This is a genomic window from Frateuria sp. YIM B11624 (assembly GCF_049727805.1).
In the GTDB taxonomy this organism is placed as follows: Bacteria; Pseudomonadota; Gammaproteobacteria; order Xanthomonadales; family Rhodanobacteraceae; genus Frateuria_A.
On the sequence record NZ_JBCNYA010000009.1, the window covers coordinates 1 to 57671 of the forward strand.

The following is a 57671-nucleotide window of genomic DNA, read 5'->3' on the forward strand; positions in this document are numbered from 1 at the left end:
GGGGGGGGGGGGGGGGGGGGGGGGGGTGTGCCCCCCCCCCCCCCGCTACCCGAGGCGGCTTGAAGGCCACCCGCGGATACGAATGCAAGGTCATCCGCCGACGCCACTATCATCCCGGCGGATGACGCAAGCCTCACCCGTATTCCCGATCGCCCCGCTGCTCCCCGAGCTGCGCGCCACGCTCGAAACCCACCCGCGGCTGGTCCTCGAAGCCCCGCCCGGTGCCGGCAAGACCACCCAGGTGCCGCCCGCGCTGCTCGATGCGCCGTGGCTGTCCGGCCGCCGCATCGTGATGCTCGAACCACGCCGCATCGCAGCGCGCGCCGCCGCGCAGTTCATGGCGGCGCAGCGCGGCGAGGAGGTCGGGCAGACGGTCGGCTACCGTATCCGCTTCGAGTCCCGGGTGAGCGCGGCCACACGCATCGAGGTGGTCACCGAAGGCATCCTCACGCGGCTGATCCAGGATGACCCGGAGCTGTCGGGCGTCGGTGCGGTGCTGTTCGACGAATTCCACGAACGCCACCTGGCCGGCGACCTCGGCCTGGCCCTGGCGCTGGACGTGCAGGCCACGCTGCGCCCGGACCTGCGCCTCTTGGTGATGTCCGCCACGCTCGACGGCGAACGCATCGCGCGCTGGCTGGACGCACCGCGCCTGTCCAGCCCGGGCCGCAGCTTTCCCGTGCGCATCGAGCATCCGCCCGCCCGTGCGCAGGAGACGCCCGAGCATCATCTGGCCCGTGTCGCCCGCCAGGCGCTGGAGGAGAACCCCGGCGACGTGCTGGTGTTCCTGCCCGGGCGGCGCGAGATCGCACGCGCCCTGGCCCTCCTCGAGAAGTCGCTCCCCTGCTCCGGCGGGCCAGGGGACGCGGTCGAACTGGTCGCCCTGCACGGCGAACTTTCGCTCGCCGAGCAGCAGGCCGCGCTGGCGCCGGCCGAGCCGGGCACGCGCCGCGTGGTGCTGGCGACCAACGTGGCCGAATCCAGCGTGACCCTGCCCGGCATCCGCGCGGTGATCGATGCGGGCCTGGCGCGCGAGCCGCGCTTCGATCCCAACTCCGGCTTCTCGCGACTGGAAACGGTGGCCATTTCGCAGGCCTCGGCCGACCAGCGCGCCGGTCGTGCCGGCCGCGTGGTCGACGGCGCCGCCTACCGCCTGTGGCCGCAGAGCCGCCGACTGGAAGCGGCGCGCACACCGGAAGTCGCCCAGGCCGAACTCTCCGGGCTGGCGCTGGAGCTGGCCGCGTGGGGCGTCAGCGCTGCCAGCGACGCCACGCTGCGCTGGCTCGATCCTCCGCCGCCCGGCGCACTGGCGCAGGCGCGCGAACTGCTCGCCGCACTGGACGCGCTCGATGCCGACGGGCGCATCACGCCGCTGGGGCGGCGCATGCTCGAACTCGGCGCGACGCCCCGGCTGGCCGCCGCCGCGTTGCGCGCACCGCCCGAACTGCGTCCGCTCGCCGCCGACCTGCTTGCGCTGGTCGAGGCGCGCTCGCCCCTGCGCGGCGACCAGGCGCGCAGCGACGACTTCCGCGCACGGGTGGACGCGCTGCACGCCTGGCGCGATCGCCGCGCGGCCGGCGCGCGCGGCGGTTTCGACAGCGGCGCGATGGCGTCGATCGAACAGGCGTCCAAGGGCTGGCGCAGGCGCCTGGACGTCCGCACGGCCGCCAGCGGCGTGCCCGACAGCCACGCCGTCGGCGATCTGCTGCTGCACGCCTGGCCCGACCGCATCGCCCGCCGCGACGATGCCAACCCACGCCGCTACACGCTCGCCAACGGCCGCGGCGCCAGTCTGCACGAGGCCAGCGCGTTGCTCGGCGAACCATGGCTGGTGGTGCTCGACCTCAGGCTGGAGGCGCGCGACAGCCTGGTCCTCGCCGCGGCGCCGTTCGATCCGCGGCGGCTGGAGCAGGACTTCCCGCAGCACTTCCGCCGCGAGCGCACGCTGGGCTGGAACGAGGTGCGCGGGGCCGTCGAGGCGTACGAGGAACAGCGCTTCGGCGCGATCGTGCTGGAACGGCGCAGCGTACCGGTCCGGCCCGAAGATGCGCTTCCCGCATTGCTCGCCGCGATCCGCAATCGCGGCCTGGCGGCCTTGCCCTGGAGCGATGCCGCGCGACGCCTGCGCGCACGCATGCAGGCGCTGACCGGCTGGATGCCGGAACTCGGCCTGCCCGACGTGTCCGACGCAGCACTGCTCGCCTCGCTGGAGGACTGGCTCGGGCCGTACCTGCAGGGCAAGCGCAAGCTCGACGCACTCGCTGCCGACGAGCTCTCGCAGGCGCTTGCTGCGCTGTTCGATTACGAGCAGCGCCGCCAGCTCGACCAGCACGCGCCGGAAAGCCTCACCGTGCCCAGCGGGCAGGTGCGCAAGCTCGAGTACGCGCCGGGCGAGCCGCCGGTGCTGGCGGTGAAACTGCAGGAGCTGTTCGGCTTGGCCGACACTCCGCGCGTGGCCGGCGGCCGCGTGCCGGTCACGCTGCACCTGCTCTCGCCGGCCGGCCGGCCGATCCAGGTCACGCAGGACCTCAAGGGCTTCTGGGAACGCACCTATCCGGAAGTGAAAAAGGAACTGAAGGGCCGTTACCCGCGCCACCCGTGGCCGGACGATCCGTGGTCGGCCACGCCCACGCACCGGGCCAAGCCGCGAGGGACGTAGCGCGTCTGCGCCAGGCTCGCGTCCTTCGTTCGCGATCGAAACGTACCGGCGTACGCGGGCACTAGACTCTCCGCATGGCTGCCACCTCGCTCACCCCGCATCAACTGGCCGAATTCGGCGCCTTGCTCGCCGAACCGGCGCGCGCGGCGATGCTGCTCGCGCTGGTCGACGGCACCGCCCGGCCGGCCGGCGAGCTGGCGCAGGCCGCGGGCGTGGGCGCGCCCACCGCCAGCGCGCACCTGAAGCGGCTGCTCGAAGGCGGCCTGCTCGCGGTGCAGGTGCAGGGACGCCATCGCTACTACCGCCTGGCCGGCGACGAGGTGGCCGGCTGGCTGGAGGCACTCGCGCTGCCGCGCAAGCCGGTCGCACCGGCCACCGGCGACGTCGCCCTGCGCCGCGCGCGCAGCTGCTATCGCCACCTCGCCGGCCAACTCGGCGTGGCCCTGTGCGCGGGGCTGCTCGAACGCGGCCACCTGGGGACGACCAGCGAAGGCCTGGTGCTGTACCCGGCGGGCGCCGAGGCGCTGGCCGAGGCCGGCCTGGACGCGCAGGCCGCCGCGCGCCTGCCCGGACTGCGTGGACGCGGCTGCCTGGACTGGACCGAGCGCCGCCTGCACGTGGGCGGCCCGCTCGGCGTAGCGCTCACCGGCGCCCTGCTCGACGCAGGCTGGTTGCGCCGCGCATCGCACGGCCGCGCCCTGCTGCCCACCGCGGAAGGACTGCGCCGGTTCGGCCTGCTGGGAGTGCGATTGCCCGGCTGAACCAGAAGTGGGTCCGCTATTTTATCGGCATGGGGAGGCGAGGCGATGCACGGCTGGTCGCCACTTCAATGCGTTCCGGCATGTACCTCTCGCGCGCACAAACCCGTGCGCCTTCTCTTGCCTCAACTCCCGAGCGCCCGCGGTATAGCGGCGGCAGCTCCTCTAAGAGCAAGAGAGGTACTCGGCAAGGCGAGGCGGCACCTAGCTCTTATCTCTCACCGGGCTGAGTAGGCCGTTTCTTTTGGTTACTTTTCTTTGGGCCCGCAAAGAAAAGTGACCCGAGCGCCGACAGGCGATCGGAAGCCCGCCGCAGGCGAGCCCAGTCGCGGAAACGCCACGCAAGAACGACACACGAAAGCAACGTCACCACGGGCATCCCCGCGAGCCCCGGCCCCTCACCCCAGCCCTCTCCCCGGAGGGGAGAGGGAGCAGAAACCGCGCAGGGCGGTGTATCGGCTCAACGCCCCAGCACGAACCCCGTCAGCACCTGCGCGGTAGCCTCAGGCTTCTCCATCATCGGCATGTGATTGCACCCGTTGAGCACGCTGGAGCTGATCGCCGGCGCCTGGACGAGACCGTTGCGCAGGCTGTCGAGGGCGGACGGATCGACCACGCGGTCGTCGTGGCACCACAGGCCCAGCACCGGCACGGTCAACTCGCCAAGCACGCGCTGCAGGGACAGATAGTCGTCCGGCTGTCGCAGCTCGGCCATGGTGCGTTCGATGAAGGCCCGGTTCTGCCGATTGCGCTCGACGAACACGTCCTCGATCCGCCCGGGCACGTCCGGCGGCTGCAGGAAGGCGAGCTTGAGTGCGCGTTCGAAGCCGGCGCGATCGTCGTATACGAACGGGTTCCTGCCGGCCGAGATCGAGCGGTCGAAATCGTTCGGGTTGCCTTTCAGGCCGTAGGTGTCCAGCAACGCCAGCGCCGCCACGCCCTGCGGATGCCGGGCGGCATAGACGCCGGCAATGGCGCCGCCCATGGAGTGGCCGACCAGCACGAAGCGCTGCAACCGGAGCGCATCGACGAAGGCCTGCAGGCGCTGCGCCTGGGCCGGCACGCCGTAGTCGGCACCGGGGTTGCGCGAGGATTCGCCCCAGCCGGGCAGGTCCGGGATCACCACATGGAAGTGCGCGGTGAGCTGTTCGGCCAGCGGCAGCCACACGGTCTTGTCGGCGGCGAAGCCGTGCAGCAGCACCAGCGTGGGGCCTTGGCCGCCCTCGTAGTAGCTCCAGGTGGTGTCACCCGAGCGCAGCGTGTGCTCTTCCACGTTCGCGGCCATCGCCTGGCGCATCTCGTGCGCGCGCAGCAGCCACTGCGGTGCGAACAGGTAGCTGCCGCCGAGCAGGACCACCACCAGCGCGACGAGCACGCCGAGGAACTTCAGGCGGCGGAACAGCATGCGCTGCCAGAGGGGGCGGGTGGCGGGCTGGTTCATCGATGGGTCCTTCGGTGTACGGAGATCCGGCTCCTCCCCTGCGTGCAGGGAGGTTGGGAGGGGCCGCTTCCACGGAGCGAAGAGCACCCTCCAACCCCTCCCCCGCGGGCGGGGGAGGGAACAGGCGGCCTTACTTCTTGCCTTGTTTGGCCTTGCGCAGGATCGACTCGATCGCGCCCTGGGTCATCGGGTGATAGCCGTCCTTGGACTTGGCATAGGCGGCTTGCGCGTAGGCCAGTCCTTCCGGCGTGGCGGCGAAGGCCTTGTACACCGGCAGGGTGAGATACATGCGGCCGATGCGCGTCATGTGCTCGCGCGCATCCTCCCACACCGCCTTGTCGCCGGCGGCGATGGCATGGCTGTACCAGCGCATGCCGATCTCGGCGTTCGGCGTACCGGTGAGGTGCCAGGCGGCGTCGAGCTGGCGCATCTTGGAGAGCGGCGGCGCATCGGGCAGGCGGTCGAGGAAGTACATCCACTCCTGCGTGTTCCAGCCGCGGGCAGAGAGCTGGCCGGCATCCAGCGTGCCGGCGAGGAAGGCCGCGCGTTCCTTGTCGATCGCCTCGAAGCGGGCCGAGGTCGGCAGCGGCGCATCCTTGGGGATGCCCGGCTGGTAGACCCACGCCTTGGCCTCGTCCCAGGCCATCTTGCCCGGGTGCGCGTCGAACAGGTTGGCCTTCATGTCGGCCAGCATCTGCTCGGTGGTGATCGAGGTGAAGGCGTGGCGGTGGAAGTAGGCCTTCAGCCAGGTGTCGAAGGTGGCGCGGCCGAAGCGCTGCTCGAGCGTGCGCAGGAACCAGGAGCCCTTGTCGTAGGCGACGTCGGACAGCGCGTCATCCGCGCCGATGCCGCGCGGCTCGGGCGCCAGGCGCTGGGCGTTCTCGGGCATCTCGCCGATCGACTTCTGCAGCGCGCGCGCCGACAGCAGCGCCTCCTCGTCGGCCAACGCCTTGCCGTAGACGGCCTCGGTGATGCGGCCCTGCACGTAGGTGGTGAAGCCCTCGTTGAGCCAGATGTCGCGCCAGCTCGCGGCGGTCACCAGATTGCCCGACCAGGAGTGCGCCAGCTCGTGCGAAACCAGCGAGACCAGGCTCTTGTCGCCGACCAGCACGGTCGGCGTGGCGAAGGTCATGTTCGGGTTTTCCATGCCGCCGAACGGGAAGGAGGGCGGCAGCACCAGGATGTCGTAGCGGCCCCACGCGTAGGGACCGTAAAGCTGCTCGGTCGCCTCGATCAGCTTCTCGGTGTCCTCGAACTCGTGCGCCGCCTTGCCGACCACGGACGGCTCGGCGTAGACGGCCGAGCGCGGGCCGGTCTCCTTCACCGCGATGTTGCCGGCGGCGATCGCCAGCAGGTAGGACGGGATCGGGTGTGGCTGGTCGAAGCGGAAGTCGCCGTCGAGCGGGTGCTTGGCGTCGTTGATCGCGCTCATCACTACGCGCACGTCCTTCGGCGCGGTCACGTGGGCGTCGTAGGTGAAGCGGATCGCGGGCGAATCCTGCAGCGGCACCCACGAGCGGGCGTGGATGGATTCGGACTGCGAGAACATGAAGGGCAGCTTCTTGTCCGCCGTCTGCGCCGGTGTGAGCCACTGCAGGCCCGAAGCCTGCGGCGAGGTCGAATAGACGATGCGCACCTTGGCCGGGTGCGTCGGCGCCTGGATGGTGAGCTTGCTGCCCAGTTCCTTGTCGCGCGGGGCCAATGCGAACTTCAGCGCGGTGGCGCGGCCGGCGGCGTCCAGGCCCTCGACCTTCGTGATCTTCAGGTCACGCGTGTCCAGCACCAGCGCGGGCGTCTTGGGGTTCTTCCAGTCCAGGCTCAGCGTGGCGGCGCCGTCCAACGCCTTGTGCGGAAAGTCGACCGCCAGCTCCAGGTCCAGGTGGGTCACGCGCACCTCGTTGGGCTGCGCATAGGAATGCGGGTCGGCGGCAAGCGCGGACAGCGGCAGGACGAGGGCGCCGAGGGCGAGGGCGGGGATTGCACGCATGCGGACATCTCTGCGGGGGCGGAACGGCGAGTATGCCATCCGCTCGGGCGGGGGTGCCCGTGACGAAAGGGTCTGGAGCAGGCCCGTTCGTCTTCTTCTCCCGGGAGGGAAAAGAGGAAGCTGGCGGGAAAGGCGATCGGCGCCAAGTCCAGATAGAGATCGTGGCGAGCCCCGGCCCCTCACCCCAGCCCTCTCCCCGGAGGGGAGAGGGAGCAGAGCGCGGCACGCCTGTCGGCGTCGGCCTCGAAACGTTCCAGCGCCCGCGGCTCACACACGAGCCCGTACGCATCCCTCGCCTCAACTCCCGAGCGCCCGCGGTATAGCGGCGGCAGCTCCTCTAAGAGCAAGAGAGGTACTCGGCAAGGCGTAGTGGCACCTAGCTTTTTTCTCACCCCGGGCTGAGCAGGCCGTTTCTTTTGGTTACTTTTCTTTGGGCCCGCAAAGAAAAGTGACCCGAGCGCCGACAGGCGATCGGAAGCCCGCGGCAGGCGAGCCCAGTCGCGTGGAGGCCACGACCGGGAGCGAAGAAAAAACTGACACTAGAGCTTCCCGCGAGCCCCGACCCCTCACCCCAACCCTCTCCCCGAGGGGAGAGGGAGCTGAAACTAGAGCGGCTTGCCGTCCTGCTTGTAGACGGTGCCGCCCTTCATCACGAAGCTCACCCGCTGCAGCGCAGTGATGTCCTCGAGCGGATTGCCGGGCACCGCGATCACGTCCGCACGGCGGCCGGGCTGAATCTGGCCCAGTTCATCCGGCTTGTGCAGCAGTTCGGCCGCATGCGTGGTGGCGGCCTGGACGACATACATCGGCGGCATGCCCGCCTGCACCATGTACTCGAACTCCTTCGCGTTCTGCCCATGCGGATACACCGCCGCATCGGTGCCGAAGGCGATCTTCACGCCCGCCTTGTACGCGCGACCGGCGGTGGCCTGGATGATCGGACCGACCTCCTTAGCCTTGCGCGCGACCTGCGGCGGGTAGTAGCCGGGCTTGGCGGCCATCTGCTCGACGTACTTGCCGGCGATGATGGTGGGCACGTACCAGGTGCCGTGCGCCTTCATCAGCTTCATGTCGGCGTCGTCCATGAAGGTGCCGTGCTCGATCGAGTCCACGCCGCCGAGCACCGCGCGCCGGATCGCCTCGGCGCCGTGCGCATGGGCGGCCACGGTGAAGCCGTAGTCATGCGCGGCGGCGACCACCGCCTTGATCTCCTCCAGCGTCATCTGCGGGTTGTCGGCGCTGGCGCTTTCGTCCAGCACACCGCCGGAGGGCATGATCTTGATCAGGTCCACGCCGTCCTTGTAGTGCTGGCGCACCGCCTTCCAGGCATCGGCCGGGCTGTTGATGATGCCGTCCTTCGGGCCCGGGTTGCCGGCCAGGTCCTGGCGGTAGCCGTCGGTGGGATCGGCATGGCCGCCGGTGGAACCGATCGGCACGCCGGCGGTGAAGATACGCGGACCCGGCACGACGCCGGCGTCGATCGCATTGCGCAGGGCGATCGATTCGTTGGCGTTGTCGCCCAGGTTGCGCACGGTGGTGAAGCCGGCCAGCAGCGTGCGCCGGGCGTACACGGTGGAACGGATCGCGTAGTCGGCGGTGTTCCAGCGGAACTGGTCGGTGTAGCCGGTGGGGCTGGTTTCGGAGGTCAGGTGCGTATGCGCGTCGATCAGGCCGGGCAGGCAGGTCTGGCCGGCCAGTTCGACCGGCCGGCCCTCGCCGGCGGCGGGCGCGCCGGCGTGCACGGCCTGGATGCGCCCGTCGCGTATCACCACGGTGCTTTCGCCGAGCAGCTTTCCGGCCGCCGGATCGAGCAGGTGCGCGCAGTGCAGTGCGGTCGAAGGGCCGGATGCCGGCGGTTCGGCCGCGAGGGCGGGCGTGGCGATCAGTACGGCGGCGAGGGCGAGCGCGGGACGGCAGGTCATGGCGGCTTCCTCCGGCAGGGGCGGCCATCATGCCAGAGGCCCGTAGGGTGGGCTTCAGCCCACCACTCTCCTGCCGGACATCCATGGTGGGCTGAAGCCCACCCTACGGAGACTTACGCGCGAGGATCGTTCTGGTGGTGCTCGGCCTCGACGTGGCGACGATGCAGGTCCTCGCTGTCGCTGTCCTCGGGGACGTGCGTCACCGGCTTGGCCGGCGCGGCGTCCATGTCGCCGTCCACGCCGGTGATCTTCAGGATCGAGTGGCGCACCTCGCGCGCCAGGATCACCCGCGCGTCGCGCACCATGTCTTCCAGGCGGCGGTCGTAGTCCAGCTTGCCGCCCTCGTCGGTCCACACGATCTTCTGCTCGCGCAGCTTCTGGATGAAGCCGCGGAACAGCGCCTTGTCGAAGAACTCCGGCGCCGACTGCTCGTTGAGCAGCGACAACCGCTGCGCGGTGAGCGCGCAGGCGTTCTCCAGCTCGCCGGCGCTGATCGTGTGCGGGCCGTTCTTGGCCAGCGCGGCGATGGTGATGTAGTAGCGCTCGAAGGCCTGGATCAGGCTGCGCGCGATGGTCTTCATCCGGTACGCGGCGTCGTCCTGGCCGGGGCCGCGCTCGAGCACGCGGCCATCGCCGGCGGCCTCCAGCAGGCCGCGGCGCACGAAGAAGTCGATCGTGCCCTGCATCTGCGCCACGAAGCCGTCCGAATCCCACGGCAGGAACAGCTCGGCCTGGATGAACGGATAGATGATCCGGCCCAGGCGCAGCACCGAGGCGCGCGTCATGCGCCGGTTGTTGAGGAAGCAGCAGGCTACCCAGGCCGCGGTCGCGGTCAGGTGCAGCACGTTGTTGCGGAAGTACGAGAGCAGCACCGCGTTCTCGTCGTCGGCCTTCAACACGTCGCCGAGCGGGTGGCGCACGCGGCGGATCCAGCCCATCTGCTCGCCGTAGGCGATGATCGCGGGCGGGTCCATCGGCGTGACGGTGATGCGGTCGGAATAGGGCAGCTCGACCAGCAGCGCGCGGGTCAGCTCCAGCTGCGCGAGCAGGTCGTTCTCGGCCATCGCGTGCTTGGGCGTGGCCAGCAGCGCCAGTGCCAGCAGGTTGATCGGATTGACGTCGGCGGCGCGGTTGATGTTGACCTGGATGCGCTCGGCCAGATCGTCGACCGCGCGGCCGAGCCACTCGGGCTTGGCGTCCGGATCGCCGGTGGCGGCGCGCCAGTCATTGCTTGCCGCATCCAGCAGCGGCGTCAGCTCGATCGGCTCGCCGAAGTTCAGCGCCACGTGGCCGTAGCGCTGGCGCAGCACCTTCAGGCCCTTGAGTAGGCCGAGCAGGGATTCCTTCTCCTTCGGCTTGCCGGAGAGCTCGCCGATGTAGCTCTTGCCCTCCATCAGCTTCTCGTAGCCGATGTACACCGGCTGGAACAGCACCGGCCGGCGCGGCGCGCGCAGGAACGCGCGCACGGTCATCGCCAGCAGGCCGGCGCGTGGCGCCAGCAGGCGCCCGGTGCGCGAGCGGCCGCCCTCGATGAAGTACTCCATCGGCACGCCGCGGTCGATCAGCTGCGCCATGTACTCGTTGAAGATCACCGAATACAGCGCGTTGCCCTTGAAGCTGCGGCGCAGGAAGAACGCGCCGCCGCGGCGCAGGATCGGCCCGATCACCGGCAGGTTGAGGTTCACGCCGGCGGCGATGTGCGGTACCACCACGCCGGAGACGTGCAACTGGTAGGACAAGAGCAGGTAATCGGCGTGGCTGCGGTGACTGGGTACGTAGACCACTTCGTAGCCCGGCGCCGCGGCGCGCGCCTTGTCGAAGTGGTGCATGGCGATGCCGTCGTACAGCTTGTTCCAGAAGTTCGACAGCAGGAACGACACTGAGCGCACCACCGGGTGCGAGTAGTCGGCGGCGATCTCCATCACCAGCTTGTGCGCGCGGCGCCAGGCCTTGGCATAGGAGATGTGCTCCTTGGCCGCGGTGGCGCCGATCGCAGCACGCACCGGCTCGGCGTTGAGCACGGCGTCGGCGACGGTGCGCTTGTGCGACAGGTCCGGCCCGATCACCGCCGCGCGGATGCGCCGGAAGTGGGTGCGCAGCACGCGGGCGATCTTGCGCGCGAAGCGCTCCGGCTCGGCCGGCCCGGCCTCGTCCAGCACCTCGCGCAGCGACACCGGCGCGGAGAAGTGCACCACCGTGTCGCGGCCGTTGAGCAGCAGCGCGAGCAGCCGGCGGAAGCGTCCGACCACCACCCAGTTCTCGGAGAACAGCACGCGGAACCAGCCAGTGTCGCGGCTGGGCGCGCGGCCGACGTAGATCGACACCGGCACGACCTGGATGTCGCGCCCGGGGTGGCCCTCCAGCGAGCGCACCAGCTGGCCAAGCGCATCGTACGGCGCGCGCTGGCGGCTGCGGCCGAACAGCCAGCCGTCGCGCCGTGCCAGCGCGAACACCGAGCGGCGCCGGCGGGTGCCGGCCAGCGGCTGCATCGGCGGCGGCAGGCCGGCCTCGCGGCAGGCGCGTTCCAGGATCAGCGCGTCGGAGAAGCCGTCGCGCTCGATCACGTAGCACACCGGCGCGCCGGCCTTGAGCAGGCTGGCCGGTTCGGCCGGGTCGCGGCGGATGCGCACCCAGGGTTCGAGCAACTGGCCGGCCAGGCTGAACCACCAGGGTGCGCGGCTGCGGGCGGGGGAATCCGCGGTCATGTTCTGCATCGGCGGATTGTAGCGGGTGAGCTCAGCGCAGCGCCGCGACCGTACCGGGCATGGCGCTGCCCGGCGTCGTGGCGGCGCCAGCCGGGGCCGCCAGCCGCTGGTGCGCGCGGCGTACGCTCTCGATCAGGTCGCGGTCGTACCAGCGACCGTTCTGCTGCAGCAGCGTCGATTCCATCGACAACGGCCGGCCGAGCAACTGGTACTCGATGCGCACCCGTGCGTAGGGCGGGTGGTATTCCAGCGGCACCACGCGCGCCGAGGCGAGCGCCTGGTCCAGCGGCAGGCCGTACAGCGCCAGCACCTGCTCCAGGCCGCGGAACGCGGTGGCGTAGCCGTGCATGGCCTGGTCGAAATCCATCGCGCGCAGGCTCTGCGCGTCGCGCAGGCCGAGCTGGCGCGCGGTGGCCACGACCACGCCGACCGCCTGGTGCGCCTTTTCCGGATCGAACCAGGGCGCCTGCTGCGCCCACGGGGCGAGCGCATCGACCAGTGCGGTGGCGTGCTGCTTCTGCTCCTCGCCCAGGCGCGGGTCGTCCTCGATGGCCTTGCTGGCCAGCGCACGGCCGACGCCGATCAGCAGCGGCAGCTGGTCGCCATAGCGCGCCTGCGCATCGGCCAGCCAGGGCTGCAGCCGGGCATCGAGCGCAGTCTCGGCGTCCGGAGCGGCCAACTGCTGCAGCGCTGCGTCGATGCGCGCTTGCTCGGCCGCGTCCAGCGGCGTCTCGACGGCGCGCGCGCGGCTCCAGTCCTCGCGCAGCATGGCGTAGTCGTGCGGCGGCAGCGCATGCCGCCAGAACCCGACGAAGTCGCCCGCGCGGACCAGCGCAAGGGATTCGTGCACGGCCGCCTCGGGCGAGTCGCCGCCGAAGGCGACCGCGTGTTCGCGCGAATGGCAGGCGGCCAACAGGGTCAGGGCAAGCAGCAGCGACAGGCGAAGGAACGGGCGCATGGACCTCTCTGGCGATGCCCGTGAAGGGCCGGCACAAGCATGGACCGGCAAGCGTAGGTGGCCTGTGGAACCGGCGACAAGCGGATGTCTGCCTGCCAGGCAAGAAAAACCCCGCGGGCCTGGAGCCGCGCGGGGGAAGTCCGGCCGGGCCGGAAGGGAAATGGCCTTGCCCGCGGTTTGGAGGTCAGCAGGTTTCGGCGGGACAGAGCTTACGCGTCCAGGCCTCTTGAGGCAATGGTTTTGTTTTGTTTTGCAAGTTAATGATTTTGCGATATTTCACCGGGAGCAAACCTGTGCGGCTGGAGGTTTGCTCCGCATCACTCGATGCGCAGGCTCTCGATCTTGCGGGCACGGCGTTGCTGCGTTGAAAGCTGCCAGTCGTTGCCGAACAGCGCCGGCTCCCAACTGCCGTAGCTGGGGTTGGGCAGCACGAACCAGCGCCGACCGATCCAGTCCAGGTAGGGCTTCACCGCCGCCTCGCGGCCGGCCGGGGTGTTCTGCGGGATGTCCAGGAAATCGCCGAGCTGGTCGCCGAACTGCATCAGCACGCGGTAGTGCCGGCTGACCCACTGCCGCCGGCAGCCCTTGTCCGAGCCGTGCTGCTCGCAGCCCGGCACCTTCGTGCCCAGGCCCAGCAGCACGTCGAGGCCGGCCACCGGCGCGCCGACCTGTCGCAAATTGGCCAGGGTGGCCTCGTCCAGCGCCTTGTCGCGGTTGGAGATGTAGATGACCTTGACCCCACGCGCGGCGGCATAGCGGGTGAACGCCACCACGCCCGGCAGCGCGCGCGCCTTCGCCTCGCGGCACCAGGCGTCCCAGCTGACCTGATCGAACGGGACGTGCGCTTGGATCAGGCGCGCCTGGTAGGGCGAGTTGTCCAGCACCGTCTCGTCGATGTCGAGGACCACGGCCGGCGGCAGGCCGCGGGCGGACTTGACGCGGTCTGCGGGTGTGAGCGCGTCCCAGCGGCGATCGGCCAGCGCCGCGGCCAGGCGCTGCTGGGCGTCGCGGTAGGTCTGCAGGTAGATCAGGTCGTGCTCGACCGCGTTCTGCACCCAGGCCGTCGCGTTGAGGTTGTCGTCGGCCGGCACGGCGGGCGCCATCGGCCTGGGCGGCGGCGCGGTCGCGCAGCCGGCAAGCAGCAGCAGGGCGAGCAGGGCGGGGCGTCGCGTCATCGCTTGGGATCCTCGTGTACCGGACGGCCGGCCAGTGTACGCCAGCGTGCCGTGCTGGCAGCCGGTGCGGGCTGCTGCGAGACTGGGCGCCCCTCCCCCTCAAACGCCGTGCATGGCTCCCAACCCTTCCCCGCTGCGCGAACCCGCGCGCGCGATCCGCATGGCCAGCTACGTGCTGGCCGGCCTCGCGCTGCTGCTGGTGATGAAGCTGCACCTGCTCTCGGCGTTGCTGGCCGGTCTGCTGGTGTACGAGCTGGTGCAGACGATCAGCCCGCTGCTGGAGCGGCGCCTGTCCGGCCCGCGCGCCCGTGTGGTGGTGGTGGCGCTGCTGGGCGCGGTGGTGGTGGCCTTGCTGATCCTGCTGGCGCTGGGCGCGATCAGCTTCTTCCGCAGCGAGATCGGCAACCCGCAGGACCTGTGGGACAAGCAGTTGATGCCGCTGGTGCAGAAGGCGCGCGAGCAGCTGCCGGCAAGCTGGGTCGGCTGGCTTCCGGACAGCGTGGACGAACTGCGCGTGATGGCCGCCGAACTGACCCGCAAGCATGCCTCCAGCCTGCAACTGGCCGGCAAGGACACCGCACGCGGCTTCGCCCACATCATCATCGGCCTGGTGCTGGGTGCCATCGTGGCGCTGAGCCACAGCGCGCGCCCGGCGCACCTGGTCGGCCCGCTCGCGACGGCGCTGGGCCAGCGCTGCCACCGGCTGGCCGATGCGTTCCACAACATCGTGTTCGCGCAGATCAAGGTCTCGCTGATCAACACCGCGTTCACCGCGATCTTCCTGCTCGGCGTGCTGCCGGCGCTGGGCATCCACGTGCCGCTGGCCAAGACGCTGGTGGTGGTGACCTTCGTGGTGGGCTTGCTGCCGGTGATCGGCAACCTGATCTCCAACACCGCGGTGACCATCGCCGGCCTGTCCGTCTCGCTGGGCGTGGGCGTGGCCGCGCTGGTCTTCCTGATCCTGATCCACAAGCTGGAGTACTTCCTCAACGCGCGCATCGTCGGCACGCAGATCCGCTCGCGCGCGTGGGAGCTGCTGATCGCGATGCTGGTGATGGAGGCGGCCTTCGGCCTGTCCGGTCTGGTTGCCGCGCCGATCTACTACGCCTACCTCAAGAGCGAGCTGGAGGGCGAGGAGCTGCTTTGAGGCCGGCGCAGACAGCGCCGGCGATGCCTGCGTAGAATCGGCGAAGGCATCCGAGAAGGGGTGGGTCCGCGATGCGTCTGCGCCACATCGAACTGTTCCATGCCGTGCTCACCACCGGCAGCCTGACCGGTGCGGCGGACCTGCTCAACATCTCGCAGCCGGCGGCCAGCAAGGCGTTGCAGCATGCCGAGCACCAGCTCGGCTTCGCGCTGTTCAACCGCGTGCGCGGGCGGTTGCAGTTGACGCCGGAGGCGCGGCTATTGCGCCACCGCGTCGAGAAGATCGTGCAGGACCTCGACGACCTGCAGCGCCTGACCGCGAACATCGGCCGCTCGGCCAGCCATCCGCTGCGGGTGACCTGCACGCCGACGCTGGCGCAGGCGCTGGTGCCCGATGCGATCACCTCGCTGCGCAAGGCTTTCCCCGGCACCACCACGGAACTGTTCACCCAGCACTCGGCGCAGATGTGCCAGTCGCTGATGCTGCACGAGACCGACCTGGGCCTCACGCTGCAGGAGGCCTGCCATCCGGGCCTGCGCCAGGAAGCGCTGTGCCGCGGACGCGTGATGGTGATCGCGCCGCCGGGCTGGTGGCCGGAGCACGAACTGTCGTTGCCGCTGCCGGTGGCCGAGCTGGCCGGCCAGCCGATGATCGGCATCGCCGTGCAGGATGCGCTGGGCCGCCTGCTGCAGGGCCACCTCAGCCAGGTGGAACCGCCGCCGCGCACCTCGGTGTGGGTGCAGACCTACCAGCTCGCGCTGGCGCTCGCCGCGCAGGGCGAGGGGCTGGCGCTGGTCGATCCGTTCACCGCGTCGCTGGAGGCCGCCAGGACGGTGCAGAAGCGGCCGTTGAAGCTGCAGGTGGAGATCGTGCTGTACGCGGTCTACCGGCTGGACAGCCCGCTGAACCCCGTGCAGCGCCACTTCCTGGACCAGGTGCGCCAGCTCGCCGAGCAGGTGCTGGCGCCGGCCTGAGTCTGCGTTTTCCCCGGCGCCGCCAGGCGCGGCAGCCACAACTTGGGGTTATGCAACGTGCCCGTCTTTTCATTGGTGGCACGCGCGCGGCCGTGCCTATCCTCGGGTCCGGGGCACGCACCCGTCCATCGCTGCAAGGCACGTGACCATTCCGGCCGGCGGCGTCTTCTGGGGTCAACTGTTCGGGGGAACGTTCATGAGCAAGCGTCTCGGCCGGATCGCACCTGCATTGCTGGCTACCGCGGTACTCCTCGCACTCTCCACCGCCGCTTCGGCGCAGGACGCCCAGCCGTCCGCCACGTCCGACGCCGGCACGCAGGCGAAGCCGAAGGCGAAGAATCTGCAGACCGTGGTGGTGACCGGCACCCGCGCCGGCAACCGCACGGAAAGCTCCTCGCTGACGCCGATCGACGTGATTTCCGCCGACGTGCTCAAGCAGACCGGCACGATCGACCTGCCGCAGGCGCTGGCGCGCTCGGTACCTTCGCTCAACTTCCCGTTCGCGCCCGCCTCGGACACCTTCGCGTTCCAGCGTCCGTTCCAGTTGCGCGGTCTGTCGCCGGACCAGGTGCTGGTGCTGGTCAACGGCAAGCGCTGGCACTCCGGCGCGTTGCTGCTCAGCCTCGGCCAGATCGGCCAGGGCTCGCAGGGCATCGACCTCAACACGATCCCGATGTCGGCCATCGACCACGTCGAGGTGCTGCGCGATGGCGCCTCGGCGCAGTACGGCTCCGACGCGCTGGCCGGCGTGATCAACATCATCCTGAAGAAGGACGCCGAGCACGGCCAGGTGCAACTGAGCGGCGGCGAGTACACCGCCGGCGACGGTCGCCAGTGGCAGGGCTCGAGCAGCTTCGGCTTCCCACTCGGCGGCGACAGGGGCTGGATGCGGCTGGCGGTGGAAAAGAGCAACCAGAGCCCGACCAACCGCGCGGGCGTGGATCGCCGCCCCGGCTTCACCGAGCTGGGAAGGAAGTTCCAGTACGGCGTGGTGTCGTTCAAGAACCAGAACGTGCTGCTCAACACCGAGTACAACCTCACGCCGAGCGTGCAGTTCTACGCCTTCGGCCACTACGGGCGCCGCGTCGGCGAGCCGCGCGGCTTCTTCCGCTACGGCACCAATACGCCGAGCCCGAACAACGACCTGATCGGGCTGGTCTACCCGGACGGCTTCCTGCCCAAGGAGCACGGCGTCTCGATCGACCGCTCGCTGGTGGCCGGCCTGCGCGGCGAGGCCGGCGGCTGGCACTGGGACATCAGCGGCAACTACGGTGGCAACCGCGTCTTCTACAGCACGCTCAACACCACCAACTACGCGATGCTGAACGATTTCGGCAGCAGCCCGACCGGCTTCCACGACGGCACGCTGACCGCCACGCAGCAGACCTTCGACGTCGACATCTCCAAGGAGATGGCGGTCGGCTGGCTGCCCAACCCGGTGACCGTCTCCTTCGGCACGCAATGGCTGCGCCAGGCCTACAAGGTCGAGGCGGGCGAGCTGGGTTCGTACTACGTGGGCGACTCGGGCGTGCGCGGTGGCGCCCAGGGCTTCGCCGGCTGGGGCCCGCAGGATGCGATGTCGGTGGCGCGGCACGACCTGGCCGAGTACGTGCAGCTGGAGACCAATCTCACCGACAAGCTCGGCGCCTCGCTGGCGGGCCGCCACGAGGACTACTCCGACTTCGGCACCACCACCTCCGGCGCGCTGTCGCTGCGCTACGACTTCACCGACACCTTCGCGCTGCGCGGCAGCGCCTCGACCGGCTTCCGCGCGCCCACCCTGGGCCAGCAGCATTACTCGGAAACCACTTCGGCCTCGTTCGGCGCCGGCAACTCGCTGGGCCTGCCGCCTGGCATCTACCTGCGCGGCCTGGTGCCGGTGGACAACCCGATCGCGCAACTGCTCGGCAGCGAACCGCTCAAGCCGGAGAAGTCGCGCAACTACACCTTCGGCATGGTGTGGAACCCGAACGACGCGTTCAACCTGAGCGTGGACCTGTACCAGATCACGGTGCGCAACCGCATCGCGCTGTCCAGTTCGATCTCCACCTCGACCCCCGCAGTGCGCGACTACCTGGCCGCCAACGGCATCACCAACCTGCAGTACAGCGGCATCGCCTACTTCACCAACGCCGGCGACGTGCGCAGCCAGGGCGTGGACGTGGTCTCCAGCTTCCGCAACGACTTCGCCGGCGGCGCCTCGCTCACCTCCACGCTGGCCGCCACCTACAACAAGAACAAGGTCACCGACATCCGGCCCAACCCGCCGGTGCTCGACGCGCTCGGAGCGATCTTCGTGCGCCTCAACCGCAGCGCCACCAAGGGCCTGCTGGCCGACACCGCGCCGCGCAGCAAGGTGATCCTCACCGAGACCTACAACAACGGCCACTGGACGCTGACCGGCAGCGCCACCCGCTACGGCCGCATCACCAGCTACGGCTCCACCAGCTACCTGGACGACCAGGTGTACCCGCACAAGTGGCTGTTCGACCTGGCGCTGAGCTACGACCGCGACAACTGGACCTTCACCGTCGGCGGCGACAACGTGTTCGACACCTACCCTGCCCGGACGCGCGAGGATAGCGACCAGAACGGCGTGTTCCCGTATTCGTCGAGCTCGCCGTTCGGTTTCCAGGGCGCCTTCGTGTACGGCAAGGTCACCTACCACTGGTAAGCCGGCCGGCGCGGGCACAACCGCCGGTTATGCATCGCGCCGGTCTTTTCATTGGTGGCCCGCCGCTGCCGCTGGCTAAGCTCCCGCCCACTCCCCGGAGGACGAAAGCATGATCGATCCACGCGCTCTGCGGCTCCCTGCGCCGCCCACTTCCCGCAACGGCATCCCGCGGTGGTGCGGCGCGCTGCTCGCGGTGGCGCTGCTGGCATCGGGCTCGCTCGCCAGCGCGCAGGACGCGGTCCGCCAGCGCACCGCCGCGATCGCCAGCGCCAACGCGCTGGCCACCCAGGCCGGCTTCGAGACGCTCGCCCGCGGCGGCAACGCGGTCGACGCGGCGATCGCCGTGGGCACCACATTGTCGGTGGTGCAGCCGGAAGCCTCCGGCATGGGCGGCGGCTTCCTCGCGTTGATCCACGACGCGGCCACCGGCAAGGACACTTTCATCGACGCGCGCGAGATGGCGCCGCAAGCGGTCGACTCGAAGGACTACCTCAAGCCCGACGGCACGCCCAACCGCGACACCTCGCTCAACGGCCCGCTCGCCGCCGGCATCCCCGGCTTCCCCGCGGGCGTGGCCTACATGTCCGGCAAGTACGGCAAGCTGCCGCTGTCGGTGGCGCTGCAGCCGGCGATCCGGATCGCCGAGCAGGGCTTCCATCCCAGCGGCGCGCTGGTTCGCTCGATCGGGCACAAGGCCGAAGTGCTGCGCCGCTGGCCGGCCTCGTCCGCCAAGTTCATGCCGGACGGCAAGCTGCCGACGGCCGACGGCCTGTTCCGCGATCCGAACCAGGCACGCACGCTGCAGGCGCTGGCGGCGAAAGGCGCGGACGGCTTCTACAAGGGCGCGGTGGCGAGGGAGCTGGTGCGCGCGGTGCACGCCGCCGGCGGCACCTGGACGCTGCAGGATCTGGCGAGCTACCGCGCCAGGGAACGCACGCCGATCACGCTGGACTACGCCGGCTACAAGGTGGTGACGGCGCCGCCGCCGTCTTCCGGCGGCGTGGCGGTGGCCGAGATGCTCAACATCCTGGCGCCGGTCGACCTCTCCAGGCTTGACCAGGCACACCGCATCCACTGGCTGGTCGAGGCGATGCGCCGCGCCTTCCGCGACCACAACGAATACCTGGGCGACCCGGACTTCGTGAAGATCCCGATGGACATGCTGCTCTCGCCGTACTACGCCGACGGCCTGCGCCAGAGCATCCTGCCCGAGCAGGCCACCAAGTCCGCCTGGCTGCCGTCGGTGAGCGTGAACCCGCCGGGCATGCACACCACGCACTACTCGATCGTCGACGCCGACGGCAACATGGTTTCGATGACCGCCACGGTCAACACCACGCTGGGCTCCAGCTTCGTCGCCGGCGGCACCGGCATCCTGCTCAACAACGAGATGGACGACTTCGCGCTGGTTCCCGGCAAGCCCAATGCCTTCGGCCTGCTCGGCGGCTCGGCCAACGCGCCGGTCGGCGGCAAGCGGATGCTCTCCTCGATGACGCCGAGCTTCGTCATCGGCAAGGACCGCCTCGCCGTGATCGGCTCGCCCGGCGGCTCGACCATCATCACCCAGGTGTTCGGCGCCATCCTCGCCTTCATCGACGGCAAGAGCGCCAGCGAGATCACCGCGCAGAAGCGCATCCACCACCAGTTCATGCCCGACCGCATCGACATCGAGAAGGGCAGCGACATCCCCGCGGACGTGCTGGCCAAGCTGAAGGCGATGGGCTACGAGCTCAACCAGGACGACAGCTGGGGCAACATGAACGTGGTGGTCTGGGACAAAAAGACCGGCACCAAGACCGCCGCCAGCGACCCGCGCAACCCCAGCGGCCTGGGCAAGGTCGAGACCATCCACTGACCATCCCGCGGGCCGTCACAGACGACCCGCCGACACCGAAACACCCCCGCCGGCGACCCCGTGGCTGCCGGCGCGGCTCCCCGATCCTGCCCGGCGGCGCGGCCGCCATATGGAGTCATCCTGCATGTCCCTCCCTGCCGATGCGGCGGCGTCCGGCCACTGGGGCCCGCCCTACCTGCTGTACCTGGGCAATCCGGCCGACGAACTGGCGATCAAGACGGCCAGGGGCGTGGCCTACTGGCGCCCGGAATGGTGCGTGGGCCAGTACCGCCATCCTGACTGCAAGACCACCCTGGGCCTGCCCGACATGGGCATGGCCGAGGCCAGGGCGCACGGCGCCGACACCATGCTGATCGGCACCGCCAACGCCGGCGGCACGATGGCGGCGGAGATCGTCGCCGACGCGATCGCCGCGCTGGACGCCGGCCTCAACGTGGCGGCCGGACTGCACCAGAAGCTGCGCAGCCATCCGGACATCGTGGCGGCCGCGCGACGCAACGGCCGCGCGCTGTTCGACGCGCGCGACCCGGCGCCGGGCATCCCGGTCGGCAACGGCCGCCCGCGCGCCGGCCGGCGCCTGCTCACCGTCGGCACCGATTGTTCGGTCGGCAAGATGTACACCACGCTCGCGCTGGAGCGCGCGATGCGAAGGCGCGGCTGCGCGGCGGACTTCCGCGCGACCGGCCAGACCGGCATCTTCATCGCCAATGCCGGCGCGCCGGTCGACGCGGTGGTCGCCGACTTCATCTCCGGCGCGGTGGAATGGATCTCGCCCGCCCGCGACGACGGCGGCTGGGACCTCATCGAAGGGCAGGGCTCGCTGTTCCATCCCTCCTATGCGGGCGTCTCGCTCGGCCTGCTGCACGGCGCGCAGCCCGACGCCCTGGTGCTGTGCCACGAACCCACCCGCCGCCACGTGCGCGGCCTGCCCGGCTACCCGATACCGGACCCGAAGGCGTGCCTGGAGGCCAACCTGGCCGCCGCGCGGCTGACCAATCCGGCGGTCAGGGCGGTCGGCGTCGCGCTCAACACCTCCGGCATGCCGGAGGCCGAGGCCGTGGCGCTGTGCCGGCGCATCGGCGACGAACTCGGCCTGCCGTGCGAGGACCCGGTGCGCATGGGCGTGGAATCCATCGTGGACAAGCTGCTCGCATGCTTCGCGAACTGAGCGTCTTCCAACGCAGTTTTCCGCTGGTGGCCCCGTTCCGCATCTCGCGCGGCGTCAAGCACGTGGCCGAGGTGGTGACGGTGGAATTGCGCCAGGGCGACAAAACCGGGCGCGGCGAGGCGGTGCCCTACGCGCGCTACGGCGAATCGGTCGACTCGGTGCTCGAACAGATGCAGGCGCTGCGCGCCGAACTCGCCGCCGGCATGGGCCGCGACGAGCTGCAGTTGCGGCTGCCGCCCGGCGCCGCGCGCAACGCGCTGGACGCGGCGCTGTGGGACCTGGAATCGCAGCTCAGCGCGGTGCCAGTGTGGGCACGGCTGGCGCGCCCGCCGCATGCCACCCTGGTCAGCGCGATCACCCTCGGGATCGACACGCCGCAGCGCATGGGTGAGGCGGCTGCGCGTCTCGGCAGCGGACTGATCAAGATCAAGGTCGACGCGGAGCAGCCGGCGGCGCGCATCGATGCGGTGCGCCAGGCCGCGCCGGACGCGCGCCTGATCGTCGACCCCAACGAGAGCTGGGACATCGCCCTGCTGCGCGACATGCAGCCGGCGCTCGAGCGCGCGCGGGTGGACCTGCTGGAGCAGCCGCTGCCGGCCGGCGCCGACGATGACCTGGTCGGCTTCGCCAGCCGCGTGCCGATCTGCGCCGACGAGGCCTGCCACGTGACGCAGGACCTGCCGCGCCTGCGCGAGCGCTACCAGGCGATCAACATCAAGCTTGACAAGACCGGCGGCCTGACCGAAGCCTGGCGCCTGCTGCGCGCCGCGCGCGCCGACGGGTTCCGGATCATGGTGGGTTGCATGGTGTGTTCGTCGCTGGGCATCACGCCGGCGCTGGAGATCGCGCGGGAGGCCGAGTTCGTCGACCTGGACGGCCCGTTCTGGCTGCAGCACGACTATCCCGGCGGCGTCCGCCTGCGCGACGGCCTGCTGCAGCCGCCGGCGCCGGCCTTCTGGGGCGGATGAGCATGCCTGCGCGCGCGCCCGCATGCTGACGCTCGACGCGGTCCAGACGGTGGCCTGCGGCGGCGTGTTTCTGCTCGCCGGCTACGCGATCCGCCGGCGGGTGCCGCTGCTCGGCCGCTTCAGCATCCCGGCGCCGGTGATCGGCGGTCTGCTGGTGGCGCTGGCGATGCTCGCCTGCCGCCAGTGGGGCGTGCATCCGGTCGCGTTCGACATCGCGCTGCAGCAGCCGCTGATGATCGCCTTCTTCACCAGCATCGGTTTCAACGCCAGCGCGAGCCTGCTCAAGGTGGGCGGGCGCCAGATCGTGCTGTTCCTCGTCCTCGCCACCGTGCTCGCGGTGGTGCAGAACGTGGTCGGCGTGGCCCTGGCCAAAGTGTTCGGGCTGCCGCCGTTGTTCGGCGTGCTCACCGGTTCGGTCACCCTCACCGGCGGTCCGGCTACCGGGTTGGCCTTCGCGCCGCTGTTCACCGAGGCCGGCGTGCACGGCGCGCCGAGCGTGGCGCTGGCCAATGCGATGGCCGGCATCATCTGCGGTTCGGTAATCGGCGCACCGCTGGCCACGCTGCTGATCGAACGCTACCGGTTGCGCGCGCCGCACACGCCGGATACGGCGGCTGATACGCCACCGGCGACGGTCGCAGCGGCGGGCGCCGGCAGCGCCGAGGCGCAGGCCTTCGCCGGGCTGCGCAGCTTCGTGCTCGTGCTGCTGGCGATGGGCCTGGGTGCATGGATCAGCGACGGCATCGGCGCGCTGGGCGTGACCCTGCCCAGCTACATCGGCGCCATGCTGGTGGGCGCGCTGATCCGCAACGTCGACGACCGCAGCGGCTGGTTCGGCCTGTCGGCGCGCACCATCGAGATCGTGGGCAACGCCTCGCTCTCGCTGTTCCTGGTGGTCGCGCTGATGAACCTGCACCTGTGGGACCTGGCCGGGCTGGCGCTGCCGCTGCTGGCCGGGCTGGCCGTGCAGACCGTGCTGGTGGCGGGCTTCTGCGCCTGGCCGCTGCTGCGGCTGATGGGGCGCGACTACGACGCGGCGGTGATGGCCGGTGGTTTCGCCGGCTTCATGCTGGGCACCACGGCCAATGCCGTGGCGGTGATGGGTTCGCTGACCGAGCGCTATGGCCCGGCGCCGCGCGCCTTCCTGGTCGCGCCGATCGTCGGCGCGTTCCTGATCGACTTCACCAACGCCATCGTCATCACCGCCTTCGTCAACGGCTGGCGCTGACGCCGCCGGTCGCCGGCGTCAACCGCCGGCGAGCATCGCCTTGATCTTCGCCATGTGCGACTCGGCCGTCTCGCGCACCACTTCCTTGTCCGCTTCCGGGTCCTTGCCCTGCCAGTGCAGGTCGGCCTGCGGCAGCTCGTGCAGGAAGCGGCTGGGCTGGTTGCTGTGCACCTCGCCGTAGCGCTTGGTGCGCGCCGACCAGGACAACGTGAGCAGTTCCTTGGCGCGGGTGATGCCCACGTACATCAGGCGCCGCTCCTCGTCGATGCGCCCCTCGTCGATGGCGCCCTCGTGCGGCAGCGTGCCTTCCTCGCAGCCGACGATGAAGACGAAGCGGAACTCCAGGCCCTTGGCCGCGTGCAGGGTCATCATACGTACGGCGTTGCCGGGTTCGTCGCGGTCGGCGTGGCTGAGCAGGGCGAGTTGCGCGGCCAGGTCGCCGGCGCTGTTGCCCTTCTGCATGGCGCGGAACCAGTCGCACAGTTCCTGCAGGTTGGCCAGGCGGCGGTCGCGCAAGCTCGCGTCGGGCGTGCTGGCGGCCAGGTGCGCGGCGTAGCCGGTGCGCTTGAGGATGCGCTCGACCAGGTCGGCCGCGCTCTCGTGCAGCGAGACGCTGCGCAGTTCGTCGAGCAGCTCGGCGAAGCCGGCCAGCGCGGCGGCCGGGCGGGGCGTGAGCTGGCGCAGGACGACATCGCTGCGGGTTGCTTCCAGCAGCGAGCAATGCTTCGACTGGGCGAGCTGGCCGAGCTTCTCCAGCGTGGTGGCGCCGACCTCGCGTTTGGGCACGTTGACCACGCGCAGGAACGCCGCGTCGTCGCTGGGGTTGGTCAGCAGGCGCAGGTAGCAGAGCAGGTCCTTCACCTCGGCGCGGTCGAGAAAACTCAAGGCGCCGGTGAGGTGGTAGGGAATGCGCGCCAGCCGCAACGCCTTCTCCAGCGGACGCGCCTGGAAGTTGCCGCGGTAGAGGATGGCGATGTCGTGCCAGCGCGCCTTGTGCTTCTCGGCAAGCGTGGTGGCGATGGCGGCCACTTTCTCGGCCTCGTGCTCGGCCTCCTTGCACTCGAGCACGCGGATCGGCGCGCCTTCGGGGTGCTCGCTCCAGAGCTTCTTCTCGTGCAGGTGCGGGTTGTTGGCGATCAGCTGGTTGGCCGCGCGCAGGATGCGCTTGCCGCAACGGTAGTTCTGCTCCAGCTTGATCACGCGCAGGTTCGGCCAGTCGCGGCCGAGCTGGTCGATGTTCTCCGGATTGGCGCCGCGCCAGGCGTAGATCGACTGGTCGTCGTCGCCCACGCAGGTGATGCGGCCGCGCTCGCCGGCCAGGCTTTTAAGCAGCCGGTACTGCGCGTCGTTGGTGTCCTGGTATTCGTCCACCAACAGGTAGCGCAGGCGATCGCGCCAGGCGTCGCGGCACTCCTCGTCCGACTCCAGGATGCGCAGCGGCAGGCGGATCAGGTCGTCGAAGTCCACCGCGTTGAAGGCGGCCAGGCGCTGCTGGTACATCTGGTAGATCGTCGCCGCCTCGAGCTCGCGCGGCGCGCGCGCGGCGGCCAGCGCCTCCTCCGGCGAGAGGCCGGCGTTCTTGGCGCGGCTCAACAGGTTGCGGATGCCGAACAGCACGTCCGGCTTGACGCCCTTGGGCGCCAGCTCCTTGACGATGCCCTCGCTGTCGTCCGCGTCCAGCACCGAGAAACCACGGCGCAGCCGGGCGCGTGCGTGCTCGACCTGCAGGAACTTAAGACCCAGCGCGTGGAAGGTGCAGACGGTCAGCGCCGCGGCGTCCTCGCTGCTGACCAGCTTGCCCACGCGCTCGCGCATCTCGCGGGCGGCCTTGTTGGTGAAGGTGATCGCGGCGATCTTCGACGCGGCGAGCTTTCGCCGCTGGATCAGATGGGCGATCTTCTGGGTGATCACGCTGGTCTTGCCGGAACCGGCGCCGGCCAGCACCAGCAGCGGGCTGTCGCAGTGTTCGACGGCGGCCAGTTGTTGCGGATTGAGCATGGAGCGGGGGGCGGTTCAGACGGAGGCCGATGGTAGCAGAGCGCCCCCTTTCGCCCTGCGGCGCATCGGCCATAATCGGCCGGTGGCAACGCCGGGGGTGGACGGATGGAGCAGCAGGCGGCAATCGAGCAATGCGACGTGGCGGTGATCGGCGGCGGTCCGGCCGGCAGCACCGCGGCGGCCTTGCTGGCGCGGCGCGGATACAAGGTGATCGCGCTGGAAAAGGAGCGCCATCCGCGTTTCCACATAGGCGAATCGCTGCTGCCGATGAACCTGCCGGTGCTCGAGCGCCTGGGCGTGCTGGACAAGGTGCACGCGATGGGCGTGTTCAAGGCCGGCGCCGATTTCGAGGCGGCCAACGAGCGCGGCTACAACGTCTATTCGTTCGCCCGCGCGCTCGGCGACAGCCCGCCGCACAGCTACCAGGTGTGGCGGCAGGATTTCGACAAGATGCTCTACGAGCACGCGCGCGCATGCGGTGCCGACGCGCGCGAGGGGCAGCAGGTGGTGTCCATTGAGCAGCTCGGGCCGCGGCAGACGCGCCTCGTGGTGATGACCGACGACGGCACGCGCCACGCCATCGAGGCGCGCTACCTGGTCGATGCCAGCGGCCGCGACGCGTTCCTGTCGACCAGGAAGAAGCTCAAGCGCAGGAATCGCCAGCACCAGAGCGCAGCGCTGTTCAGCCGTTTTCGCAACGCCGCACGCCGCCCGGGCGAGGACGCCGGCAACGTCAGCATCTACCGCTTCGAGCACGGCTGGATGTGGATGATCCCGCTGCCCGACGGCAGCATGAGCGTGGGCGCGGTGTGCTGGCCGGAGTACCTGAAGCGCCGTCGCGGCGACACGCGCGAATTCCTGCTCGACACGCTCCGGCAGAATGCGGCGCTGTGGCAGCGGCTGGAGGGCGCCGAGCTGATCGACGAGGTGCGCGCGGCCGGCAACTATTCCTACGACGCCAAGGAGATGGCGGGGCCCGGCTGGATTCTCGTCGGCGATGCATTCGCCTTCCTCGACCCGGTGTTCTCCTCCGGCGTGTTCCTGGCGATGGATGCGGCCGAGCGCGCGGTCGAGGTGATCGACGGCGCGCTGCGCGAGCCCGCGCGCGAGGCGGCGCTGCAGCGTGCGCTGGAGAAGCGCCTGCGCGATGGCATGGCGCGATTCGCCTTCTTCATCCACCGCTTCAACGAACCGGTGATGCGCAGCATGTTCGCCTCGCCACGCAACACCTGGCAGCTGGAGCAGGGCGTGATCTCGATGCTCGCCGGCGACCTCTACGACCCGCCGCCGGTGCTGCGCCGGCTGCGTCTGTTCAAGCTGGTCTACGGCGTGATGGTGCTGCGCAACCTGCGCCAATGGTGGGCCGGCCATCGCTACCGTCTGGCGCAGGCGCGCGCGGACTAGGCGCGCACCCTACAATGCGCCGTTTCCGCTGACCGGCCTCGCCGCCTCATGGCCAAGTTCTACTTCTATTACTCGGCAATGAATGCCGGCAAGACCACCACGCTGCTGCAGAGCGCGTACAACTACCACGAGCGCGGCATGCGCACGCTGATCCTGACGCCGGCGCTGGACAACCGCTACGGCGAGGGCGTGGTCGCCTCGCGCATCGGATTGAAGGCCAACGCGCGCCGCTTTGGCGCCGGCGAGGACCTGCTCGCCCTGGTGGAGCAGGACATCGCCGACCGCGGTGCTCTGCACTGCGTGTTCGTCGACGAGGCGCAGTTCCTTTCCAAGGCGCAGGTCTGGCAACTGTCCGACGTGGTCGACCGGCTCAACATCCCGGTGCTGGCCTATGGCCTGCGCACCGACTTCCGCGGCGAGCTGTTCGAGGGCAGCCGCTACCTGCTGGCCTGGGCGGACAACCTGGAAGAGATCAAGACCATCTGCCACACCGGCCGCAAGGCGACCATGGTGGTGCGCGTGGACGAACAGAGCCGCGCGGTGACCGAAGGCCCGCAGGTTGAGATCGGCGGCAACGACCGCTATGTCTCGGTGAGCCGCGCCGAGTTCAAGCACATCACCGAAGGCCGCGGCCGCATCGAATTGCAGCAGAGCGTGCTGCCGCTCGACGACAAGCGCTGACGTTGTTCCGGCCGGTGCCGGGAAACGGCGCGGCTTGGCGCTTTCCAATCGCATCCCAAGGACGCCTGCATGACCGCCACCCCGGAAGCCTGGCCCCGCCCGTACTGGCAGCCGAGCGACGAAACCATCGTGCTGTACTTCTACGTCTTCGGCCGCTTCGCCGACGACCTGGCGATCCCGGCCGCGCGCTATGCCAGCCGCGGCCTGCCCGAGGGCATCGAACTGCAGCGCTTCGCGCACAACGCGCTGCGCGGCTGGGAGGGTTATCCGCTCAAGGGTGCGCTGGGCGAGCTGCTGAAAGAGGATGCGCCGGAGGCCTTCGACCGGGCGCGCGCCGCGCCCGACGTGCTGGTGGTGCGCGGCGAACTTGCCGATCGCGACAGCCTCGACTACCTGCGCGACACGCTCGGCGTGCTTGCCGGCCTGCTGGACGTGGGCGGCAGCGCGATCCTCGATCCGCAGATCCTGACCCTGTTCGACGCCGATGCGTGGCGCCGGCACTACCTGGTGGCTGGCGGCGCGCCGCCGCGCAACCACGTGCTGATCCTGCGCAACGAGGACGACGAGGAAGGCCGCTCGCACGTGCACACGCGCGGCCTGCGCAAGTTCGGCCGGCCGGACCTGAGCTTCCGCCGCGTGCCGGATGGCCAGGCCGACCGGGCCGGCCAGTTGTGCGAGCGGCTGGTCGAGCTGGCGGCACTGGGCGCGCGCTTCGTCGATGGCCAGCCGCTGGGAGTCGAGGGCGTGCCCGGCGAGCTGGTCGCCCATGTGGGCGGCAGCCTCGATGACCCGCGCTTCAACAACACCCACATCGCGTTCGACTGGCCAGTGTAGGGCGGGCTGAAGCCCACCCTACGGTTCAGCGCTGGCAGCGCGGACACCAGAAGGTCGAGCGCTGGCCGAGCGTGACCTGGCGGATCGGCGCGCCGCACACCCGGCACGGTTCGCCGGCGCGGCCGTAGACGTTGAGCTCGCGGAAGAAGTAGCCCGGCGCGCCGTCCGGGTTGAGGAAGTCGCGCAGCGTGGTGCCGCCGCGCTCGATCGCCCAGGCGAGGATGCGCTTGATCTCCGTGGCGAGCCGCGCATAGCGCTCGCGCGAGACCTTGCCGGCGGCACGGCGCGGGTCGATCCCGGCGGCGAACAGCGCTTCGCTGGCGTAGATGTTGCCCACGCCGACCACCACTGTGTTGTCCATCAGGAACAGCTTCACCGCGGCGCTGCGGCCACGCGAGAGACGCCACAGCAGGTCGCCGTCGAAGGCGTCGGTGAGCGGCTCAGGGCCGAGCGCGGCAAGCAGTTCGTGGGTTTCGCCCGGCGGTTGCCAGAGCAGGCAGCCGAAACGGCGCGGGTCGGTGAAGCGCAACACGCGGGCGGGGCGGTTGGCTTCGGCGGCCAGCGCGATGTCGACGTGGTCGTGCGCGCCCAGCGGTGCATCCGGCGGCAGCACGCGCAGCATGCCGCTCATCCCCAGGTGCATCAGCGCGCTGCCGGCGCGGGTGTGCAGCAGCAGGTACTTGGCGCGGCGCTCGACCGCGTCGATGCGCTGGCCCGGCAGCAGCTCGCCCACTTCGCGCGGGATCGGCCAGCGCAGGTCGGGGCGACGCAGGATCACCGCGTCGACGCGGCGGCCTTCGACGTAAGGAGCGATGCCGCGGCGGGTGGTTTCGACCTCGGGCAGTTCAGGCATGAACGAGCGGCCTCAACCTTCCCATTCGACGTGGAAAGTGCCCGGCCGGTCGACCCGCTCGAACGTGTGCGCGCCGAAATAATCCCGCTGCGCCTGCAGCAGGTTGGCCGGCAGGTGTTCGCTGCGGTAGCCGTCGAACCAGGCGATGGCCGAGGACAGGCAGGGCGTGGCCACGCCGCAGGTCACCGCCGTGGCGACCACGTCGCGCAGGGCCTGCTGGTAGCGGCCGGCGACGTCGGCGAAGTAGGGGTCGAGCATCAGGTTGGTCAGTCCCGGGTCGCGCGTGTAGGCCTCCATGATCCGCTCCAGGAAGCCCGCGCGGATGATGCAGCCGGCGCGGAAGATGCTGGCGATGGTGGCGTAGTCCAGGTCCCAGTCGTGCACCTGCGAGGCGGCGCGCAGTTGCGCGAAGCCCTGCGCGTAGGAGATCAGCTTGCCCAGGTACAACGCGCGGCGCACCGCTTCGGCGAAGGCCGCGCGATCGCCGGCGAAGGCGGCGGTCGGGCCCTCGAGTACGCGGCTGGCGGCGACGCGCTCGTCCTTCTGCGCGGAGAGTCCGCGCGCGAACACCGCCTCGGTGATCAGCGGCAGCGGCACGCGCATCTCCAGCGCGTCCTGGCAGGTCCACTGGCCGGTGCCCTTCTGGCCGGCACGGTCGAGGATCATGTCGACCAGGTCGTTGCCGCTGTCCGGATCCTTGCGGGTGAAGATGTGCGAGGTGATCCCGATCAGGTAGCTGTCGAGCTCGCCCTGGTTCCAGTCCGCATAGACCTGCGCCAGTTCGGCGTTGGACAGGCCCAGCACGTGGCGCAGCACGGCGTAGCTCTCGGCGATCAGTTGCATGTCGCCGTACTCGATGCCGTTGTGCACCATCTTCACGTAGTGGCCGGCGCCGTTGGGGCCCATCCAGGCCACGCAGGGTGTACCGTCGGGGGCGCGCGCGGCGATCTCGGTGAGGATCGGCTCGACCTTGGCGTAGGCCTCGCGCGGACCGCCGGGCATGATCGAGGGCCCGTGCAGCGCGCCTTCCTCGCCGCCGGAAATGCCGCAGCCGATGAAGTTCAGGCCGGCCGCCTGCATCGCCTGCTCGCGGCGGATGGTGTCGCGGTAGTAGCTGTTGCCGCCGTCGATCACGATGTCGCCCGGCTCCAGCAGCGGCTTCATCGCCTCCAGCATGGCATCGACCGGCGGGCCGGCCTTGATCATCAGCAGGATGCGCCGCGGGCGTTCCAGCGAGGCGATGAAGGCGGGCAGTTCGTGGAACGGCACCAGCCGGCGATCCGGGTGCGCCGCCATGGCCTGGTCGGTGAAGGCGGGATCGTGGTCGTAGACCGAGACCGCATGGCCGCGGCTTTCGATGTTCAGCGCCAGGCTGCGGCCCATCACGCCCATGCCGAACACACCCATCACCTGCTGGCTCATCGCGAGCTCCTTCGGAGAAGATTCAACCCGTCCGATATGGGACCGGCGGCGCGCGCCACAAGCGCCGGCGGCGTTCACGGTGCCGGGGACTGAAGCGCATCCCGCGCATTGTCGCGTCAATGGATCCGTTCGGCGTCCTGCGCGGCCGGGCGCGGCGTGTAGCGCAACGGCACCAGCGCGATGCGCGCGCCCACGCGCACGTAACGCAACGGACCGGTGACGGCGGTAGTGCCGAAATCCAGCGACTGGTCGTCGAGCTTCAGTTGCGCGACTGGCGGCGCCAGGCCGATCTTGGCGGCGTCGAAGTCCGCGGCGGGCCGCCAGCCGATCACCGGCGCCTGCGCGATCCCGGTCAGTTCCTGCAGGCGGCCGTCGTCGGCACGCCGTCCATTGGCCTGCCACCAATGACCGTCGTGGCGGCGGTAAGTCTCGGGCGGTTGGCCGGGCAGGGTGAGCGTCACCCGGGTGACCGTGTCCGGATCAAGCGCCAGCAGCGTGCCCGGCGCCTGGCGCTGGTCGTGCAGGTATTGCGCCGCGGCCAGCGCGAGCAACACGAGCGCGACGCCAAGCGTGATCCAGCGCTGCCGAGCCTTGCGCCGCATCAGCGCCGGCGCCGGCGCCACACCAGCACGCCGCCGATGATCAGCAGCAGCGCCGGCACGCCGACCAGGAAGCCCAGGCTGACGACGTTGAGCTCGGTCTGCGAAAGCTCCAGCACGCGGTCGGGCGCACCGCGCGGCGGCAGGCTCACCAGCGCGTCGTCGCCGAGCAGCCAGTCGAACACGCGCTCGCCCAGCGCGCGGTTGCCGCCATTGCCGAGGAAGGTGTTGGAGAGGAAGTCGCCGTCGGCGATCACCACCACGCGCTGCTGGCTCTTGTCCGGGCTGGGCGAGAGGCGGGACAGCGCCAGGCCGAACGGCAGCGGGCCTTTCAGCTCGCCCGCCGCGGCGTCGTAGCGGATGGTCGAGCTGGCGTCGTTGCCGATCGGCTGGAACTCGGTCCAGCTCTGCGGTCCGGACGCGAGGAAGTCCTGCACCGCCCAATCGTTGCGGTTCACCTGCGCCAGCGCGGCAACCTGCGGAAACAGCGTGGTGAGCTGGAAGCCGCGGGTGATCGCGTGGGCGGGGTAGGCGCCGAGCGCGATCATGCGCGGATCCTTCAGGCCCAGCGCCGCGCCGCCGCCGTCGACCAGCACGCCGGGCAGCACGCGCAGGCCCAGCGCGTCGGCGAGCGGCGCGAGGTTCAGGTCGCTGTTGGCCGGCTCGGTGAGCCACAGCAGGTTGCCGCCGTTGCCCAGGTAATCCACCAACGCGCGCACCGCGCCCGTCTCGAGTGGGAGCGTGGGGCTGGCCAGCACCACCAGGTCGGTGTGCTGCGGCACTGCGGTGACCTGCGCGAAGTTGAGCGGCACCGCGCGCATGCCGCGGCTTTCCAGTTGCGCCATGAAGGTGCCGAGGTCCGCGTTGGCCGGACCGTCGGCGCGGCGCTCGCCGTCGCCGGTGACGAACGCGACGATGCGCTCGCCGCCGCGCGCGAGGCGTTCCAGCGCGTTGGTCAGGCTGCGCTCGGAGAGCTCGTCCAGCCGCTGCTCGCGGCCGCGGTAGTGCACGATGATGGCGCCGTCGACGGTGACGCCGAGCTCGCGCATCTTCGCCGGGTCCTGCTGCGGATCGACGAAGCGGAGCGTGAGGTCCGGCTTGACCCGGCGGTAGCGCTCCAGGAAGCCGGCGATGGTCTGGCGCAGGTCGCCCTGCGGGTTGGCGTAGCTGACGATCTCCACCGGGCCGTCGAGCTTGCCGAGCACCGCGCGGCTCTCCGGCGACAGGCTGGCGCGGCCGCCCGCGGTCCAGTCGGCGACGAAGGCATGGCGGGTGGAGAGGTAGCCGATGGCGCCCGCGGCGGCGAGCAGCGCCAGTGCGAACAGCCAGCCGTCGAGCCGTCCGAAGAATGTCCTCATCAGCCGCGCTCCCGCTCGGCCGCGAGACGGCGCGTAGCCAGCGTCAGGCAGACGATCGCCAGCAGCGCGAACCACACCACGTCGGGGCTGGCGACCAGCCCGCGCAGCAGCGGCTGCAGGTGCGAGCTCATCGCCAGCCAGTTGATCGCGCCGTCGTCCACGCCGGCCATCTGCGCGCCGAGGTTCAGCCACATCAGCGCCAGCGTGAGCACCAGGGCGACCGCTGCGGCGATCGCCGGGTGCGAGGCAAACGCCGAGCAGGCCAGCCCCAGCGCGGCGAGCGAGGCCAGCAGCAACGCCATGCCCAACGTGGCGGCGGCGAGCTTGCCCCAGTCGATCGCGGTGGCGTGCGCCAGCGACAGCGGCATCGCCAGCACCAGCGCCAGCCAGGCCAGCAGCCACACCAGCAAGGCCACGTACTTGCCCAGCACGATGCGTGAGGGCTTGAGGCCCATGCCCAGCAGCAGCGCCAGGCGGCCCTCGCGCCGCTCGCCGGCCAGCGCCGACATCGACAACAGCGGCACCACCAGGAAAGCGAGCTCGGCCAGCTTGGCCAGCAGCGGCACGGCGACCAGGTCGGTGTAACCCGGGCCGTCGGGCAGCGCGGCGAGGCGGATCTGGGCGGCCAGGAAGCTGCCGAGCATCAGCGTGAAATTCCATGCCAGCCAGGCCAGCGTCAGCGCGCCGAGCACCCAGGCGAGCGGGCGCACGAACAGCCGGCGCAGTTCCAGCCGCGTCACCGCCAGGGCGCTCATGCGGCAGCCCTGGCGGTGGCGATGGCGAAGAACTGCCGTTCCAGCGCGGCGTGGTCGTCCGCGGCGAGCGTGCCTTCGTGGCGCAGCGTGCCGTCGTGCAGGATCGCCACGCGGTCGCACACGGCGGTGACTTCGGCCAGCACGTGGGTGGAGAGGATCACCGCGGTGCCGGCGGCGGCCTGCTCGCGGATCAACGCGCGCAGCGCGGCGACCTGCACCGGATCGAGCGCGTTGCCGGGTTCGTCCAGCACCAGCAGCGCCGGCTGGTGCAGCAGCGCGCAGGCCAGCCCCAGGCGCTGGCGCTGGCCCTGCGAGAGCACGCCGGCGAGGCGGCGCTCCAGCGGCGCGAGTTCCAGCCGTTCGACCATGCGCACGCGCGCCTGCCTGAGCGCCGCGCCCTTCAGCCCGCGCAGGCGACCATGCGCGTCCAGATGTTCGCCCACCGTCAGTTCCTGCCACAGCGGGGCACGTTCGGGCAGCCAGCCCACCAGGCGGCGCACGAGTGCCGGGTGCTCGGCCAGGTCCTCGCCGTCGAGCAGGATGCGGCCGCTGTCGGGCGTCAGCGCACCGGCGATCATCGACAGCGTGGTCGACTTGCCGGCGCCGTTGACGCCCAGCAGGCCCAGTACCTGGCCGCGTTCCAGCGCGAGGCTGAGGTCCTGCACCGCCGGTCGGCCGGCGCGGCGGCGGCTGGCTTGCTCAAGCGTTAACAGCGGTTGTGGCAGAGTCATTGCATGATTGTCACGGCGCCCCAACCTTTACACAACCTGCGGGGCGCTTTACGTGATCCGCGGGCAAGCTTGTTGAACCTGCGGGGCACTTCACGCATGCGCGAAGCGCATTGCGCCATGCTGGCGGGTACGGAAACCCCTCCGATAGACTGCCTTCCAACTTCCCCGGTGCTTTCCTGATGCTCGATGCGGTGCTGACGTTCCTTTCCAACGGCGTGACGAACGCCGGTTGGCTCGCCATGCTGGTCTACATGCTGGTGGTCACCCAGCTGACCATCTTCACGGTGACCATCTACTACCACCGCTGCCAGACGCATCGCGGCGTGGACCTGCATCCGATCGTGCAGCACTTCTTCCGTTTCTGGGGCTGGCTGACCACCGGCATGGTGACCCGCGAGTGGGTGGCCGTGCACCGCAAGCACCACGCCAAGGTGGAAACCGCGGAAGACCCGCACAGCCCGCAGATCTACGGCATCAAGAAGGTGTTCTGGGATGGCGTGTCGCTGTACCGCGACGCCTCCGAGGTGAAGGAAGACCTGGAGAAGTACGGCCGCGGCTGCCCGGATGACTTCATCGAGCGCAAGCTCTATACCGGCCATCCGTACTGGGGCCCGGCGCTGATGCTGATCATCGACCTGGCGCTGTTCGGCGTGATCGGTGCCGCGCTGTGGGCGGTGCAGATGATCTGGATCCCGTTCTGGGCCGCCGGCTTCGTCAACGGCATCGGCCACTGGTGGGGCTACCGCAACTTCGAGAGCGCCGACACCGCGACCAACCTGATCCCGTGGGGTTTCTGGATCGGCGGCGAAGAGCTGCACAACAACCACCACGCGTTCCCGAGCTCGGCCAAGTTCGCCCTGCGCAAGTGGGAGTTCGACATCGGCTGGGCGGTGATCTGCGCGCTGCGTTCGGTGGGCTTGGCCAAGGTGCTGCGCGTGGCGCCGACGCTGGACATCCGTCCGAACGTCAACCTGCCCGACGCGGAGACGCTCAAGGCCGTGCTGACCCACCGCTTCCAGGCGATGACCGATTACTACCGCGGCGTGATCGTGCCGACCCTGCGCGAGGAAGCCGCCCACGCCGGCGACAACCTCAAGGCCGTGCCACGGCGCCTGCGCCGTGCATTGGCCGATGGCGGCCGCTGGCTCGACCACGACGGCAGCGCCAAGCTGCAGGCCGTGCTGGCCAAGCGCCCGACCCTGCGCACCGTGTGCGACTTCCGCAACCGCCTGGCGGCGCTGATGGAGCAGCGCGGTGCCGAGCAGGCGCTCAAGGGCCTGCAGCAGTGGATCGCCGAGGCCGAGCAGAGCGGTATCCGCTCGCTGCAGGAGTTCGCCGGGCGGCTGAAGGGCTACTCGGTGGCCAGCGCCTGATCGCGCGGCCTAAGATGCAAGGAAGAGCCCGCCTCCCGGCGGGCTTTTTTTTGGCTGGCATGGAGCGGCTGGGACATGGCGTTGCGAGTGGTGGTGGTCGGCGCGACGGGCGTGTTCGGCTCGCGCGTCGCGCGTCGGCTGGCGCATGACCGGCGCTTTTCGCTGGTGCTCGCCGGCCGGCGACTGGCGCCCCTGGAAGCCCTGCGTGCCGAGCTCGGCGACGAGCGCGTCGAGATCGCTTCACTGGACATGGGGCGATCGGATGCGCCGGCGCTCCTGGGGCGCCTTCGGCCGCAACTGGTGATCCACACGGCGGGCCCTTTCCAGGGCCAGGACTATCGCGTCGCCGAAGCCTGCCTGGCGGTGGGCAGCGATTACGTGGACCTGGCCGACGGTCGCGACTTCGTCTGCGGCATGACCCGCCTGGATGCGCGCGCGCGCCGCGCCGGGCGCCTGCTGGTCAGCGGAGCGTCCAGCGTCCCGGCGCTCAGCGCGGCGGTGGTGGATGCGCTGGCGCCGCGCTTCGGGCGACTCGACCGCATCGAGCACGCCATCAACCCTGGCAACCGCACACCGCGCGGGGATGCCACCGTGGCGTCGATTCTCGGCTATTGCGGGCGACCGATCCGAGTCTGGCGGGAAGGGCGTTGGCAGCACGCACATGGCTGGATGGACGGCAGGCGGCAATCCTTTCCCTTCGGTCGCCGCCGGGTGGGCGTGTGCGAGGTGCCCGACCTGGAGCTGTTCCCCGGCCGCTATCCGGGCGTGGATACGGTGCTGTTCCGCGCCGGGCTGGAGCTGCCGTTGTTGCAGGCCGGCACCTGGTGTGCGGCCGTGCTGGTGCGGTTGGGACTGATCCGCGATCTCGCCGCCTGGGCCCCTGCGCTGCGTCGCTTCAGCGAACGGTTCATCCGTTTCGGTACCGACATCGGCGGCATGGTGGTGGAACTGTCTGGCGCCGACCACGAAAACCGACCCCTGCGCCTGCGCTGGTGGCTCGCTGCCGACGCGGGCGACGGGCCGCAGGTCCCGGTCACTCCCGCCGTGGTGCTGGCGCAGGAACTGGCCGAGGGCCGCATCGACGCGCGCGGCGCGATGCCCTGCATGGGTCTGCTTGTGCTGGAGCGGATCGAAGCGGGGTTCGCCGGGTACGCGTTGCGCACCGGCATCGAGCGGCTCGGCTAGTCGAGGAAGCGCCAGGCCTGCGAGTCATCCGGCAGCAGGCAGCTGGCGCGGCGGCCGAACAGCCGGTAGCGGTGACGGGCGATCCAGCGGTAGGCCGGGTCGCGGCAGACCCGCGGCAACAGCCGGACCGCCGCGGCGGCGGCCGGCCAGGGGCCACCGAGCTGGCCCAGTATGCGGATGATCGCCGCCGTATCGGTGTGGCCGCGTCCATCCTGCACCAGCAGGAGCGAGGCCGGATCCTCGGGCGACAAACCGTGTACGTGCAGAAGCGCGCGTCCGTGCGTCCCCTGCATGGCGGCGAGCCGGAAACGGCCGGCGCGGTCGTGCTTCAACACGAAATCCACCCAGCGGCTGCACAGCACGCAGACACCGTCGAACACGATCACCGGCGCTTCAGTCGACATCCACGATGTCCAGCCAGCCGCGATAGGCCACGAGCTTTCCCAGCAGGGGCACGCGTGTCTCGATATGGAACGCGTAGCGGTCGCCTTCGGCGCCGCTGCGGGAGAGCACCTGACCAAAGCAGGCGCGCGGCAGCGGCAGGCCGAACAGGCGGCCGCCGCGCAATTGCCAGTCGATCGCCCGGCCGTCGCGGCGCAACTCGAAATGCAGCCGTAGCGGGCCCAGCGCTTCATGCAGGCGGCGGCCGTCTGCCGCGCCGGTGAGGCGCGAGCGCATGCGGACCGCGCCGAAGCGGCGGGTCCAGGTCTCGCCTGCGCCGTTACGTTCGATCGTCACCTCAAGCGCCTGTGCCGGTCCCGGCGACGGCAGCCCCAGCCATCGGCGCAGCAGGCGCGCGGGCAGGTGCGCGGCGCCTTCGACTTCGGCCCGGCCGCGCGCGCGGATGCAGGCCTCGTCGCCGTGCATGCGCCGCACCGGCGCGGCCAGCGCATGCCAGTCCGCGGCGAGCAGGGCGGGAAACAGGGCCGTAGGCGCCACCATGGCGTGGATCTTAGCGCTGGCACACCCGGCGTGCGCGACGGGCCGGACCGGCTCAGAGGCTCTGCGGGCCTCGGGCGAGCCAGCGGTCGACCATCCGCTTTTCATAGCGCAGCGGATCGGTGTTGGACAGTCCGCCCGGGCTGTCGTACATGAAGCCCAGGTCGGTGAGCTTGCGCTCGCCCTCGCGGATCACCCGCCCCTGGCTGTCGAGCAGGCGGAAATGCATCTTGAGGCGCGGCGGATAGACGTCCCGGACGATGCGTACCGGGTTCAGCGCACCCATCGAGGGCAGGTAGGAGCCGGCGCGGTCGATGTCGGTGACGACGATGTCCAGCGTCTGGCCGGGCGCAAGCTCGCGCGCCGCCTGCCGTTCGATGTAGCGCTTGAGGGTGTCGAGGTAGCCGGAGTCGGCGCGCATGGGCGCAAACGCCCGCACTTCCCTGGTTTCGGTGAAGTTCTCCGGATGGTCGTAGCGCACGCTGACCGTGCCGGCGGCCGCGGCCGTCGTCGCTGCGAGGGCGAGGGCCAGGCCGAAGATGGAGCGGAAGGAAAACTTGGACATGGCGGTGTCTCCGGTGGCGTTGCGAAACCAGACTAGGGGATGGATCGCAAACGCGGCGCGAGGTCGCCCGCGCCAACTCATGGAAACGCGCGGGCGCACGACCCGTGGACATGCCCGATGGTGCCAAGCCGCCTGGGGGCGGCCCCAAAAGAAAACCCGCCGGGCGGCGGGTTTTCTTCAGATCACTTGATCTTGCCTTCCTTGTAGATCACGTGCTTGCGCACGACCGGATCGTACTTCTTGAACTCGAACTTTTCCGGCGTGTTCTTCTTGTTCTTCTGCGTGGTGTAGAAGTGGCCGGTGCCGGCCGAGGAGATCAGGCGGATCTTGTCTTGGGTCTTGTTAGCCATGGTTCAATCCTCAGACCTTCTCGCCGCGGGCACGCAGCTGGGCGATCACGGCCTCGATGCCATTCTTGTCGATGGTGCGCAGCGCGGCGTTGGAAACGCGCAGCTTCACCCAACGGTTCTCGCTGGCGACCCAGAAGCGGCGCTCGTGCAGGTTCGGCAACCAGCGGCGACGGGTCTTGTTGTTGGCGTGCGAGACGTTGTTGCCGGTCTGCACGGCCTTTCCGGTGACTTGACATACACGGGCCATGAGGGCCTCCGTAATCGGTGTTTTGACCGCCCGTTGGCCAGGGCGGCATCGGCCCAGCGGCGCCTCGGCGCCACGCGATGCTGGAGGGTGTTGCGTTTCGAACGGGGCCGGCTTGCATTCCGCATCGCGTCGCGGAAGGCCCGGAAAGCCGGGTCGGCCTGAATCGAGCCGCGTATTCTCCCGGAAAAACAGGCCTCTGCGCAAGTCCGGCAAGCCCGTCCCCGATGGCAGGGCGGCCGGATGTATGGAACAATCGTCCCCTTTGCTCCGCCGCACTCACGAATTCGAGGGATTCACCATGGCAGAAGTCACGCCCGCCAACGACCAGGCCGCCGGCCAGGCCATGCCGCAGCTGGTGCTGCAGAAGATCTACGTCAAGGACGTGTCCTTCGAGGCGCCGAACGCGCCGCAGATCTTCCAGGAGATCGGCGAGAACGAGCAGGTGCAGCCGCAGGTGCAGCTGAATCTGGGCCAGCGCGCCACCGACCTGGGCAATGACCTGTACGAGGTCGTGCTGAGCCTGACCCTGACCTGCACCATCGGCGAGCGCACCGCCTACCTCGCCGAAGTGCATCAGGCCGGCGTGTTCGGCATCGCGGGTTTCAGCGAGCAGGACTATGCCGGCATCATCGGCAGCTACTGCCCGAACCTGCTGTTCCCGTATGCCCGCCAGGTGATCTCCTCGCTGGTGCTGGAGGGCGGCTTCCCGCCGTTCCTGTTGCAGCCGATCAACTTCGACGCCCTGTTGGCGGAGCAGCAGCGCCGCATGGCGGGCGGCGGCGAGGCCCCGACGCTCAACAGCTGACGCACTCCATGCGGGACCAACCGATTCTCGCGGTGCTCGGCGCCGGCTCCTGGGGCACCGCGCTGGCGGCACTGGCCGCACGCAACGGCGTGACCACCCGGCTGTGGGGCCGCGACCGTGAAGCGCTGGCGGCGATGGCCGCCAGCCGCCGCAACCAGCGCTACCTGCCCGACCTGGAGTTGCCGCCCGAGCTCGCCTACGAGCCGGATCTGGCTGCGGCCGTGCGCGATGCCGACATCGTGCTGGTGGTGGTGCCCAGCCACGCCTTCGCCGCGATGCTGGACGAACTCGTGCCGCTGCTCGGGCCCGACACCGCGATCGCCTGGGCGACCAAGGGCTTCGAGCCAGGCACCGGCCGCTTCCTGCACGAGCTGGTGGCGCAGAAGCTGCCGGGCCGGCCGGCCGCGGTGGTCACCGGCCCCTCGTTCGCCCGCGAGGTCGCCGCCGGCCTGCCCAGCGCGGTGACCGTGCACTCGGACGACGAAGCGTTCGCGACGGCGCTCGCCGCGCTGCTGCACGCGCCCAATTTCCGCGCCTACTCGGGCAACGACGTGCTCGGTGCCGAGCTCGGCGGCGCCATGAAGAACGTACTGGCCGTGGCCACCGGCGTCGCCGACGGCATGCAGCTGGGCCTGAACGCCCGTGCCGGGCTGATCACCCGCGGCATGAACGAGATGCTGCGGCTGGGCCTGGCGCTCGGCGCGCGCCCGGAGACGCTGATGGGCCTGTCGGGCCTGGGCGACCTGGTGCTGACCTGCACCGGCGACCTCTCGCGCAACCGCCGGCTGGGCCTGGCGCTGGGGCAGGGCATTGCGCTGGACGATGCCGTCCGGCAGATCGGTCAGGTGGTCGAGAGCGTGGTCACCGCCGACGAGGTGTCCCGCCTGGCCGAGCAGCACGGCCTGGAACTGCCCATCGCCAACGGCGTGCGCGCCGTGCTGCACGGCGAGGTCACCCCGGTCGAGGGCGTGCGCCTGCTGATGAGCCGCGAACAGAAACCCGAGTACCCGCAGGGCCTGTTCGAAAACGCCTGACCGCATCGCACCCTCTCCCCTGCAGGATGAGGGGTGAGGGGCAGGCTCGCTAGAGGCGCCATCGTCGCGATTCGAAACCAGCCGCGTCCGGGTGGCCCTGCCTGCTGCGTCGGGCACCCGTACGAACTTGCGCCCTCCACGCGCACGCCACCCATCCCCTTGCTAAGCTCGTGGTTTTGGCTGGCAAGGCGGACCGCACGCGCATGCAGCAACCGGACGAAAAGCAGCCTGCCGACCGTGCCTCCTCCGCGGAGGACATGGCCGGGGGCGGCTTGCCGCCGGCCTGGCGACGCCTGTTCAAGCCGCCGGCGCCACCCCCGGCCGAAACCCAGGTGCTGGGCTTCTTCCTCGAGGTCGTGCCCGAGGAAGGCGCCGCCTGGGCCCACCTGGACGTCGCGCCGGTGGCGCTGGGCGTGGCCGAGCAGGGCCGTTACGTGCGGCCGGCACCGCTGGACAGCCGGCATCTGGCCCATGCGCCGCTCGAGCCGCACGAACAGCACCTGGCCGCCGCCGTGCTCGGCCTGCCGCAGAGCGTGCGCAAGGGCCGAAGCTACGTCCGCCTGGCCGGCCACATCGGCGACGCCCTGCTGGCGCAGATGCTTGATACCGCGCCGTGCTTCCTGGGCGGCCTGGCCGGCCTGCGCCTGTCGCGCGGCAAGGCGCATCCGCTCGCCTGGCACTGGCACCTCGAACACGACGGCAGCCAGAAGCTGCTGCCCCGCCTGGGCCACAACCAGCGCCTGCTCCGGCTGGACAACCTGTGGTACCTGGACGGCGAACGCGCCGTGCTGGGCCTGCTCGAGGCCGAGCCCGGCGAGAGCCACTGGCTGGACCTGCCGCCGCTCAGGCACGAATCCGGTCGCCCGCTGCTCAAGGCGCTGAAGAACAGCCCGCTGGGTCAGCGCCTGCCCGCGCCGCAGGTGTTCGACGAACTGCGCCGCGCGGAGCTGGCGCCCAAGCCGGTGCTGACCCTGCACGCGCTGACCCGCCACGCGCGCCTGGCCGCCGGCACGCCGCCGCTGGCCTACGCGCGGCTGGCCTTCGACTACGCCGGCGAGCGCCTGCCCGGCCGCGGCGGCGAGCCGCTGGTGCGGCGCGTGCGCAACGGCCACCTGGTCGAAATCGCCCGCCGCCGCGCCGAGGAACTCTCGGCGATGGAACAGCTCGAGCGCGCCGGCCTCACGCCCGGCGTGGACACCGAGGGCCTGCCTTGGGACTTGGCCGATACCTTGCCCGAGGACGCCTGGCTGTTCCCCGGCAAGGGCTACGCCGGCGCGCTGGAGGTGAACACGCCCGCCCGCTGGCTGGCCCTGCGCGGCAAGCTGGAAACCGAAGGCTTCCAGCTCGACTACGCGCCGAGCTTCCCCTTCGAGGTGCTCGAAGGCCCGGTGCGCTGGTACGGCAACGCCACCGAAGATGCCGACGACCACGCCTTCGACCTGGAAATCGGCATCGAGGTGGAGGGCAAGCGGCACAACCTGCTGCCGGCGGTGGCGCAGGCGCTGGCCGAGCACCAGTTGAACCTGAGCCCCGCGCCGAACGAGCCGGAAGACGCCGTGTGGTACGCGCCGGTCGACGAGCGCCGCCGCGTGCCGGTGCGCCTGAAGGAGCTGCGCGGCCTGCTCGCGCCGCTGGCGGAATACCTCGAACGCCCCAAGAAGAAGCTGCACCTGCCGCGCGTGCAGGCCGGCCGGCTGGAGGAACTGGTCGAGGCCCTGCCCAACGGCGGCGAGCTGCGCGCGCCGGAAGCACTGCGCGGCTTCACCGCGCGCCTGCGCGACGCCGCCGAGCGCGCCAGCGACGCCATCCCGGACGGCCTCACCGTCGAGTTGCGGCCCTACCAGCGCGAAGGCCTGCGCTGGTTGAACGCGCTGGCCGAGGCCGGCGTCGGCGGCGTGCTCGCCGACGACATGGGTCTGGGCAAGACGCTGCAGCTGATCACCCACCTGCTGGCGCTCAAGCAGCACGGTGCGCTGGCGCAGCCGGCCCTGGTGGTGGTGCCGACCAGCCTGATCCCGAACTGGCAAGCGGAGATCGCGCGCTTCGCGCCGGGCCTGAAGGTGCTCGCCCTGCACGGTCCGCAGCGCAGCGGCGATTTCTCTCAACTGGGCGCGCAGGACATCGTGCTGACCAGCTACGCGCTGCTGCCGCGCGACGTGTCCGCACTGCGCAAGCAACCGTTCGCGCTGATCGTGCTGGACGAGGCGCAGCAGGTGAAGAACCCGCGCACGCAGGCCCGCCGCGCGGTGCTCAGCCTGCGCGCGCCACGCTGCATCTGCCTGACCGGCACGCCGCTGGAAAACCACCTGGGCGAGCTGTGGTCGCAGGTCGACCTGGCCGTGCCCGGCCTGCTCGGCGACGAAGGCGCATTCCGCCGTCACTACCGCGTGCCGATCGAGAAGCAGCGCGACGAGGATTGCCAGGCGCGCCTCAATCGCCGCCTCGCCCCGTTCATCCTGCGCCGGACCAAGGCGCAGGTCGCCGCCGAACTGCCGCCGAAGACCGAAATCACCCGCCGCGTGGTACTCGACGGCCGCCAGCGCGAGCTGTACGAAAGCCTGCGCCTGACCCTCGCCAACGAACTGCGCGAGGTGATCGCCCAGCGCGGTATCCAGCATTCGGGCATCGTCGTGCTCGACGCGCTGCTCAAGCTGCGTCAGGTCTGCTGCGATCCACGCCTGGTCAAGCTGGAGGCCGCGCGCGGCGTGCGCGAGTCGGCCAAGTTCGAGCTGCTGATGGACATGCTGCCGGCGCTGCTCGCCGAGGGCCGCAAGGTGCTGCTGTTCTCGCAGTTCACCGAGATGCTCAAGCTGATCGCCACGGAACTGGACCGCAAGCGCATCCGCTACGTGATGCTCACCGGCGAGACGCGCGACCGCGCCGAGCCGGTGCAGCGCTTCCAGGACGGCGACGTGCCGCTGTTCCTGCTCTCGCTCAAGGCCGGCGGCGTGGGCCTGAACCTCACTGCCGCGGACACCGTGATCCACTACGACCCGTGGTGGAATCCCGCCGCCGAGGCGCAGGCTTCCGACCGCGCGCACCGCATCGGCCAGGACAAGCCGGTGTTCGTGTTCCGCCTGATCACCGCCAACACCGTCGAGGAGCGCATCGAGGAACTGAAGGCGCGCAAGGCGGAGCTCGCCGAGGCCGTGCTCGAGGGCGGCGGAGCGCGCGAGAAACTCAGCTTCGACCAGGACGACCTGGACGCCTTGCTGGCGCCCGGTTGAGATAGCACGCGGCAACTGGCCGCGGCGCATGCACACCCCAAGCGCGGCCGAAATCCGTTCACAACAGATGCGCTCATGCGCTGCCCATGTAGAGATTGCCGCGGGGTCCGGGCGCTGTTGCGATATTGCACCGCCACCCGCAAGTTCTTGGCGTCTCGTAAGACATTGATGTGATAACAAGTGGTGAAAAAAATGTTGACAGGGCCCCGCGCTGCGCCATAGGTTCGTCGATCAGGGCTTTGGGAGAAGTCCTGTTTTTATCGGCAGCGCGCCAAATCGCAAGACCGTGGGAGAGACGGTCTTGTAGGTAGCCCGCTCCGAGGGGTGATCGGTGGCGCCTGCGCCTCGATCTTGTTCATCTGGGGAGACAATCGATGATTTCCAGCAAAGCACGGCAGCCACGCCGCAGCGCGCTTGCGCTCGCCTTGGCGGTAGGTTTGGGTTTTGTTTCGTCTGCCGCTCTCGCGCAGAGTACGGTCGGCACGATCTACGGCAACGCCACGGCCGGTTCGACCGTCCAGGCGGAAAGCACCAGCAGCGGCCTGTCGCGTTCGGTCACAGTAGGCGCGGACGGCAGGTTCAACATCGGCTCGCTGCCGCCAGGCCGGTACACGGTGACGATGCAGGGCCCGAATGGCGCCACGACCCGCACGGTCAACGTGGTGGCCGGCCAGGGCTACAACCTCAACGTGGCCTCCGATGCGACCAACGCCCAGAACCTTGGCACGGTGCAGGTGACGGCTTCGGCCATCCCGGCCATCGACGTGTCTTCGGTCGAAACCACCACGGTATTCACCGCCGAGCAGCTCAAGACGTTGCCGGTGGCGCGCAACCAGACCGCGGTCGCTCTGCTGGCGCCCGGTACCGTCGAGGCCGACGCGGCGTTCGGCAACCTTGCCGTGTTCAATGGCGCGTCCGCAGCCGAGAACAGCTACTACGTCAACGGCTTCAACGTCACCAACCAGTTCCAGACGCTGACCTATTCCGAAGTGCCGTTCGAGGGCATCGACCAGGAAGAAGTCAAGAGCGGCGGCTACGGCGCGCAGTACGGCTTCTCCACTGGCGGCGTGATCTCGGTGATCACCAAGCGCGGTACCAACGAGTGGAAGGGCGGCGCCAACGTCTACTGGACGCCGATGTCCCTGCGTGGCCATGACCCCAGCGTCTACTACAACGACGGCAACCTGGCGGCCAACAACAGCAAGGACAAGTCGAGCCAGAGCACCTATAGCGCCTGGATCGGCGGTCCGCTGGTCAAGGACAAGCTGTTCGTCTACGGCCTGTTCCAGAAGACCAAGACCAACCAGGACAGCTACGGCGGCTTCAACGGCGGCACGGGCCCGGACTACCTGGTCCCGCGCGGCTACCTGCAGGACCACTACAAGGATCCGTTCTGGCTGGTGAAGTTGGACTGGAACATCAACGACAGCAACATCCTCGAGTACACCGGCTTCAGCGACCGCGAGACCCGCACCGAGGCGTCCTACCTGGGCACCTACGATGACAACATGAAGCCGGTCAAGGGCGATTACGCCGGCGTGCAGACGTTCAAGAGCGGCGGCAACGTCAACATCCTGAAGTACACCGGTTACCTGACCGATTCGCTGACCCTGTCTGCCCAGTACGGCAAGCTCAAGTACAGCCGCGACAACTACGGCCTCAGCGCCGCGGGCGTTCCGGAGTCCTACAACGGCGTGGTGGGTGACTTCAACCAGCCGGGCTGCGCGGTGGTCCGCGATTCGCGCGATCCGGTGCTGGCCCAGCAGATCGCGCCGATCACCGGTTGCGACTGGTCGACCAGCTATGACAAGCGTGGCGGCGGCGACGAGAAGAAGTCCGGTCGCATCGACCTCGAGTGGCGCATCTCCGACCACGATCTGAAGTTCGGCTACAGCAACGACAAGTGGAACAGTGACACCGGCAGCTCCGGCTACGAGGGCGGCGCCTACTGGCGTTATTACACGCGCCTCGACCCGGCAACCGGCGACACCATTGTCGGCGCGACCGGCGCTCCGTCGGACAGCTATGCCCGCCTGGTGCTGTTCCAGACCGGTGCGCAGGTGGAGATCGACCAGCAGGCCTTCTACCTGGAAGACTACTGGAACGTCAGCGACCGCTTCCTGGCCTATGTCGGCCTGCGCAGCGATACCTTCGAGAACAAGAATGGCTCGGGTGCCACCTACGTCAAGCAGGACAACATCCTGCAGCCGCGCCTGGGCTTCTCGTGGGACGTCAACGGCGACTCCTCGCTGAAGGTCTATGGTTCGGCAGGCGACTACTCGCTGCCGATCGCCGCCAACGTGGCCCTGCGCGCCGCCAGTGCGTCGCTGTACGAGATCACCACCTACTACTACACGGGTGTCGATCCCACCACGGGTGTGCCGACCGGCCTGTCCGCGCCGGCCCCTGGAACGACCGCGTATGACGTTCCGTACTTCGCCAACGGCGAAAACGGCTCGGTGCCGGACCCGGCGGCGGTTTCGTCCAAGGACCTCAAGCCGTACAAGCAGCGTGAGTTCATCCTGGGCTTCGACAAGCAGTTGGCCGACAACTGGACCTTCGGCGTGAAGGCCATGTACCGCAAGCTGCTCAATGCCATCGATGACGATTGCGACTGGCGTCCGTTCCAGCGGTATGGGCAGGAAGTGCTGGGCATGACCGACGTGCCGGACTATGCGCCGTCGAACGTGCCGGGCTGCTACCTGTTCAACCCGGGCAGCGGCATCGACATGAACATCGACCTCAACGGCGACGGCACGCCCGAGCACGTGAAGCTGTCCGCCGCGGACGTCGGTGAGCCCAAGGCCAAGCGCTCGTTCGGCTCGGTCGAACTGTCGCTGGAACACCAGTTCAACGACCGCTGGTACATGCGGGCGTCCTACGTGTGGTCGCGCAGCTTCGGCAACACCGAGGGCCTGGTCAATTCGACCATCGACCAGACCGACACCGGCACCACCGAGGACTTCGACTATCCGGAGTTCGCGGCCGGTTCCAACGGCGTGCTGCCGAACGACCGCAGCCACACGTTGAAGGTATTCGGCGCCTACCAGCTGAATGACGAATGGACCCTGGGCGGCAACCTGCTGGCCCAGACCGGCCGTCCGATCAGCTGCATCGGCATGACGCCTGATGCTGACGTCTACGACTACATCGGCTATGGCGATGGCGCCGCGTTCTACTACTGCAACGGCAAGCTCAGCCCGCGCGGTACGGCCGGTCGCACTCCGGTGCTCTGGAACCTGGACCTGAACGTGGACTACAAGCCGCGCTGGGCCAAGGGCCTGACCCTGGCGGTGGATGTCCACAACGTGTTCAACAAGCACACCGTGACCGAAGTCAACGAAGCTGCCGAAGACGCATACGGCACCTACTACGACTACAACTACCGTCAGCCGACGAACTGGCAGCAGCCTCGCTACGTTCGCTTCATGGCGCAGTACGACTTCTCGCTGTAAGCAACACCCCTGCTGGAGGGCTCGCCCGGCCCTCCAGCCAGGTCTTCCCAGATGGCCGCCTCCGGCGGCCATTTTTTTTTGTCGCGAAAGTGGTTGTCGCGGCCTACTCCCGAGTGCAACTACCGGTGACGTCGGAGTGCCGGTGGCAATCGGCAGCCGCAGGGCACGAGCCGGCAGCGGTTCAGTCGCGTGCGGCGATCTCGTCGATGTGACGCAGCACGTCCGCGGGATCCTCGTAGACGCGGAAGGCGCCTGCGCGTTCCAGTTCCTCCTGCCCGTAGCCGCCGGAGAGCAGGCCGACGCCGAGCGCGCGGCAGCGTTGCGCGGCGAGCATGTCCCAGATGCTGTCGCCCAGCACCAGCGCGTGCTGGATGTCGACGCCCAGCCGCTCGGCGGCGGCTACGAAGAGGTCGGGATCGGGCTTGGCGTGGCGCACGTCGTCGCGCGTGACCACCGGCACCCTGGCCGGATCCACGCCGAGCGCGGCCAGGTTGTGTGCCGCCGTTTCCATGCGGCCGCTGGTGGCGATGGCCCAGGGCAGGCCGGCCTCGGTGAGCCAGGCCAGCAGTTCGCGCGCGCCCGGCAGCGGCTGCACGCCGCCGGCATCGGCGCGGCGGCCGTACGCCTCCGCGTGCCACCGGCGCAGCCGCGCCACGCGCTCCTCGGTGATCTCGATGCCGGTCTCGCGCAGCAGGATCTGCGTGAACAGTCCGCCGCTCATGCCGATCTTGCGGTGGATGCGCCACACCGACAGTTCGATGCCCTCGCGGTCCAGCGCCTCCTTCCACGCCAGCACGTGCTGGTAGACGCTGTCGACCAGCGTGCCGTCGAGGTCGAACAGGAAGGCGGTCTTGCTGCGGCTCATGGCGACTCTCCCAGTGGGGCCGCCAGTGTCGCCGAACGGACATCACGCAAACGTGCGCCCGTCCGGGCGACGTCTACGGCCGCGGCACCAGCGGGTGGCCGGCTTCCATCACCGCCAGCGCGGCGGCGCCGAGCAGCCCCGGTTCCGGATGCAGCACGGCGACGGTGGGCACTTGGCGCATGGTGTCGCTGAAGCGGCCCTTGGCCTCGAAACGGTGGCGGAAGCCGCCGCGCTGCAGCCACGGCAGCAGGATCGGCAGCAGGCCGCCGGTGAGGTAGACGCCGTCCCAGCCACCGAGGGTCAGCACCAGATCGCCGGCGACGGAACCGAAGATGCCGGCCAGCGTTTCCACGCTGCGCACGCACAGGGGGTCGGTGCCGGCGCCGGCATGCGCGGTGATGTCTTCCGGGGTGTAATCCTGAGCGGGCTCGCCGGCGATGTCGGCCAGCGCGGTGTACAGGTTCACCAGGCCGGCGCCGCAGATCAGCCGCTCGTTGGACACGCGGCCGAAACGCTCGTTGAGCCGGTGCAGGATCTCGATGTCCTCGCGGCTGTGCGCGGCGAAGCCGGCGTGGCCGCCCTCGCTTTCCAGCACGCTGCAATGGCCGTCGCGGCGCAGCAGCCCGCCGACGCCCAGGCCGGTGCCCGGGCCCATCACCACGAAGGTCTGGTGGTCGCAACGGTCCAGCCGCGGCAGCGGCGGTTCGCCGACCGCCTGCAGGTGTTCCGGCTGCAGCAGAGGCACGGCCATGCTCTGCGCGGCGAAGTCGTTGACCAGCTTGACCGATGCCATCCCGAGGTCGGCCTGCAGCGCATGCGCCGCGACTCCCCACGGGTTGTTGGTGATCTTCACCGTCTCGCCGTCGGCGATGCGCCCGGCCGCGGCGATGATCGCGCGCGGCGCGGCCAGGGCGGTGTCGGTGAAGTACTGGCGGATCGCGTCGGCCAGCGTGGCGAAGTCGCGCACGCGGTAGCGGCGCACGCTGTCGGTGAGCAGCGGCCGGGGGTTGTCGGCGTCGGCCAGCGCGAATCGTACGTTGGTGCCGCCGAGGTCGGCGAGCAGGGTAGGGGATCGGGTGGGCAAGCTCATGCGGTCGTGTGCAGTGGGACGCAACGTCGCGGGCGCGGCGGCAATCGATGGAAGGTATCGGAAACCGGCCAGGCTGGCTACTTGCGGGACATGGCCTGCGGTTGCAACACTCCGGAGTGTGATCTGGAGGGGAACCATGGTCTGCATGGAGGCAGTGACCCGGCACTACCGGGTCGGCGGGCAAACCATCGCCGCGCTGGACGGGGTGAGCTTCACGGTGCCGCGCGGCCAGTTCATGGCCATCGTCGGGCCGTCCGGCTCGGGCAAGTCGACCCTGCTGAACATGCTCGGCTGCCTGGACCGGCCCGACAGCGGCCGCTACCTGCTCGAGAACGTCGACGTTTCCACCTTCGACGACGAGCGCGCCAGCGATTTCCGCAACCGGCGCATCGGCTTCGTGTTCCAGTCCTTCCACCTGCTGCCGCGGCTGTCCGTGCTGGAGAACGCGATGCTGCCGGCGCGCTTCCTGCGCGGACCGGGCGAGGGCCTGGAGGAACGCGCCCACGGGCTGCTCGGGCGCATGGGCCTGGACCGGCACCTGCAGCACCGCCCGGGCCAGCTCTCCGGCGGACAGATGCAGCGCGTGGCGATCGCCCGCGCGCTGCTGATGAAGCCGGCGCTGCTGCTGGCCGACGAGCCCACCGGCAACCTCGACTCGAAAAGCGCGGCCGACGTGCTCGCCCTGCTGGACGAGGTCCACGCCGACGGCCAGACCGTGGTGATGGTCACCCACGACGCCGAGGTCGCCGCGCACGCGCAGCGCCAGGTCGGCATCCGCGACGGGAGGATCGAGTTTGATTCGGCGGCGTGAGCGGGTGGCGCTGCTCGCGCTGCTGGCCTGCACCGGCGCGCAGGCCACCGTGTTCAGCGGCGAAGTGGAGATGGCCGACGCGCAGGGCATCTATACCCCGCCCTCGATGAGCTCGCCGGTGGTGCTGCGCTACTACGTGCCCGACGGCGCGCACGTGGGCAAGGGCGACGTGCTGCTGCGCATCGACGCCGGTCCGGCCGAGACGCAGTTGCGCAAGTTGAAGGCGCAACTGGAACAGACCGAGGCCAAGAACGCCAAGGAAATCGCCGAGCTGGAGCTCAAGCAATCCGACGCCGAACTCGCGCTGGCCGATGCGCAGGCCGAGCGCGACACCGCGGCGGTGGATGCGGCGATCCCGAAGAGCCTGATCTCCGCGCTCAACTACGACCGCTACCAGAGCGAGATGCAGCGCACCGAGCGTGCGCTCGCGGTCAAGCGCGAGGCGGCGCGGCAGGCCGCCGAGGCAGTGGCGCGGCGGCGCCACGACAGCGACCTGGAACTCGAGAAGCAGCGCCTGTCGCTGGCCTTCTACCAGGACCAGGTGACCCAGGCGGAAGTGCGCGCCACCCGCGCCGGCACGGTGATCCACGGCTTCGACAACTTCTTCGGGCGCGGCGGCCGCTACGAGGAGGGCTCGTCCGCCTATCCCGGCACTAAGGTCGGCGAGGTGGTCGGCCAGGGCGACGACTACACGGTGAAGGCCTGGGTGCTGGAGCCCGACTGCGCCGGCCTGAAGACCGGCCAGGCGGTCTACCTGTCCGTCGACGCCTTGCCCGGCAGCCGCGCGCGCGGCCGCATCCAGGCTATCGCGGGGGCTCCCGTCACCCGCACGCCATGGGGTGACGGCCGTTACTTCGAACTGGACATCGCGTTCGACGAGGACGTCCGCCTCGCGCTGCGGCCGGGCATGAGCGTGCGCGTCGATACCGAGCAGGAAACGGAGCCGGTCGGGGCCGCTGCCGTTCCCGCCACCTCGCCGCTGCGCATCGAAGGCGAGCTGTTCGCACAGCGCAGCCTGGCGATCTCGCCGCCGGCGGTCGACGGCCTGTGGCAGCTCACCGTCACGCAGATGGCCGGCGACGGCGCGCAGGTGAAAAAGGGCGACATGCTGGTGGTGTTCGACAGCAGCGAGGTGGTGAAGAACCTCACCGCCAAGCGCAGCGAGCTGGCCGAGAAGCAACGCAAGCAGGAGCAGCTCAAGCTCGACCTCGCCGACCGCGCGCGCGAGGCCGAACTGGCCACCGCGCAGGCGCGCGCGGATGCGGAGAAGGCCGAACGCAAGGCGACCGTGCCCAGGGACTACGTGGCTGGCGTGGAATACCGCAAGCTGGTGGTCGCCCGCAGCAAGGCCGAACAGAAACTGCGGCTGACCGTGGAGCGCGAACGCATCGCGGCCATCGCGCGGGCCGCCGAACAGCGCCTGGCCGATGCCGAAGTGGCGCAGCTGGGAAGCGAGGTGGCCGAGCTGCAGCAGTCGCTCGGCGCGCTCACCATCACCGCGCCGCGCGACGGCATAGCGCTGCACCAGTCCGCCTGGGACGGCAACAAGATCGACACCGGTTCGCAGATCTGGCGCGGCCAGTCGGTGGCGCAGATGCCGGACCTGTCCAGCCTCGCCGTGCGCGCGGTGCTGCCCGAGCGCAACCTGTCGCGGGTGCGCGTCGGTGAGGCCGTGCAGGTGCAGGTGGCCGGCGGCGGCAGGCGCCGGCTGGAAGGCACCATCGCCGAGATCGGCAACAACGTGCACAGCAAATCACGGGTGGAGGCGATCCCGGTGATCGACGTGCTGATCGAACTGAAGGGCGGCGAGCAGGCGGAACTCAAACCCGGCCAGTCGGTGCAGGTGGCGATACCGCCCGCAAGGGAGGGCGTCTGATGATGCGCCGGACATGCATGTTGTGGCCGGTGCTGCTGGTGCTTGCCGCGTGCGGCGGCAGATCCGCGGCCGACTACACGGCGCTCGAGCAGGCCCACGCCGGCCCGCTCGAGTTCAGCGTGCAGGCCGACGGCGAGCTGCGCGCGGTCACCGCCACGCCGCTGCTGGTGCCCGGCCAGCAGTGGACGCCGCGCCAGCTGAGCTGGATGCTGCCCGACGGCAGCCATGTGACCAAAGGCGAACTGGTCGCGCGCTTCTCCGCCACGCAAAGCAGACAGGACCTGGCGCAGGCGCGCATCGACCTGGAGCGCAACCTGATCGCGCGTGCGGGCAAGCAGGATGAACTGGCGGGCAAGCGCGGGCAGCTGGACGTGGACATGATCCAGGTCGATGGCCAGCTGGCGATCGCCCGGCGCTACGCGCATGCCACGCTGGCCGCGATCGCGCGCAACGACATCCTCGACGCCGTGCAGGATGCGGCCTACCTGGGCGTGCGCCGGCAGATCCTGCAGTGGCGCGAGCAGCAGTCCAGCGCCCGCGGCAAGGCCGAGCTGGCCGTGCTCGATGCCCAGCACAACACCTACGACATGGTCGCCAAGCAGAAGCAGGCCGACCTCGACGCGCTGGAACTGCGCGCGCCGCACGACGGCGTGCTGGTGCTGGAGCGCGACTGGTCCGAACAACTGCCACATGTCGGCAGCAGCCTGTGGGCCGGCAACAGCTTCGCCAGCCTGCCCGACCTCGATGCGCTGGAAGTGCAGCTCGCCGTGCCGCAGATCGAGGCCCAGGGCGTGGCCGTGGGCGAGGCGGTCGAATTGCATCCGTGGGGCCGACCGGACCAGGCGGTGACGGCCAGGCTCGACTGGATCGCCGCCGCGGCGCAGCCGCGCGATCGCGAGAGCCCGGTCAAGTACCTGCTGATGAAGGCGCGCGTGCCGGCCGACGCGGTGCGCCGCTACGGCTGGACGCCCGGCCAGCGGTTCGCCGGCACGATCCTGCTGCTGAAGACCGCGCAAGGCATGAGCGTGCCCAACCTCGCCTTGGGTGGCGACGGCGACGCGGCCACGGTGCACGTACTGAGCGGAGGAAACGAAGTCGTGCGCAAGCTCAAGCTCGGCGTCCGCGGCGCCACCCGCACGCAGGTGCTCGATGGCTTGCACGAAGGCGACCGCATCCTGCTTCCTACCGGCGGCAACGGAGCGGGCGCATGAAGGCCGGTCCCTGGCGCGAGGCGATCGAGGAGCTTTCGCGGCGCAAGCTGCGCACCCTGCTCACCTTGCTCGGCATGATCTTCGGCGTGGGCGCGATCGTGGCCATGCAGGGCGTCGGCGCGGGCAGCCGGCGCGAGGCGCTCAAGCTGGTCGAGAGCCTGGGCCTGCACAACCTGATCGTCGAGGCGCACAGCGCCGACGGCGATGCGCTGAAGGAAGCCCGCGCGCGCAGCCTGGGACTGACCGAGGCCGATGCCCGCGCGGCGCTTGCCGTGGTGCCCACCGCCGAGCGCTACGCGGCGGAGAAGCGCATCAAGACGTGGGGCGTCTTCAGCGACGCCGGCAGCAGCCAGGCGCAGGTCAGCGGCATCAGCCCGGGTTACTTCGGGCTCGCTTCGCTGCGCGTGGCCCAGGGCCGCGCATTGAGTCCCGAGGACGAGGCGCGGCTGGCCGCCGTCGCGGTGCTCGGCGTGCAGGCCGCGCACGACCTGTTCCCCGACGGCAAGCCGCTGGGCCGGCTGCTCAAGGTCAACCAGGTCTGGCTGCGCGTGGTCGGCGTGCTGGCCGACCGCGACCTGGACAAGGACCATTTCGAGGGCGTGGCGCTGGGCGCGGACAGCAACCGCATCTTCGTGCCGCTGGCCAGCGCCCGCGCGCGCTTCCGCTTCCAGCCGATGGAGGACGAGATCGACCGCTTCCTCCTGCGCGTGGCCGACCCCGGCCGCCTGGGCGACGGCGCGCAGGTGCTCGGCCAGGTGCTCGACCAGCGCCACGCCGGCGTGGACGACTACCAGTTGGTGGTGCCGCAGCAGCTGTACCGGCAGAACCAGCAGACCCAGCGCATCTTCTCCATCGTGATGGGTTCGATCGCCGGCGTCAGCCTGTTGGTCGGCGGCATCGGCATCATGAACATCATGCTGGCCAACGTGCTCGAACGCCGCCGCGAGATCGGCCTGCTGCGCGCGATCGGCGCGCGCCGGCACGACATCGTGGTTCGCTTCCTGCGCGAGGCGGTGGTGATCTGCACGGCGGGCGCGTTGATCGGTCTGCTGTTCGGCGCGGCGCTGGCCTATGCGATCGCACTGTTCGCCGGCTGGCAGGTGGCGTGGGAGCCGGTCGGCATCCTCGCCTCGGTGGTCGCGTGCCTGGCGGTCGGCCTGGTGTTCAGTTTCTATCCGGCACGGCAGGCGGCGGCGCTGGATCCGATCGCGGCGATACGCGACGCATAGGCCTTTGTTTCCGCTTCCGGCCCGGGGGCCGGAAGAGGGCGTTCCGGCGGCGGGATGGAACGCCGCAGCGTGCAGGCGCGCAAGGACCGCGGCGTACAATGACGCCTTTCGCGCCAACGCAGGTTTCCCATGAACTTCCCGGCCATCCGCATGCGCCGCATGCGCCGCGACGCCTTCTCCCGCGCGCTGATGCGCGAGCACACCCTGTTGCCGAGCGACCTCATCATGGTCGCGTTCGTGATCGAGGGCGAGGGGCAGCGCGAGAGCGTGCCATCGATGCCGGGCGTGGCGCGCCTGTCGATCGACGAGCTGCTCAAGCTGGCCGGCGAATGCGTGCGGTTGGGCATTCCGGCGCTGGCGCTGTTCCCTTCGCCCGATCCGTCGGTGAAGAGCGAGGACGCGGCCGAGGCGTGGAACCCGGACAACCTGATGCACCGCGCGACCCGCGCGCTCAAGGCGAAGTACCCGGAACTCGGCCTGATCGGCGACGTGGCGCTGGACCCCTACACCACGCACGGCCAGGACGGCCTGATCGACGCGCACGGCTACGTGATGAACGAACCCACCGTCGAGGCGCTGGTGAAGATGTCGCTGGCGCAGGCGGAAGCCGGCATGGATTTCGTGGCGCCCTCGGACATGATGGACGGCCGCATCGGCACCATCCGCGACGCGCTCGAGGTGGCCGGCCACATCCACACGCGCATCCTCGCCTACTCGGCCAAGTACGCCTCCAGCTTCTACGGCCCGTTCCGCGACGCGGTCGGCTCGGCGGCGAACCTGGGCAAGGGCAACAAGCACACCTACCAGATGGACGTGGGCAACTCGGACGAGGCGCTGCGCGAAGTGGAGCTCGACCTGGCCGAGGGCGCCGACGCGGTGATGGTCAAGCCGGGCATGCCCTACCTCGACGTGCTGCGCCGGGTGAAGGACGCCTTCGGCGCGCCGACCTTCGTCTACCAGGTCTCCGGCGAGTACGCGATGCTCAAGGCCGCCGCGCAGAACGGCTGGCTGGACGAGAAGGCGGTCGTGCTCGAGTCGCTGACCGCGTTCAAGCGCGCCGGCGCCGACGCCATCCTCACCTATTACGCCATCGAAGCGGCGCGTTGGCTGCGCGGCGAGTGACCTCGCCGGATCCACGGAGCGGCTAAATGGATGCCTCCTCCCGCGACCTGGCCGCGTTGCAGGGCACCTGGGAGCAGGTCGCCTTCGAGGAAAACGGCGTCGTCGACGCGCCGGACAGCACCGGCGCACCTGGTGCGCTGACCCGCATCAGCGGCGACCGCTTTTCCGTGCGCACGCGGCAGGGCGAGCTGCTGCTCGAAGGCCGCTTCATCCTGGACGCCTCGACCACGCCCGGCGCGATCACCTGGATCGACGCGATCGGCCCCGACGCCGGCCAGCCGCTGCCGGCCAGCTATCGACTGGACGGCGACGACTTCGTGTTCATTGCCGCCGATGCCGGTGCGCCGCGTCCGACCGAATTCCGCACCGTGCCCGGCCTGACCATGCGCCGCTTCGTGCGCTGGCGCGCGCAGCCAGGTCCGCACGGCTGACCTGTCCAGCCGGCAGCGCCACTGCGATCAGCGTGAGCGCGCGGGGCGCAGCCGTATCTCGTACACCTTCGGCCAGCGTTTGCCGGTAACGAACAGGCGGTCGCGCGCCGCGTCGTAGGCGATCCCGTTGAGCACGTCGTTGTCCGGATCGGGCAGGCTGTCGCGTGCCGGTCCCAAGCCGGCCAGGTCGATCCAGCCGACCACCTTGCCGCTGGCCGGATCGATCCGCGCGATGCGGTCGGTCAGCCACACGTTGGCGTAGAGCTCGCCCTTCACCCATTCGAGCTCGTTGAGGTTGGCCAGCGGCAGCCCGTCAGCGGTGACGTCGATGCGGCCGACCTGCTGCAGGGTGTCCGGATCGAGAACGCGGATCGTCGGCGTGCCGTCGCTCATCAGCAGGTGCGTGCCGTCGGTGGTCAGGCTCCAGCCTTCGCCCGGGTAGGCGAACTTCGCGCGCGGCGTGAGCGTGGCCAGGTCGTACACGAAGCCTTCGTGGTCCTGCCAGGTGAGCTGGATCAGCCGGTCCTTCCACGCAACGATGCCCTCGCCGTAGTCCGGCCAGGGCGTGGCCGACTGCTGCAGCACCTTGCCGCTGTCGAGCTCCACCTTTCGCACCGACGAGGCGCCGACGGTGCCGGTGGCTTCGTACAGGAAGCCATCCAGGTAGAACAGGCCTTCGGTATAGGCCGCCGGGTCGTGCGGAAAGGCGTGCACGACGGTGTAGCCCTGCACCGGGAGGGTGGCGGCCGTGGCCAGGCAGGGCAGCAGCAGGCCGGCCAATGCGAGCGTGATGCGATTCATGCGCGGATGATCCCATGCCCGCCACCGCGTCCGCACCGCCGGCCGCGTGGAATAATCGATCCCTCCCCAAGCCAAGGCGTCGCGCGCGTGGAAAGCCATCACTACCTCGAAACCGCGCTGGTGTTCCTGCTGGCGACGGTGATCGCCGTGCCGCTGACCAAGCGCTTCCGGCTGGGCTCGGTACTGGGCTACCTGCTGGCCGGCGTGGTGATCGGGCCGCAGGAGCTGGGGCTGGTAAGCGACACCGCCGGGGTGGCGACCATCTCCGAGTTCGGCGTGGTGCTGATGCTGTTCGTGATCGGCCTGGAGCTTTCGCCGCAGCGCCTGTGGGTGATGCGCCGCGCGGTGTTCGGCACGGGCCTGATGCAGGTGCTGGCTTGCGGCGTGGCGATTGGCGCGATCGGCTTCGCCTGGTTCGGCTTGAGCGGCGCGGCGGCGGTGATCGTCGGCGGCAGCCTGGCGCTGTCCTCCACCGCGTTCGGCCTGCAGATCCTGGCCGAGCGCAAGGAAGCCGGCTGGGTCTACGGGCGGCAGGCGTTCGCGATCCTGCTGTTCCAGGACCTGGCGGCGATCCCGCTGATCGCCGCGGTGCCGCTGCTGGCGACTTCCGGTGGGCATGGCGTGGACCTGGCCGGCGTGCTGCGCACGGTCGGCGCAATCGTGGCGGTGGTGGTCGGCGGGCGCTACCTGTTGCGGCCGGTGTTCCGCTTCGTCGCCAGGGCCGACGCGGTGGAAGTGTCGACCGCCACCGCGCTGCTGGTGGTCATGGGCACGGCGTGGCTGATGGAGCGGGTGGGCGTG

At 70.0% G+C, this 57671-nt stretch carries 46 protein-coding genes (1 of these 46 running past the window's edge); 25 read left to right on the forward strand and 21 right to left on the reverse strand.

Going from position 1 to position 57671, the window contains the following annotated elements; all coding sequences use genetic code 11:
* The first annotated feature begins 121 nt into the window (after nt 1-121).
* On the forward strand, nt 122-2659 hold the full coding sequence (hrpB, locus tag AAIL17_RS06165) for an ATP-dependent helicase HrpB (RefSeq protein ID WP_424681949.1): 2538 nt from the start codon (nt 122-124) through the stop codon (nt 2657-2659).
* A 74-nt stretch (nt 2660-2733) separates the two neighbouring features.
* The gene (locus tag AAIL17_RS06170) at nt 2734-3420 is read left to right on the forward strand and encodes an ArsR/SmtB family transcription factor (protein WP_424681950.1); all 687 of its coding nucleotides are present in this window, start codon (nt 2734-2736) and stop codon (nt 3418-3420) included.
* Between the two features lie 457 nt (nt 3421-3877).
* On the opposite strand, the gene AAIL17_RS06175 is transcribed toward AAIL17_RS06170, so the two are convergent.
* The 6 genes from AAIL17_RS06175 to AAIL17_RS06200 form a co-directional block, all read right to left on the reverse strand.
* The gene (locus AAIL17_RS06175; RefSeq protein WP_424682049.1) at nt 3878-4822 is read right to left on the reverse strand and encodes an alpha/beta fold hydrolase; all 945 of its coding nucleotides are present in this window, start codon (nt 4820-4822) and stop codon (nt 3878-3880) included.
* Between the two features lie 166 nt (nt 4823-4988).
* Complete coding sequence (locus tag AAIL17_RS06180; RefSeq protein WP_424681951.1) at nt 4989-6845, reverse strand: M1 family metallopeptidase; 1857 nt, start codon at nt 6843-6845, stop codon at nt 4989-4991.
* Nucleotides 6846-7450: 605 nt separating this feature from the next.
* Nucleotides 7451-8767 carry an amidohydrolase family protein gene (locus tag AAIL17_RS06185; protein ID WP_424681952.1) on the reverse strand — a complete coding sequence of 439 codons (1317 nt, stop codon included), beginning with the start codon at nt 8765-8767 and terminating at the stop codon, nt 7451-7453.
* A 113-nt stretch (nt 8768-8880) separates the two neighbouring features.
* Nucleotides 8881-11481 (reverse strand): glycerol-3-phosphate 1-O-acyltransferase PlsB, encoded by a 2601-nt coding sequence (gene plsB / locus AAIL17_RS06190; RefSeq protein ID WP_424681953.1) that lies wholly within the window; start codon nt 11479-11481, stop codon nt 8881-8883.
* Nucleotides 11482-11503: 22 nt separating this feature from the next.
* A complete protein-coding gene (locus AAIL17_RS06195; RefSeq protein WP_424681954.1) occupies nt 11504-12430 on the reverse strand; it encodes a hypothetical protein in 927 nt (308 codons plus the stop codon).
* 317 nt (nt 12431-12747) lie between these two features.
* Nucleotides 12748-13605, reverse strand: a complete 858-nt coding sequence (locus tag AAIL17_RS06200) for a 5'-nucleotidase, lipoprotein e(P4) family (RefSeq protein WP_424681955.1) — start codon at nt 13603-13605, stop codon at nt 12748-12750.
* 112 nt (nt 13606-13717) lie between these two features.
* Between AAIL17_RS06200 and AAIL17_RS06205 the strand changes: the two genes are divergently transcribed.
* The 7 genes from AAIL17_RS06205 to gltS all read left to right on the forward strand — a co-directional run bounded on the left by AAIL17_RS06205 (nt 13718) and on the right by gltS (nt 23619).
* Nucleotides 13718-14752 (forward strand): AI-2E family transporter, encoded by a 1035-nt coding sequence (locus tag AAIL17_RS06205; RefSeq protein ID WP_424681956.1) that lies wholly within the window; start codon nt 13718-13720, stop codon nt 14750-14752.
* Between the two features lie 71 nt (nt 14753-14823).
* Nucleotides 14824-15726: a LysR family transcriptional regulator gene (locus AAIL17_RS06210; protein WP_424681957.1), complete on the forward strand. Its 903-nt coding sequence runs from the start codon at nt 14824-14826 to the stop codon at nt 15724-15726.
* A gap of 196 nt (nt 15727-15922) precedes the next feature.
* A complete protein-coding gene (locus tag AAIL17_RS06215; RefSeq protein ID WP_424681958.1) occupies nt 15923-18400 on the forward strand; it encodes a TonB-dependent receptor plug domain-containing protein in 2478 nt (825 codons plus the stop codon).
* Nucleotides 18401-18509: 109 nt separating this feature from the next.
* Nucleotides 18510-20255, forward strand: a complete 1746-nt coding sequence (gene ggt, locus AAIL17_RS06220) for a gamma-glutamyltransferase (protein ID WP_424681959.1) — start codon at nt 18510-18512, stop codon at nt 20253-20255.
* Nucleotides 20256-20379: 124 nt separating this feature from the next.
* Entirely contained in the window at nt 20380-21423 is a 1044-nt protein-coding gene (gene dgcN, locus AAIL17_RS06225; protein WP_424681960.1) for an N-acetyltransferase DgcN, read from the forward strand.
* Entirely contained in the window at nt 21408-22391 is a 984-nt protein-coding gene (dgcA, locus tag AAIL17_RS06230; RefSeq protein ID WP_424681961.1) for an N-acetyl-D-Glu racemase DgcA, read from the forward strand. The genes dgcN and dgcA overlap by 16 nt, the downstream gene beginning before the upstream one ends.
* Before the next feature lie 22 nt (nt 22392-22413).
* Entirely contained in the window at nt 22414-23619 is a 1206-nt protein-coding gene (gltS, locus tag AAIL17_RS06235) for a sodium/glutamate symporter (RefSeq protein WP_424681962.1), read from the forward strand.
* Between the two features lie 18 nt (nt 23620-23637).
* Here gltS and AAIL17_RS06240 read toward each other — a convergent pair whose 3' ends face one another.
* Nucleotides 23638-25617 carry a UvrD-helicase domain-containing protein gene (locus AAIL17_RS06240; RefSeq protein ID WP_424681963.1) on the reverse strand — a complete coding sequence of 660 codons (1980 nt, stop codon included), beginning with the start codon at nt 25615-25617 and terminating at the stop codon, nt 23638-23640.
* Nucleotides 25618-25722: 105 nt separating this feature from the next.
* On the opposite strand from AAIL17_RS06240, the gene AAIL17_RS06245 reads away from it, so the two are divergent.
* The 3 genes from AAIL17_RS06245 to AAIL17_RS06255 all read left to right on the forward strand — a co-directional run bounded on the left by AAIL17_RS06245 (nt 25723) and on the right by AAIL17_RS06255 (nt 28536).
* Nucleotides 25723-27021 (forward strand): NAD(P)/FAD-dependent oxidoreductase, encoded by a 1299-nt coding sequence (locus AAIL17_RS06245; RefSeq protein ID WP_424681964.1) that lies wholly within the window; start codon nt 25723-25725, stop codon nt 27019-27021.
* A 48-nt stretch (nt 27022-27069) separates the two neighbouring features.
* Nucleotides 27070-27702, forward strand: coding sequence for a thymidine kinase (locus AAIL17_RS06250; RefSeq protein WP_424681965.1), 633 nt, complete (start codon nt 27070-27072; stop codon nt 27700-27702).
* 69 nt (nt 27703-27771) lie between these two features.
* Nucleotides 27772-28536 (forward strand): hypothetical protein, encoded by a 765-nt coding sequence (locus AAIL17_RS06255; protein WP_424681966.1) that lies wholly within the window; start codon nt 27772-27774, stop codon nt 28534-28536.
* A 25-nt stretch (nt 28537-28561) separates the two neighbouring features.
* Here the strand turns inward: AAIL17_RS06255 and mutM are convergent, their stop codons facing one another.
* The 6 genes from mutM to AAIL17_RS06285 all read right to left on the reverse strand — a co-directional run bounded on the left by mutM (nt 28562) and on the right by AAIL17_RS06285 (nt 34254).
* On the reverse strand, nt 28562-29389 hold the full coding sequence (gene mutM / locus AAIL17_RS06260; RefSeq protein WP_424681967.1) for a bifunctional DNA-formamidopyrimidine glycosylase/DNA-(apurinic or apyrimidinic site) lyase: 828 nt from the start codon (nt 29387-29389) through the stop codon (nt 28562-28564).
* A gap of 12 nt (nt 29390-29401) precedes the next feature.
* A complete protein-coding gene (gene gndA / locus AAIL17_RS06265) occupies nt 29402-30811 on the reverse strand; it encodes an NADP-dependent phosphogluconate dehydrogenase (RefSeq protein WP_424681968.1) in 1410 nt (469 codons plus the stop codon).
* A gap of 116 nt (nt 30812-30927) precedes the next feature.
* Complete coding sequence (locus AAIL17_RS06270; RefSeq protein ID WP_424681969.1) at nt 30928-31413, reverse strand: hypothetical protein; 486 nt, start codon at nt 31411-31413, stop codon at nt 30928-30930.
* On the reverse strand, nt 31413-32768 hold the full coding sequence (locus AAIL17_RS06275; protein WP_424681970.1) for a GldG family protein: 1356 nt from the start codon (nt 32766-32768) through the stop codon (nt 31413-31415). Before AAIL17_RS06275 ends, AAIL17_RS06270 begins: the two co-directional genes overlap by 1 nt.
* Entirely contained in the window at nt 32768-33523 is a 756-nt protein-coding gene (locus tag AAIL17_RS06280; protein ID WP_424681971.1) for an ABC transporter permease, read from the reverse strand. The genes AAIL17_RS06275 and AAIL17_RS06280 overlap by 1 nt, the downstream gene beginning before the upstream one ends.
* Entirely contained in the window at nt 33520-34254 is a 735-nt protein-coding gene (locus tag AAIL17_RS06285; protein ID WP_424681972.1) for an ABC transporter ATP-binding protein, read from the reverse strand. Before AAIL17_RS06285 ends, AAIL17_RS06280 begins: the two co-directional genes overlap by 4 nt.
* Before the next feature lie 179 nt (nt 34255-34433).
* On the opposite strand from AAIL17_RS06285, the gene AAIL17_RS06290 reads away from it, so the two are divergent.
* Entirely contained in the window at nt 34434-35627 is a 1194-nt protein-coding gene (locus tag AAIL17_RS06290; protein WP_424681973.1) for a DesA family fatty acid desaturase, read from the forward strand.
* A gap of 75 nt (nt 35628-35702) precedes the next feature.
* Entirely contained in the window at nt 35703-36812 is a 1110-nt protein-coding gene (locus AAIL17_RS06295; protein ID WP_424681974.1) for a saccharopine dehydrogenase family protein, read from the forward strand.
* Here the strand turns inward: AAIL17_RS06295 and AAIL17_RS06300 are convergent.
* The 5 genes from AAIL17_RS06300 to rpmB form a co-directional block, all read right to left on the reverse strand.
* A complete protein-coding gene (locus AAIL17_RS06300) occupies nt 36809-37216 on the reverse strand; it encodes a thiol-disulfide oxidoreductase DCC family protein (RefSeq protein ID WP_424681975.1) in 408 nt (135 codons plus the stop codon). The genes AAIL17_RS06295 and AAIL17_RS06300 overlap by 4 nt on opposite strands.
* Nucleotides 37206-37754 (reverse strand): DUF4166 domain-containing protein, encoded by a 549-nt coding sequence (locus tag AAIL17_RS06305; RefSeq protein ID WP_424681976.1) that lies wholly within the window; start codon nt 37752-37754, stop codon nt 37206-37208. Before AAIL17_RS06305 ends, AAIL17_RS06300 begins: the two co-directional genes overlap by 11 nt.
* 52 nt (nt 37755-37806) lie before the next feature.
* The gene (locus tag AAIL17_RS06310; protein ID WP_424681977.1) at nt 37807-38316 is read right to left on the reverse strand and encodes a DUF3016 domain-containing protein; all 510 of its coding nucleotides are present in this window, start codon (nt 38314-38316) and stop codon (nt 37807-37809) included.
* A 182-nt stretch (nt 38317-38498) separates the two neighbouring features.
* Complete coding sequence (gene rpmG, locus AAIL17_RS06315) at nt 38499-38666, reverse strand: 50S ribosomal protein L33 (protein ID WP_017463578.1); 168 nt, start codon at nt 38664-38666, stop codon at nt 38499-38501.
* Nucleotides 38667-38676: 10 nt separating this feature from the next.
* Nucleotides 38677-38913: a 50S ribosomal protein L28 gene (gene rpmB, locus AAIL17_RS06320; RefSeq protein WP_091337955.1), complete on the reverse strand. Its 237-nt coding sequence runs from the start codon at nt 38911-38913 to the stop codon at nt 38677-38679.
* A gap of 298 nt (nt 38914-39211) precedes the next feature.
* Here rpmB and secB point away from each other — a divergent pair, with 298 nt between their 5' ends.
* The 4 genes from secB (at nt 39212) to AAIL17_RS06340 (ending at nt 47434) form a co-directional block, all read left to right on the forward strand.
* On the forward strand, nt 39212-39718 hold the full coding sequence (secB, locus tag AAIL17_RS06325) for a protein-export chaperone SecB (RefSeq protein ID WP_424681978.1): 507 nt from the start codon (nt 39212-39214) through the stop codon (nt 39716-39718).
* 8 nt (nt 39719-39726) lie between these two features.
* Nucleotides 39727-40752, forward strand: coding sequence for an NAD(P)H-dependent glycerol-3-phosphate dehydrogenase (locus tag AAIL17_RS06330; RefSeq protein WP_424681979.1), 1026 nt, complete (start codon nt 39727-39729; stop codon nt 40750-40752).
* A 203-nt stretch (nt 40753-40955) separates the two neighbouring features.
* Nucleotides 40956-43979: an SNF2-related protein gene (locus AAIL17_RS06335; protein ID WP_424681980.1), complete on the forward strand. Its 3024-nt coding sequence runs from the start codon at nt 40956-40958 to the stop codon at nt 43977-43979.
* 374 nt (nt 43980-44353) lie between these two features.
* Complete coding sequence (locus AAIL17_RS06340; RefSeq protein WP_424681981.1) at nt 44354-47434, forward strand: TonB-dependent receptor; 3081 nt, start codon at nt 44354-44356, stop codon at nt 47432-47434.
* Nucleotides 47435-47615: 181 nt separating this feature from the next.
* On the opposite strand, the gene AAIL17_RS06345 is transcribed toward AAIL17_RS06340, so the two are convergent.
* The gene (locus AAIL17_RS06345) at nt 47616-48299 is read right to left on the reverse strand and encodes an HAD family hydrolase (protein WP_424681982.1); all 684 of its coding nucleotides are present in this window, start codon (nt 48297-48299) and stop codon (nt 47616-47618) included.
* 73 nt (nt 48300-48372) lie between these two features.
* Complete coding sequence (glk, locus tag AAIL17_RS06350) at nt 48373-49389, reverse strand: glucokinase (RefSeq protein ID WP_424681983.1); 1017 nt, start codon at nt 49387-49389, stop codon at nt 48373-48375.
* A 136-nt stretch (nt 49390-49525) separates the two neighbouring features.
* Here glk and AAIL17_RS06355 point away from each other — a divergent pair, with 136 nt between their 5' ends.
* From AAIL17_RS06355 to AAIL17_RS06380, 6 genes are all read left to right on the forward strand, one after another.
* On the forward strand, nt 49526-50200 hold the full coding sequence (locus AAIL17_RS06355) for an ABC transporter ATP-binding protein (protein WP_424681984.1): 675 nt from the start codon (nt 49526-49528) through the stop codon (nt 50198-50200).
* Nucleotides 50184-52076, forward strand: a complete 1893-nt coding sequence (locus AAIL17_RS06360; protein WP_424681985.1) for an HlyD family secretion protein — start codon at nt 50184-50186, stop codon at nt 52074-52076. The genes AAIL17_RS06355 and AAIL17_RS06360 overlap by 17 nt, the downstream gene beginning before the upstream one ends.
* Nucleotides 52076-53287: an efflux RND transporter periplasmic adaptor subunit gene (locus AAIL17_RS06365; protein WP_424681986.1), complete on the forward strand. Its 1212-nt coding sequence runs from the start codon at nt 52076-52078 to the stop codon at nt 53285-53287. The genes AAIL17_RS06360 and AAIL17_RS06365 overlap by 1 nt, the downstream gene beginning before the upstream one ends.
* The gene (locus AAIL17_RS06370; RefSeq protein WP_424681987.1) at nt 53284-54516 is read left to right on the forward strand and encodes an ABC transporter permease; all 1233 of its coding nucleotides are present in this window, start codon (nt 53284-53286) and stop codon (nt 54514-54516) included. The genes AAIL17_RS06365 and AAIL17_RS06370 overlap by 4 nt, the downstream gene beginning before the upstream one ends.
* Before the next feature lie 129 nt (nt 54517-54645).
* Nucleotides 54646-55638 (forward strand): porphobilinogen synthase, encoded by a 993-nt coding sequence (gene hemB / locus AAIL17_RS06375; RefSeq protein ID WP_424681988.1) that lies wholly within the window; start codon nt 54646-54648, stop codon nt 55636-55638.
* Nucleotides 55639-55664: 26 nt separating this feature from the next.
* Nucleotides 55665-56069, forward strand: coding sequence for a TIGR03067 domain-containing protein (locus AAIL17_RS06380; RefSeq protein ID WP_424681989.1), 405 nt, complete (start codon nt 55665-55667; stop codon nt 56067-56069).
* A 27-nt stretch (nt 56070-56096) separates the two neighbouring features.
* On the opposite strand, the gene AAIL17_RS06385 is transcribed toward AAIL17_RS06380, so the two are convergent.
* A complete protein-coding gene (locus AAIL17_RS06385; protein ID WP_424681990.1) occupies nt 56097-56870 on the reverse strand; it encodes a glutaminyl-peptide cyclotransferase in 774 nt (257 codons plus the stop codon).
* Between the two features lie 87 nt (nt 56871-56957).
* On the opposite strand from AAIL17_RS06385, the gene AAIL17_RS06390 reads away from it, so the two are divergent.
* Nucleotides 56958-57671, forward strand: the start of a protein-coding gene (locus tag AAIL17_RS06390; protein WP_424681991.1) for a monovalent cation:proton antiporter-2 (CPA2) family protein. The gene runs 1095 nt beyond the window's last position; 714 of the gene's 1809 nt are visible here — the first part of the coding sequence; it begins with the start codon at nt 56958-56960; its stop codon lies beyond the right edge, outside the window.

Coding starts and splice junctions, on each gene's coding strand:
- AAIL17_RS06170 (WP_424681950.1), top strand. CDS start 2,734: ATGGCTGCCACCTCGCTCACCCCGCATCAACTGGCCGAATTCGGCGCC.
- rpmB (WP_091337955.1), bottom strand. CDS start 38,913: ATGGCCCGTGTATGTCAAGTCACCGGAAAGGCCGTGCAGACCGGCAAC.
- gndA (WP_424681968.1), bottom strand. CDS start 30,811: ATGAGCCAGCAGGTGATGGGTGTGTTCGGCATGGGCGTGATGGGCCGC.
- gltS (WP_424681962.1), top strand. CDS start 22,414: ATGCTGACGCTCGACGCGGTCCAGACGGTGGCCTGCGGCGGCGTGTTT.
- AAIL17_RS06330 (WP_424681979.1), top strand. CDS start 39,727: ATGCGGGACCAACCGATTCTCGCGGTGCTCGGCGCCGGCTCCTGGGGC.
- AAIL17_RS06270 (WP_424681969.1), bottom strand. CDS start 31,413: ATGCGGCGCAAGGCTCGGCAGCGCTGGATCACGCTTGGCGTCGCGCTC.
- AAIL17_RS06355 (WP_424681984.1), top strand. CDS start 49,526: ATGGTCTGCATGGAGGCAGTGACCCGGCACTACCGGGTCGGCGGGCAA.
- AAIL17_RS06275 (WP_424681970.1), bottom strand. CDS start 32,768: ATGAGGACATTCTTCGGACGGCTCGACGGCTGGCTGTTCGCACTGGCG.
- AAIL17_RS06285 (WP_424681972.1), bottom strand. CDS start 34,254: ATGACTCTGCCACAACCGCTGTTAACGCTTGAGCAAGCCAGCCGCCGC.
- AAIL17_RS06245 (WP_424681964.1), top strand. CDS start 25,723: ATGGAGCAGCAGGCGGCAATCGAGCAATGCGACGTGGCGGTGATCGGC.
- AAIL17_RS06380 (WP_424681989.1), top strand. CDS start 55,665: ATGGATGCCTCCTCCCGCGACCTGGCCGCGTTGCAGGGCACCTGGGAG.
- glk (WP_424681983.1), bottom strand. CDS start 49,389: ATGAGCTTGCCCACCCGATCCCCTACCCTGCTCGCCGACCTCGGCGGC.
- AAIL17_RS06305 (WP_424681976.1), bottom strand. CDS start 37,754: ATGGTGGCGCCTACGGCCCTGTTTCCCGCCCTGCTCGCCGCGGACTGG.
- AAIL17_RS06295 (WP_424681974.1), top strand. CDS start 35,703: ATGGCGTTGCGAGTGGTGGTGGTCGGCGCGACGGGCGTGTTCGGCTCG.
- AAIL17_RS06300 (WP_424681975.1), bottom strand. CDS start 37,216: ATGTCGACTGAAGCGCCGGTGATCGTGTTCGACGGTGTCTGCGTGCTG.
- AAIL17_RS06340 (WP_424681981.1), top strand. CDS start 44,354: ATGATTTCCAGCAAAGCACGGCAGCCACGCCGCAGCGCGCTTGCGCTC.
- AAIL17_RS06310 (WP_424681977.1), bottom strand. CDS start 38,316: ATGTCCAAGTTTTCCTTCCGCTCCATCTTCGGCCTGGCCCTCGCCCTC.
- AAIL17_RS06240 (WP_424681963.1), bottom strand. CDS start 25,617: ATGCTCAATCCGCAACAACTGGCCGCCGTCGAACACTGCGACAGCCCG.
- AAIL17_RS06335 (WP_424681980.1), top strand. CDS start 40,956: ATGCAGCAACCGGACGAAAAGCAGCCTGCCGACCGTGCCTCCTCCGCG.
- AAIL17_RS06345 (WP_424681982.1), bottom strand. CDS start 48,299: ATGAGCCGCAGCAAGACCGCCTTCCTGTTCGACCTCGACGGCACGCTG.
- AAIL17_RS06365 (WP_424681986.1), top strand. CDS start 52,076: ATGATGCGCCGGACATGCATGTTGTGGCCGGTGCTGCTGGTGCTTGCC.
- AAIL17_RS06255 (WP_424681966.1), top strand. CDS start 27,772: ATGACCGCCACCCCGGAAGCCTGGCCCCGCCCGTACTGGCAGCCGAGC.
- AAIL17_RS06385 (WP_424681990.1), bottom strand. CDS start 56,870: ATGAATCGCATCACGCTCGCATTGGCCGGCCTGCTGCTGCCCTGCCTG.
- plsB (WP_424681953.1), bottom strand. CDS start 11,481: ATGCAGAACATGACCGCGGATTCCCCCGCCCGCAGCCGCGCACCCTGG.
- AAIL17_RS06175 (WP_424682049.1), bottom strand. CDS start 4,822: ATGCTGTTCCGCCGCCTGAAGTTCCTCGGCGTGCTCGTCGCGCTGGTG.
- AAIL17_RS06200 (WP_424681955.1), bottom strand. CDS start 13,605: ATGACGCGACGCCCCGCCCTGCTCGCCCTGCTGCTGCTTGCCGGCTGC.
- dgcN (WP_424681960.1), top strand. CDS start 20,380: ATGTCCCTCCCTGCCGATGCGGCGGCGTCCGGCCACTGGGGCCCGCCC.
- AAIL17_RS06195 (WP_424681954.1), bottom strand. CDS start 12,430: ATGCGCCCGTTCCTTCGCCTGTCGCTGCTGCTTGCCCTGACCCTGTTG.
- rpmG (WP_017463578.1), bottom strand. CDS start 38,666: ATGGCTAACAAGACCCAAGACAAGATCCGCCTGATCTCCTCGGCCGGC.
- AAIL17_RS06250 (WP_424681965.1), top strand. CDS start 27,070: ATGGCCAAGTTCTACTTCTATTACTCGGCAATGAATGCCGGCAAGACC.
- AAIL17_RS06290 (WP_424681973.1), top strand. CDS start 34,434: ATGCTCGATGCGGTGCTGACGTTCCTTTCCAACGGCGTGACGAACGCC.
- AAIL17_RS06205 (WP_424681956.1), top strand. CDS start 13,718: ATGGCTCCCAACCCTTCCCCGCTGCGCGAACCCGCGCGCGCGATCCGC.
- AAIL17_RS06210 (WP_424681957.1), top strand. CDS start 14,824: ATGCGTCTGCGCCACATCGAACTGTTCCATGCCGTGCTCACCACCGGC.
- dgcA (WP_424681961.1), top strand. CDS start 21,408: ATGCTTCGCGAACTGAGCGTCTTCCAACGCAGTTTTCCGCTGGTGGCC.
- hrpB (WP_424681949.1), top strand. CDS start 122: ATGACGCAAGCCTCACCCGTATTCCCGATCGCCCCGCTGCTCCCCGAG.
- secB (WP_424681978.1), top strand. CDS start 39,212: ATGGCAGAAGTCACGCCCGCCAACGACCAGGCCGCCGGCCAGGCCATG.
- AAIL17_RS06215 (WP_424681958.1), top strand. CDS start 15,923: ATGAGCAAGCGTCTCGGCCGGATCGCACCTGCATTGCTGGCTACCGCG.
- AAIL17_RS06370 (WP_424681987.1), top strand. CDS start 53,284: ATGAAGGCCGGTCCCTGGCGCGAGGCGATCGAGGAGCTTTCGCGGCGC.
- mutM (WP_424681967.1), bottom strand. CDS start 29,389: ATGCCTGAACTGCCCGAGGTCGAAACCACCCGCCGCGGCATCGCTCCT.
- hemB (WP_424681988.1), top strand. CDS start 54,646: ATGAACTTCCCGGCCATCCGCATGCGCCGCATGCGCCGCGACGCCTTC.
- AAIL17_RS06280 (WP_424681971.1), bottom strand. CDS start 33,523: ATGAGCGCCCTGGCGGTGACGCGGCTGGAACTGCGCCGGCTGTTCGTG.
- AAIL17_RS06185 (WP_424681952.1), bottom strand. CDS start 8,767: ATGACCTGCCGTCCCGCGCTCGCCCTCGCCGCCGTACTGATCGCCACG.
- ggt (WP_424681959.1), top strand. CDS start 18,510: ATGATCGATCCACGCGCTCTGCGGCTCCCTGCGCCGCCCACTTCCCGC.
- AAIL17_RS06180 (WP_424681951.1), bottom strand. CDS start 6,845: ATGCGTGCAATCCCCGCCCTCGCCCTCGGCGCCCTCGTCCTGCCGCTG.